49 protein-coding genes and 2 tRNA genes (1 of these 51 cut by a window edge) are annotated in these 57,064 nt (G+C 69.6%); 34 read left to right on the top strand and 17 right to left on the bottom strand.

What is annotated here, in order from left to right; all coding sequences use genetic code 11:
* The 7 genes in view from D7Y15_RS07010 to D7Y15_RS06980 are tightly spaced (at most 41 nt apart) and all read left to right on the top strand, a layout consistent with a single transcriptional unit that may run on beyond the window.
* Window positions 1–1,095: the 3' portion of an FHA domain-containing protein gene (locus D7Y15_RS07010; protein ID WP_167547947.1), read on the top strand. The gene continues 645 nt to the left of window position 1, outside the view; only the last 1,095 of its 1,740 coding nucleotides appear in the window; its start codon lies beyond the left edge, outside the window; the stop codon is at window positions 1,093–1,095.
* A complete protein-coding gene (gene xseA / locus D7Y15_RS07005; protein WP_120579811.1) occupies window positions 1,092–2,813 on the top strand; it encodes an exodeoxyribonuclease VII large subunit in 1,722 nt (573 codons plus the stop codon). Before D7Y15_RS07010 ends, xseA begins: the two co-directional genes overlap by 4 nt.
* Window positions 2,814–2,854: 41 nt before the next feature.
* Complete coding sequence (gene xseB, locus D7Y15_RS07000) at window positions 2,855–3,193, top strand: exodeoxyribonuclease VII small subunit (protein ID WP_120579810.1); 339 nt, start codon at window positions 2,855–2,857, stop codon at window positions 3,191–3,193.
* Window positions 3,194–3,220: 27 nt separating this feature from the next.
* Window positions 3,221–3,610, top strand: a complete 390-nt coding sequence (locus D7Y15_RS06995; protein ID WP_014397650.1) for a PleD family two-component system response regulator — start codon at window positions 3,221–3,223, stop codon at window positions 3,608–3,610.
* Between the two features lie 5 nt (window positions 3,611–3,615).
* Entirely contained in the window at window positions 3,616–4,509 is an 894-nt protein-coding gene (locus D7Y15_RS06990; protein WP_120579809.1) for a polyprenyl synthetase family protein, read from the top strand.
* Window positions 4,509–6,335 (top strand): 1-deoxy-D-xylulose-5-phosphate synthase, encoded by a 1,827-nt coding sequence (locus D7Y15_RS06985; protein WP_120579808.1) that lies wholly within the window; start codon window positions 4,509–4,511, stop codon window positions 6,333–6,335. The genes D7Y15_RS06990 and D7Y15_RS06985 overlap by 1 nt, the downstream gene beginning before the upstream one ends.
* Window positions 6,332–7,072 (top strand): TlyA family RNA methyltransferase, encoded by a 741-nt coding sequence (locus D7Y15_RS06980; protein WP_120579807.1) that lies wholly within the window; start codon window positions 6,332–6,334, stop codon window positions 7,070–7,072. Before D7Y15_RS06985 ends, D7Y15_RS06980 begins: the two co-directional genes overlap by 4 nt.
* A gap of 9 nt (window positions 7,073–7,081) precedes the next feature.
* On the opposite strand, the gene D7Y15_RS06975 is transcribed toward D7Y15_RS06980, so the two are convergent.
* Complete coding sequence (locus tag D7Y15_RS06975; protein ID WP_121752071.1) at window positions 7,082–8,644, bottom strand: hypothetical protein; 1,563 nt, start codon at window positions 8,642–8,644, stop codon at window positions 7,082–7,084.
* Window positions 8,645–9,101: 457 nt separating this feature from the next.
* Between D7Y15_RS06975 and D7Y15_RS06970 the strand changes: the two genes are divergently transcribed.
* From D7Y15_RS06970 to D7Y15_RS06930, 9 genes are all read left to right on the top strand, one after another.
* Window positions 9,102–11,600: an ATP-binding protein gene (locus tag D7Y15_RS06970; protein WP_120579814.1), complete on the top strand. Its 2,499-nt coding sequence runs from the start codon at window positions 9,102–9,104 to the stop codon at window positions 11,598–11,600.
* Between the two features lie 5 nt (window positions 11,601–11,605).
* The gene (locus D7Y15_RS06965; protein WP_368667317.1) at window positions 11,606–13,492 is read left to right on the top strand and encodes a tetratricopeptide repeat protein; all 1,887 of its coding nucleotides are present in this window, start codon (window positions 11,606–11,608) and stop codon (window positions 13,490–13,492) included.
* A gap of 12 nt (window positions 13,493–13,504) precedes the next feature.
* Window positions 13,505–14,341 carry an alpha/beta hydrolase gene (locus D7Y15_RS06960; protein WP_120598237.1) on the top strand — a complete coding sequence of 279 codons (837 nt, stop codon included), beginning with the start codon at window positions 13,505–13,507 and terminating at the stop codon, window positions 14,339–14,341.
* A 53-nt stretch (window positions 14,342–14,394) separates the two neighbouring features.
* On the top strand, window positions 14,395–14,736 hold the full coding sequence (gene bacN / locus D7Y15_RS06955; RefSeq protein WP_120537550.1) for a bactofilin BacN: 342 nt from the start codon (window positions 14,395–14,397) through the stop codon (window positions 14,734–14,736).
* Window positions 14,737–14,799: 63 nt separating this feature from the next.
* Window positions 14,800–15,123, top strand: coding sequence for a polymer-forming cytoskeletal protein (locus tag D7Y15_RS06950; protein WP_014397641.1), 324 nt, complete (start codon window positions 14,800–14,802; stop codon window positions 15,121–15,123).
* Between the two features lie 3 nt (window positions 15,124–15,126).
* On the top strand, window positions 15,127–15,840 hold the full coding sequence (locus D7Y15_RS06945) for a polymer-forming cytoskeletal protein (RefSeq protein ID WP_121752070.1): 714 nt from the start codon (window positions 15,127–15,129) through the stop codon (window positions 15,838–15,840).
* Window positions 15,841–15,964: 124 nt separating this feature from the next.
* Window positions 15,965–17,227: a ParB N-terminal domain-containing protein gene (locus D7Y15_RS06940; protein ID WP_121752069.1), complete on the top strand. Its 1,263-nt coding sequence runs from the start codon at window positions 15,965–15,967 to the stop codon at window positions 17,225–17,227.
* Window positions 17,228–17,230: 3 nt separating this feature from the next.
* A complete protein-coding gene (gene pyrE, locus D7Y15_RS06935) occupies window positions 17,231–17,806 on the top strand; it encodes an orotate phosphoribosyltransferase (protein ID WP_120581549.1) in 576 nt (191 codons plus the stop codon).
* The gene (locus D7Y15_RS06930; protein WP_120581550.1) at window positions 17,803–18,432 is read left to right on the top strand and encodes a hypothetical protein; all 630 of its coding nucleotides are present in this window, start codon (window positions 17,803–17,805) and stop codon (window positions 18,430–18,432) included. Before pyrE ends, D7Y15_RS06930 begins: the two co-directional genes overlap by 4 nt.
* A gap of 17 nt (window positions 18,433–18,449) precedes the next feature.
* Here D7Y15_RS06930 and D7Y15_RS06925 read toward each other — a convergent pair whose 3' ends face one another.
* Genes D7Y15_RS06925 through nadB form a run of 3 tightly spaced genes read right to left on the bottom strand, consistent with a single transcriptional unit; the run spans window position 18,450 to window position 21,412 of the window.
* On the bottom strand, window positions 18,450–19,052 hold the full coding sequence (locus D7Y15_RS06925) for a TIGR00730 family Rossman fold protein (protein WP_120581551.1): 603 nt from the start codon (window positions 19,050–19,052) through the stop codon (window positions 18,450–18,452).
* 2 nt (window positions 19,053–19,054) lie between these two features.
* The gene (locus tag D7Y15_RS06920; RefSeq protein ID WP_199745892.1) at window positions 19,055–19,819 is read right to left on the bottom strand and encodes a rhomboid family intramembrane serine protease; all 765 of its coding nucleotides are present in this window, start codon (window positions 19,817–19,819) and stop codon (window positions 19,055–19,057) included.
* A 6-nt stretch (window positions 19,820–19,825) separates the two neighbouring features.
* Complete coding sequence (gene nadB, locus D7Y15_RS06915; RefSeq protein WP_120576662.1) at window positions 19,826–21,412, bottom strand: L-aspartate oxidase; 1,587 nt, start codon at window positions 21,410–21,412, stop codon at window positions 19,826–19,828.
* Window positions 21,413–21,501: 89 nt separating this feature from the next.
* Between nadB and D7Y15_RS06910 the strand changes: the two genes are divergently transcribed.
* The 11 genes from D7Y15_RS06910 to D7Y15_RS06860 all read left to right on the top strand — a co-directional run bounded on the left by D7Y15_RS06910 (window position 21,502) and on the right by D7Y15_RS06860 (window position 35,575).
* A complete protein-coding gene (locus D7Y15_RS06910; protein ID WP_120576663.1) occupies window positions 21,502–22,191 on the top strand; it encodes a transglycosylase SLT domain-containing protein in 690 nt (229 codons plus the stop codon).
* Window positions 22,148–23,908 carry a tetratricopeptide repeat protein gene (locus D7Y15_RS06905; RefSeq protein ID WP_121752068.1) on the top strand — a complete coding sequence of 587 codons (1,761 nt, stop codon included), beginning with the start codon at window positions 22,148–22,150 and terminating at the stop codon, window positions 23,906–23,908. Before D7Y15_RS06910 ends, D7Y15_RS06905 begins: the two co-directional genes overlap by 44 nt.
* An 11-nt stretch (window positions 23,909–23,919) precedes the next feature.
* Window positions 23,920–24,609 (top strand): CDP-diacylglycerol--glycerol-3-phosphate 3-phosphatidyltransferase, encoded by a 690-nt coding sequence (gene pgsA, locus D7Y15_RS06900; RefSeq protein WP_014397631.1) that lies wholly within the window; start codon window positions 23,920–23,922, stop codon window positions 24,607–24,609.
* An 85-nt stretch (window positions 24,610–24,694) separates the two neighbouring features.
* Window positions 24,695–24,769 (top strand) — tRNA-Gly (locus tag D7Y15_RS06895).
* Between the two features lie 30 nt (window positions 24,770–24,799).
* Window positions 24,800–24,874, top strand: a tRNA-Gly gene (locus D7Y15_RS06890).
* 155 nt (window positions 24,875–25,029) lie between these two features.
* Window positions 25,030–25,809: an ABC transporter permease gene (locus D7Y15_RS06885; protein ID WP_121752067.1), complete on the top strand. Its 780-nt coding sequence runs from the start codon at window positions 25,030–25,032 to the stop codon at window positions 25,807–25,809.
* Window positions 25,806–27,116 carry an ABC transporter ATP-binding protein gene (locus D7Y15_RS06880; RefSeq protein ID WP_121752066.1) on the top strand — a complete coding sequence of 437 codons (1,311 nt, stop codon included), beginning with the start codon at window positions 25,806–25,808 and terminating at the stop codon, window positions 27,114–27,116. Before D7Y15_RS06885 ends, D7Y15_RS06880 begins: the two co-directional genes overlap by 4 nt.
* Before the next feature lie 50 nt (window positions 27,117–27,166).
* Window positions 27,167–27,964: a glycosyltransferase family 2 protein gene (locus D7Y15_RS06875; protein ID WP_233604849.1), complete on the top strand. Its 798-nt coding sequence runs from the start codon at window positions 27,167–27,169 to the stop codon at window positions 27,962–27,964.
* A complete protein-coding gene (locus D7Y15_RS06870) occupies window positions 27,961–29,382 on the top strand; it encodes a glycosyltransferase family 2 protein (protein WP_148712714.1) in 1,422 nt (473 codons plus the stop codon). The genes D7Y15_RS06875 and D7Y15_RS06870 overlap by 4 nt, the downstream gene beginning before the upstream one ends.
* A gap of 4 nt (window positions 29,383–29,386) precedes the next feature.
* A complete protein-coding gene (locus D7Y15_RS06865; protein ID WP_158629016.1) occupies window positions 29,387–31,807 on the top strand; it encodes a glycosyltransferase in 2,421 nt (806 codons plus the stop codon).
* A 150-nt stretch (window positions 31,808–31,957) separates the two neighbouring features.
* On the top strand, window positions 31,958–35,575 hold the full coding sequence (locus tag D7Y15_RS06860) for a class I SAM-dependent methyltransferase (protein WP_121752062.1): 3,618 nt from the start codon (window positions 31,958–31,960) through the stop codon (window positions 35,573–35,575).
* 63 nt (window positions 35,576–35,638) lie between these two features.
* On the opposite strand, the gene D7Y15_RS06855 is transcribed toward D7Y15_RS06860, so the two are convergent.
* The 6 genes from D7Y15_RS06855 to D7Y15_RS06830 form a co-directional block, all read right to left on the bottom strand.
* On the bottom strand, window positions 35,639–37,036 hold the full coding sequence (locus D7Y15_RS06855) for a DUF2142 domain-containing protein (RefSeq protein WP_121752061.1): 1,398 nt from the start codon (window positions 37,034–37,036) through the stop codon (window positions 35,639–35,641).
* Window positions 37,037–37,063: 27 nt separating this feature from the next.
* On the bottom strand, window positions 37,064–37,474 hold the full coding sequence (locus tag D7Y15_RS06850) for a DUF2304 domain-containing protein (protein ID WP_121752078.1): 411 nt from the start codon (window positions 37,472–37,474) through the stop codon (window positions 37,064–37,066).
* A gap of 5 nt (window positions 37,475–37,479) precedes the next feature.
* Window positions 37,480–38,178, bottom strand: coding sequence for a glycosyltransferase family 2 protein (locus D7Y15_RS06845; RefSeq protein WP_121752060.1), 699 nt, complete (start codon window positions 38,176–38,178; stop codon window positions 37,480–37,482).
* A 59-nt stretch (window positions 38,179–38,237) separates the two neighbouring features.
* Entirely contained in the window at window positions 38,238–39,149 is a 912-nt protein-coding gene (locus tag D7Y15_RS06840) for a methyltransferase domain-containing protein (protein ID WP_121752059.1), read from the bottom strand.
* 64 nt (window positions 39,150–39,213) lie between these two features.
* Window positions 39,214–39,741, bottom strand: coding sequence for a hypothetical protein (locus D7Y15_RS06835; RefSeq protein ID WP_121752058.1), 528 nt, complete (start codon window positions 39,739–39,741; stop codon window positions 39,214–39,216).
* A complete protein-coding gene (locus tag D7Y15_RS06830) occupies window positions 39,731–41,380 on the bottom strand; it encodes a glycosyltransferase (RefSeq protein WP_121752057.1) in 1,650 nt (549 codons plus the stop codon). Before D7Y15_RS06830 ends, D7Y15_RS06835 begins: the two co-directional genes overlap by 11 nt.
* Before the next feature lie 114 nt (window positions 41,381–41,494).
* On the opposite strand from D7Y15_RS06830, the gene rfbB reads away from it, so the two are divergent.
* The 5 genes from rfbB to D7Y15_RS06805 all read left to right on the top strand — a co-directional run bounded on the left by rfbB (window position 41,495) and on the right by D7Y15_RS06805 (window position 46,127).
* A complete protein-coding gene (gene rfbB, locus D7Y15_RS06825; protein ID WP_121752056.1) occupies window positions 41,495–42,520 on the top strand; it encodes a dTDP-glucose 4,6-dehydratase in 1,026 nt (341 codons plus the stop codon).
* A 4-nt stretch (window positions 42,521–42,524) separates the two neighbouring features.
* Window positions 42,525–43,424, top strand: a complete 900-nt coding sequence (locus tag D7Y15_RS06820) for an SDR family oxidoreductase (protein ID WP_121752055.1) — start codon at window positions 42,525–42,527, stop codon at window positions 43,422–43,424.
* Window positions 43,425–43,496: 72 nt separating this feature from the next.
* The gene (rfbA, locus tag D7Y15_RS06815) at window positions 43,497–44,378 is read left to right on the top strand and encodes a glucose-1-phosphate thymidylyltransferase RfbA (protein WP_120576678.1); all 882 of its coding nucleotides are present in this window, start codon (window positions 43,497–43,499) and stop codon (window positions 44,376–44,378) included.
* Window positions 44,375–44,920 (top strand): dTDP-4-dehydrorhamnose 3,5-epimerase, encoded by a 546-nt coding sequence (rfbC, locus tag D7Y15_RS06810; RefSeq protein ID WP_121752054.1) that lies wholly within the window; start codon window positions 44,375–44,377, stop codon window positions 44,918–44,920. Before rfbA ends, rfbC begins: the two co-directional genes overlap by 4 nt.
* Before the next feature lie 145 nt (window positions 44,921–45,065).
* Complete coding sequence (locus tag D7Y15_RS06805) at window positions 45,066–46,127, top strand: YihY/virulence factor BrkB family protein (RefSeq protein WP_121752053.1); 1,062 nt, start codon at window positions 45,066–45,068, stop codon at window positions 46,125–46,127.
* Between the two features lie 53 nt (window positions 46,128–46,180).
* On the opposite strand, the gene D7Y15_RS06800 is transcribed toward D7Y15_RS06805, so the two are convergent.
* From D7Y15_RS06800 to D7Y15_RS06790, 3 genes are read right to left on the bottom strand one after another with little or no spacing between them, the layout of a single operon-like run.
* The gene (locus tag D7Y15_RS06800) at window positions 46,181–46,666 is read right to left on the bottom strand and encodes a hypothetical protein (RefSeq protein WP_121752052.1); all 486 of its coding nucleotides are present in this window, start codon (window positions 46,664–46,666) and stop codon (window positions 46,181–46,183) included.
* Window positions 46,667–46,705: 39 nt separating this feature from the next.
* Window positions 46,706–47,326 (bottom strand): hypothetical protein, encoded by a 621-nt coding sequence (locus D7Y15_RS06795; RefSeq protein WP_148712713.1) that lies wholly within the window; start codon window positions 47,324–47,326, stop codon window positions 46,706–46,708.
* Window positions 47,327–47,349: 23 nt separating this feature from the next.
* Entirely contained in the window at window positions 47,350–47,856 is a 507-nt protein-coding gene (locus D7Y15_RS06790; RefSeq protein WP_121752050.1) for a helix-turn-helix domain-containing protein, read from the bottom strand.
* 97 nt (window positions 47,857–47,953) lie between these two features.
* On the opposite strand from D7Y15_RS06790, the gene D7Y15_RS06785 reads away from it, so the two are divergent.
* A complete protein-coding gene (locus D7Y15_RS06785; RefSeq protein ID WP_121752049.1) occupies window positions 47,954–48,613 on the top strand; it encodes a glutathione S-transferase family protein in 660 nt (219 codons plus the stop codon).
* Window positions 48,614–48,620: 7 nt separating this feature from the next.
* Here D7Y15_RS06785 and D7Y15_RS06780 read toward each other — a convergent pair whose 3' ends face one another.
* Window positions 48,621–50,372, bottom strand: a complete 1,752-nt coding sequence (locus D7Y15_RS06780) for a serine hydrolase (RefSeq protein WP_233604848.1) — start codon at window positions 50,370–50,372, stop codon at window positions 48,621–48,623.
* Window positions 50,373–50,393: 21 nt separating this feature from the next.
* Here D7Y15_RS06780 and D7Y15_RS06775 point away from each other — a divergent pair, with 21 nt between their 5' ends.
* Window positions 50,394–51,491 carry a serine/threonine-protein kinase gene (locus D7Y15_RS06775; RefSeq protein WP_158629015.1) on the top strand — a complete coding sequence of 366 codons (1,098 nt, stop codon included), beginning with the start codon at window positions 50,394–50,396 and terminating at the stop codon, window positions 51,489–51,491.
* Here the strand turns inward: D7Y15_RS06775 and D7Y15_RS06770 are convergent.
* The 3 genes from D7Y15_RS06770 to D7Y15_RS06760 form a co-directional block, all read right to left on the bottom strand.
* Complete coding sequence (locus D7Y15_RS06770; protein ID WP_148712712.1) at window positions 51,478–52,839, bottom strand: hypothetical protein; 1,362 nt, start codon at window positions 52,837–52,839, stop codon at window positions 51,478–51,480. The two genes, D7Y15_RS06775 and D7Y15_RS06770, sit on opposite strands and share 14 nt — an antisense overlap.
* Window positions 52,840–53,600: 761 nt before the next feature.
* Window positions 53,601–55,079: a hypothetical protein gene (locus tag D7Y15_RS44065; protein ID WP_148712711.1), complete on the bottom strand. Its 1,479-nt coding sequence runs from the start codon at window positions 55,077–55,079 to the stop codon at window positions 53,601–53,603.
* Between the two features lie 256 nt (window positions 55,080–55,335).
* Window positions 55,336–56,934 (bottom strand): ABC-F family ATP-binding cassette domain-containing protein, encoded by a 1,599-nt coding sequence (locus tag D7Y15_RS06760; protein ID WP_120595261.1) that lies wholly within the window; start codon window positions 56,932–56,934, stop codon window positions 55,336–55,338.
* Window positions 56,935–57,064 lie beyond the last annotated feature (130 nt).

The following is a 57,064-nucleotide window of genomic DNA, read 5'->3' as shown; positions in this document are numbered from 1 at the left end:
TCGCGCATGCGGCAACAGGCGGAGGAGCAGGGCCGCATCGAGGCGGAGCAGCGCGAGTACCGCGCGCAGCTGGGCGGCCTCTTCCAGGAGGCCAAGAACCTGGTGCGCGAGGGCCAGTGGGAGCAGGCCAAGGCGAAGCTGGAGGAGCTCCACACGCGGGCGTCGGACTATCCCGGCGTGGAGGACTACCTGAAGGCCGCGGAGCGGGAGATTCCCAACCAGAAGCACCTGGGCACGGCCCAGGCGGCGCTGGACAAGGGCGAGCTGGCCAGCGCGAAGGCGTCCATCGAGAAGGTGACCAGCGACACCCAGCAGTACGAGCAGCTGAAGACGGCGCGCAAGAACCTGACGGACGCCGCCGACAAGCGCACGAAGGAGGCCAAGGGGCTCCTGGACACCCGCGCGCTGGAGAACGTGCAGAAGGCCAAGGCCATCACCGACGACGTGCTCGCGACCTTCCCCGAGCACCGCGACGGCAAGCTGGTCAATGACGACGCCGTGCGCGTCATCGCGGACCTGACGCGTCCGGACCCCGTGCGCGTGGCCGCGACGCCCAAGCCGTGGGAGCCCGCGGTGGACCGCTTCCGCGACGCGGACATCACCGGGGCGGTGGCCATCCTCAACGCGTGCTCGGCCAAGACGTCCCAGTGCAAGCAGCTGATGGCGCAGATGACGGAGTTCGGCAACCTCTACAAGAAGCTGGAGGACCTGGACGCCAAGGGCCTCACCCGCCTGCTCGCGCTGGACAAGGAAATCACCGAAGGGCGCACGAGCAAGATGGCGCGCAACGCGGGCACCCGCGCGGGCAACATCTATTACAAGAGCGCCGCGGGCGCGAAGGCCGCCGGCCAGTGGTCGCGCGCCATGGAGTTCGCTCGCCGTGCCCTCCAGGCGGACCCCAGCCACACGGGCGCCGCCAACATCGTCAACGACCTCAAGGGCAAGGCGAAGGACCTGTACATGCAGGCCTACTCCATCAAGGACTCCAGCCCGGAGGACGCGCTGCCCAAGTTCCGCGACGTCGTCGCGATGACGCCGCCCGACGACGAGCTGCACGGCAAGGCCCAGGGCTGGGTCGAGAAGCTGTCGCGATGAAGAAGCGCAAGGGGCTGGAGCCGCCCCCGGCCGAAGAGCCGGGGCAGGGCGACCTGTTCGGCACGTCGCTGCTACCCCCCTTGCGTCCCGCGCCCGCGAAGGCCGCCAGCGGAGGCAAGACGCCTCCGGCTCCCCCGGCTCATTCGCCCGCGCCGGTGGCTGAAATCGCCGCGCCGCCCCCTGCCGCCGTCACTCCGCCGCCGCGCCCGGAGCGCACGGTGTTGTCGGTGGGCGAGCTCACCCGGCAGATCAAGCAGACGGTGGAGACGCGCTTCCCGCGCGTGATGGTGCGCGGTGAGGTGTCCAGCTTCCGGGGCGCCAACGCGCGCGGCCACTGGTACTTCACGCTCAAGGACGCGGACGCCTCCATCGACGCGAAGGTGTGGGCGTCCATGGCGGGGCGGATACGCTTCGCGCTGCGCGACGGCATGGAGGTGGTGGCCGAGGGCAGCGTGGACCTGTACGAGCCGCAGGGCCGCTACAGCCTCATCGTGTCCCGGCTGGAGCCGGTGGGCGAGGGCGCGCTGGCGCTCGCGTTCGAGCAGCTCAAGCAGCGGCTGGCGGCGGAGGGGCTCATCGGGGACCGGCGCGTGAGGCCGCCCCGGCCCGTGCCGTTCCTGCCCCGGCGCATCGGCGTCGTCACCAGCCGCACCGGCGCGGCGCTCCAGGACTTCCTGCGCGTGCTGCACTCGCGCAACCCCCGGCTGGGCGTGCTGCTGGCGGACGCGCGCGTGCAGGGCGAGGGCGCCGCGGAGGACGTGGCGCGGGCCATCGAGCGGCTTTCGCGCACCGACGTGGATGTCATCGTCGTGACGCGCGGCGGAGGCTCCGTGGAGGACCTCTGGACGTTCAACGAGGAGCGGGTGGCGCGCGCCATCTTCGCCTCGCCGGTGCCGGTGGTGTCCGCCATCGGCCACGAAATCGACTTCACCATTTCGGACTTCGTCGCGGACCTGCGCGCGCCCACTCCCAGCGCGGCGGCGGAGCGGCTGGCGCCGGTGCTGGCGGACCTGGAGCTGACGCTGGCCACGCAGTCCGGCCGGCTGCGCCGGGCCATGGAGCGCCGGGTGCTGGAACTGCGCGAGCGCCAGGGCCAGCTTCGCGCGCGGCTGCCGGACCCTCGCCGCGAGGTGAACCATCAGCGCCTGCACCTGTCCGAACAGGTGGAGGCGATGATGCGCGTGCTGCGCCCTCGCGCGCGCGAGCACCGGGAGACCTTGCGCGCCCTGCAGGAGCGGCTGCAGCGGGCGCGGCCCCAGACGCGGCTGTCGGAACAGCGGGCCCACCTGCTCAAGCTGGCCATGCGCCTGTCGGAAGCGGCGCGAGCGGGCGTCACCCGTCGGCGGGGCGCGCTGGCGGACGCACGGCTGGGGCTGGAGCGGCAATCCCCCACGGCGCGGGTGGCGGCCGAGCGGGCGAAGGTGGCCCAGGCGCGCTCGCGGCTTCTGGAGCTGCAGCGGGGCATGCTGGCGACCGCGCAGACGCACTTCGGACGGTTGGGGGGCCGCCTGGACGCCCTGAGCCCCTTGAAGGTGATGTCTCGCGGCTACGCGGTGACGTTCCGCCAGCGGGACGGCGTCGTGGTGCGCTCCACGGCGGACGTGGTGGTGGGGGACGTGCTGGGCATCAAGCTGGCGGCCCACGGGGCGAAAACCCTGGGCGGGTGTGAAGAAATCGAAGCCACCGTGACCAGCCTGAAAGGCCCGGTGGACTGCTAGCGGGCCACCCTCTACATTCCGCGCCCCGCTCGGGGAGGTGGATGGCCGTGGCGAAGTCGGACAAGAACCCCAAGGTGGAGCCCGCTCCGGAGCAGTACGGAGACGTGGTGTCGCGCCTGGAAGACACGGTGGCGCGGCTGGAAAGCGGCGACCTGTCGTTGGAAGAGTCGCTCAAGGCGTTCGAGGAGGGCATCCGCCTCGTCCGCCGGGGTGAGAAGCTGCTCACGGAGGCCGAGCAGCGAATCGAACAGCTGCTGGTGGACGAGGACGGCCAGGACGTGGCGGCGCCGCTGGCGGTGGCGGCCCGGCCCGCTCCGCAGGCTGCCCCCCGGGCGACCGCGCAGGCGCGTCCGCCACCGGAGGACGATGTCCCGTTCTAGGTATCAGGGGAAGGGTGGAGGCCGGGCATGTCGAAGCCGAAGATTACGATTGTCGATGACGACCGCGACACGCGCGAGCTGCTCGCCGAGGCCCTGGGGGCCGAGGGGTTCGAGGTCATGTCCGCGGCCAATGGCCTGCGGCTCGTCGCGTCGCTGGAGCTGCACCGGCCGCACGCCATCCTCCTGGACGTGAACATGTCCTGGATCAACGGCTTCGAGCTGTGTCAGGCCGTGAAGCAGAACAAGCAGTTCCGGGACATCCCCATCATCTTCATCAGCGGGCGGGGAGACCCGGAGGACAAGCGGCGAGGCATGGAGGTCGGCGCGGCCGACTACTTCGTGAAGCCGCTGGAGCTGGACGCGCTCGTCAAGCGCATCCGCGAACTCATCCCCGCCGACGTGGCGAAGGAGCCCTGACGCCGATGGCCGCTTTCAACCTGGACCCCTTCATGCGCACGCAGCATTCGCGGGTGGAGGCGCTCCTGCTCGAACGCGCGGACCGCCTGGGTCCCGCGGGCACGCCGCCCCGGCTGGCGGAGTCCATGCGCTACTCGCTGCTCGCGGGCGGCAAGCGCCTGCGCCCGGTGCTGTGCCTGGCCTTCGCGGACGCGGTGTCCAAGTCGAGCACCGACGCCGCCGTGGTGGCGGACGCGGCCTGCGCGCTGGAGTACGTGCACACCTACTCGCTGGTGCACGACGACCTGCCCTCCCTGGACAACGACGACCTGCGCCGGGGCCTGCCCACGAACCACAAGGTCTACGGCGAGCCGGTGGCGCTGCTGGCCGGGGACGGGCTGTTGACGGAGGCCTTCCACGTGCTCGCCTCGGGGCCGGAGCCGGTGCGCGGCATCCTGTGCGCGGAGCTGGCGCGCGCGGCGGGCGCGAGCGGGATGGTGGGCGGGCAGGCGCTGGACATCGCGGCGGACCGGGCCGCGGCTTTGGATTACCTCCTGCGGCTGCACCGGATGAAGACGGGCGCGCTCATCCTCGCGGCGTGCCGGATGGGCGTCCTGGCGGCCGGGGGCGACGCGGCGGCGCTCGCCAGCGCGGTGACGTACGGTGAAGCGGTGGGCCTGGCCTTCCAGATCGCCGACGACGTGCTGGACGTGACCTCCAGCGCGGAGGCCATGGGCAAGCCGGTGGGCGCGGACGCGGAGGCCGGGCGCTTCACCTTCCCGGCGGTGGTGGGGCTGGACGAGTCCCGCCGCATGGCCGACGAGCTGGTGGCCCGGGCGGAGGCGGCGGTGCGCCCGCTGGAGGGCGTGGACGGTCCGCTGGCGGCGCTGGCGCGCTACTCGGTGGAGCGGAAGTCCTGATGGCGGACGTGCTGTCCGGTGTCGCGTCTCCCGCGGATGTGCGCGCGCTCCCCGAGGACGCGCTGCCCGGCCTGTGCGAGGCGCTGCGCGAGGCCATCATCACCACGTGCGGCCGCGTGGGAGGCCACCTGGGCGCGTCGCTGGGCGCGGTCGAAGTGGTCGTGGCCCTGCACCGCGTCTTCCACACGCCGCAGGACGCGCTCCTCTTCGACGTGGGGCACCAGGCGTACGCGCACAAGCTGCTCACCGGCCGGCGCGACCGGATGCACACGCTGCGGCAGGCGGACGGCATCGCGCCGTTCCTGGATCCACGGGAGAGCCACCACGACGCGCTGGCGGCCGGTCATGCGTGCACGGCCATCTCCGCGGCGCTGGGTCTGCTTGCCGGCCGGCGGCAGCTGGGGCACTCGGGCCACGTGGTGGCGGTGGTGGGCGACGGCGCGCTCACCGGGGGCCTGAGCTTCGAAGGGCTCAACAACGCGGGGGGCAGCCCGCTGCCGCTCGTGGTGGTGCTCAACGACAACCAGATGTCCATCAGCGCGAACGTGGGCGCCATCCCGGCGCTCCTGCGCACGCGCAACGCCCGCGCCTTCTTCGAATCGCTGGGCTTCACCTACCTGGGCCCGGTGGACGGGCACGACCTGGGCGCGCTCACGCGGGCGCTGCGCGAGGCGAAGGCGTCATCGCGCCCGGTGGTGGTGCACGCGCTGACGAAGAAGGGGCGCGGCTTCCCGCCGGCGGAGGCGGACGAGCAGACGCGCGGCCACGCGATGGGGCCGTACGAGTGGCGCGACGGCAAGCTGGTGCGCTCGCGCGGGGGTCGGCCCACGTTCAGCGAGGCCTTCGCCCAGGTCTTGGGTGACGCGCTGGAGCGGGACCCGCGCGTGGTGGCCGTGACGCCCGCGATGCTGGAGGGCAGCGCGCTCACCGGCTTGAAGGCGCGCTTCCCGGACCGCGTGCACGACGTGGGCATCGCGGAGCAGCACGCGGTGACGTTCTGCGCGGGGCTGGCCGCGGCGGGCGCGAAGCCGGTCTGCGTCATCTACTCCACCTTCCTCCAGCGCGCGTACGACCAGGTGGTCCACGACGTGTGCCTGCCGGGGCTGCCCGTCGTCTTCGCGGTGGACCGGGCGGGGCTCGTGGGCGCGGACGGCGCCACGCACCAGGGCGCCTACGACGTGTCCTTCCTCCGGCCGCTGCCGGGTCTCACGCAGTGGGCGCCGGTGGTGGGAGAGGACCTGGGGCCCATGCTCGCCACCGCGCTCCAGGCCTCTGGGCCCTCCGTGCTGCGCTTCCCGCGCGGCACGCTGCCGGACCTGCCGCCGGAGTTGGCACGGGACGGGACTGAGGCGCACGACGCGCGCGCTGGCGCGGAGGGGGGCAAGAGTTCCACGGCCTCGCGGCTGACACCGGCCGCGCTCCCCATGCCGGGCGCCCGCTGGCTGAAGCGTGTGCCCGGCTCACGGCTGACCTTGGTGACACTCGGACCTCTGGGTCTGTCCGCGCTGGAGGCCGTGCGGAGCGAGCCGGACTGGAGCGCGCTGGACGCGCGCCGGGCGTGGCCCTTGGATGAAGCCGCGCTCCTGGAGGCCGCTGCGGGCGGGCACGTGGTGGTGGCGGAGGAGGGCACCGTCCGGGGCGGCCTGGGCAGCGCGGTGCTGGAGCTGTACGCCGCGTCGGGCGTGTCTCCCCGGGTGACGCTGCTGGGCATGCCGGACGTCTTCCTGCCGCACGGGGACGCGCGGGTGCAGCGCACACAGCTGGGACTGGATGCGGCGGGCCTGCTGCGCGCGGGCCGTGCGCTGCTGGGAGAGGAGAACCGGTGAAGCCGAAGAAGGAACGCCTGGACGTGCTGGTGGTGGAGCGCGGGCTCGCCGAGTCGCGCACCAAGGCCCAGGCGCTCATCCTCGCTGGCCAGGTGGTGGTGGCGGACCAGCGCGTGGACAAGCCCGGCTCCCTCGTGCCGGTGGAGGCCGAGCTGCGCCTCAAGGGCGAGGTGATGCCGTACGTGTCACGCGGCGGCCTCAAGCTGAAGGGGGCCATGGACCGCTTTGGCCTGGACGTGACGGGCCGCGTGGGCGCGGACATCGGCGCAAGCACGGGCGGCTTCACCGACTGCCTGCTCCAGCACGGCGCGGTGCGGGTGCACGCCATCGACGTGGGCTACGGCCAACTGCACGAGAAGCTGCGCGTGGATCCGCGCGTGCGCTCCCGCGAGCGGGTCAACGCGCGCTACCTCACGGACGAGGACCTGCCGGAGAAGGTGGGCGTGGTCGTCATCGACGTGAGCTTCATCTCGCTCACCCAGGTGCTGCCGTCGGTGCTGCCGTTCCTCTCACCGGGTGGGCTGCTCATCGCCCTGGTGAAGCCCCAGTTCGAGGTGGGCCCTGAGCGCGTGGGCAAGGGCGGCGTGGTGCGCGACCCGGCAGCGCGGCAGGACGCCATCGACACCGTGACGGCCTTCGTGCGCGAGCACGGGCTCAGCGTGCGCGGGTTGATGGACTCGCCCGTGCCCGGGCCCGCCGGCAACGTGGAAGCGCTCCTCGTCGCCGACAGGCCCTGAGGCCCGCCGTCACGGCTTGACGGCGCGGTATTCAGGCAGCGTGAGGGCCTGGACCAGGTTGTTGCCCACGCGCATCCACAGCCGCCCGCTGTCATCCACGGAGCAGGACAGGCTGCTGGAGACCTCGTAGCGGAACAGCTCGCCCTGTTCGGCGGAGTCCACCGCGACAATTTCCTGGGGCAGGGCGCCCGCCACGTTCGGGCCGGTGAGCAGGTAGAACTCCGCGCTCGTCGGCTGGCCCAGCTGCACCTGGAGGATGCGCAGCTGCCCGGATGCGTCCACGGACGTGCCGCCCTTGTTCATGACGAGGCCGCTCGTCGAGTTCAGGAACCACACGCGCTGGTCGCCAATGGCCGCCACCTTCGAGCCGCCATTGAACGGCAGCAGGAAGCGGATGGGCACCGGGAAGGTGGTGCTGGACCACCGGTACGCGTTGCCCTCGCAGCCCGCGGCCTCCGTGGAGCAGGCCTCGATGCGAGACTGGTTGTTGTTGAAGTCGAAGGACATGAAGAGCGTGGAACCATCCACGCTGAACGACGCGGGCGGCGGCGCGCTGATGAGGCCGTTGTACTGGTAGATGATGCGCGTGCTCACCGGCTGGAGGTCCTGGCTCGTGGCGTTCGCGTCCAGGGTGGCGACCTCGATCTGCAAGGCGGGCCCGCCGCCACCCGCGGTGTTCGGATAGGCCACCAGCACCTGCTGGCCCTTCTCCTTGGGCGGGGTGATGGGCTGCAGCGGCGCGTTCTCGAACATCCACTGGAAGGAGCCGCCGGACGACGTGTGCTTGAGGCGCGACACCGTGTACAGGTCGTTCACCAGCGCGTCGCCGTTGGCCATCACCGACAGCTGCTGCAGCTTGTACGTGGCCGCGGTGCGGCCGGAGGTGGCGAAGTTGGAGTCCACCGCCACGGCGCCCGAGCCCGGCGTCCACACCCACCGCTTGCCGCTCGTCGGGTTGATGCTGGTGATGACCGTCGAGGAGCTGCACGGGATGCCCAGCTCCACCGAGTTGCGCACCACGCCCGCCGAGTCCACGCGGAAGAGCGTGCCGGAGCCCGTGGTGGGGTTGCCGCACCCGATGAAGGCGACGTTGGTGCCGCTGCCCTCGGCGATGAAGAAGTCCGTCACCACCTGGCCGTTGGGGTCTGGATCCTTGATGACCTTCGTCACCGGCAGGAACGTGGCCGCCTGCGGCTGGGACGAGTTCGTCCGGCCGTCGGAGCACGTCGCCCGCGCGTTGAGCGACAGGCTCACGGCGAGGCCGCGGGTGTACTTGATTTCATTCGAGGCCAGCTCGAAGTCCATGGACCCGCTGGTGTAGGGCACGGTCTTCAGGAACGTGTCCTTGTCGTAGATGTCCACCCGCGACACGGCGTCACACCCGGACACGATGACCCGCACCGTCAGCGACGGGGCCGCCGTGTTGGGCTGCGGCACGGTGAGGGTCACCGTCGGCGGGTCCGGAGTGGGAGCCGGCTTCTCACCACCACAGGCGGCGAACACGGAAGCGCAGAAGGTCAGCGAGGCCAGGAAGGCCCGCGGCGCGAACGGGCGCGAAGGGACGGAGTGCATGGTTTCGCACTCTACCGCGCTCCCCCGGGAAGCGGGCGGGGCCACGTCCCTACGGCGCCCATCCCACGCAACCCTGATCGCGAGAGCCCTGAAAACCTCCGCCGGCGCCTGCCCGCCCACCCTGCCTCCGGCCGGACGGCGAGGGTGGTGCCGGAAGAAAGTGACAGTATGGCTGTTTTCGTGGGATTCCACCGCTACAAGGGATGGGCGGGCGGTTTCCGGTCACCGGACCGTCACGCGCGTGCGGGATTCCGGAGGAAGAACACCGGTCCGGGGTATACGTCGCGCGCCTTTTCCCACCCCTCTTGCTTGAGGAGAGCCCCGTTCAACCGCTGGCCCGCGGACGGGTTAGACGGCATGATCCGGAATCGACCATGACCCCTTTCGCACCCAACGGGTTTTCGCGACGTCGTTCCCAGTCTGGGCGGGGCGGAGGCGCGCCGTGAGGATCGAGATGTTGTCGTCTGAGCAGCGGGGGCGGGTGCTGGTGCTCGCGGCCAAGGCCGCGGGTGACGCGTTGGTGGAGCGGCTCACGGCGAGTGGCTACCAGTGCGCCTCCACGGAGCGGGAGACCGGGCTGGCGGAGATGGTGGATCAGCTCCAGCCGGAGGTGGTGCTCCTGGCGGTGACGGCCAAGCGGGCGGCGGAGCTGCTGGAGACGGTGCGCAAGACGGACAAGCTCCAGCGCCTGCCGGTGCTGGTGGATCAGGGCCGCGCGCGCTCGGCGGAGGCCTTCAAGCGGCTGGCCGTGGACGACTTCGTGCGCGGCGCCGACGAACTGGTGCCCCGGCTGGAGTCCGCCCTGCGCGCCTGGAGGCTCAAGGAGCGCGAGGAGCGCATCCGGATGCGCATGGGGATGCTGCTCGAAATCACCCAGGCGGCCACCAGCTCGCTGGAGCTGGAGGAGATCCTCCGCATCGCGGTGGAGAAGGTCGGCCAGGTGACCGGCACGGACCGCTGCTCGGTGGTGCTGGTGGAGGGCAGCCACGCGCGCACGGCCACGGTTGTCGCGACGCAGGAGGACCCGAGCCTCGTCCAGCTGGACATCGAGGTGGCGCGCTACCCGGAGCTGCGCCGCGCGCTGGAGACGCGGCAGCCCGTCCTGATTGAAGAGGCGCAGCGCGACCCGCTGATGGCGGAGGTGCGCACGTCGCTGCTACCGCAGGGCGTGAAGTCCATCCTGGTGCAGCCGCTCATCTGTCAGGACGACCTGCTGGGCGCGCTCTTCCTGCGCGTGTCCAAGGGCGAGGCGTCCATCGGCCGCGACGAGCAGGAGTTCGCGGAGGCGGTGGCGGGCGTGCTCGCCAACTCCATCCGCAACGCGCGCCTGCACACGGCGGTGAAGAAGAAGCGCGAGGACCTGGAGCTGGCGTACGTGGAGCGCTACCGCGAACTCAACGACGCGAACCGCCGCCTGAAGGAACTCAACCGCCTCAAGGATGAGATCATCGCGGTGTGCAGCCACGACCTGCGCGCGCCGCTCCAGGTGCTCCTGGGGCACGGCCGGCTGCTCTTGGAAGGGCCGCTGGAGACGCAGCAGAAGCAGTCCGCGGAGGCGATGATCCGCCAGGGCCGGAAGATCCTCACCCTGGTCGAGTCCCTGCTGGAGAAGGGCAAGGGCGAGGCGGCGCGGCTGTCCATCGAGCCCCGCGTGCTGGACGTGGCGCAGCTGTGCCGCGACGCCGTGGCGGAGCTGGAGATTCTCGCGGCGGAGAAGGCCGTGTCGCTGCGCTCCGAGTGCCCCGACAGCCTGATGCTGATTGGCGACGAGGTGAAGCTGCACGAGGTGCTGCAGAACCTCATCAGCAACGCCATCCAGCACGCCAGCGACCCGGGCGTGGTGGTGGTGCGCACGCAGCGGCTGTCGCGGCCGGACGGCGACGCGGTGCGGGTGATGGTGAGCGACAACGGGGTGGGCATTCCCCCGGACGAACTGCACCTCGTCTTCGACCGCTACCGCCACGGGCCCAAGGGCACGGGGCTGGGGCTGGCCATCTGCAAGGAGTTCGTGGAGCTGCACGGCGGTGAAATCTGGGCGGAGAGCCCGGCCGACGGTGGCTGCACCTTCGTCTTCACGCTGCCCCTGGCGCAGGAGGCCGCGCGCAACCCCCGGCCGCAGCCCGCGCCCGGCGCCGCGCCCGAGCAGCCGCGCGTGCTGGTGGTGGAGGACGAGCCCGAAATCGCGGCGGTGCTGTCGGAGGTGCTGCGCTCGAAGTACCGCGTGGAGGTCGCTCGCGACGGCGCGGAGGGCCTGGCGAAGGCGCGCGCTTCACGGCCGGACCTGGTGGTGATGGACGTGTTCCTGCCCAAGCTGGACGGCCTGGACGCGGCCATGGCGCTCAAGTCCTCGTCGGACACGGCGCACATCCCGGTCATCCTCCTGTCCGCCCACCAGGGCGTGGCCGACAAGGTCCGCGCGCTCAACCTGGGCGCGGTGGACTACATGGCCAAGCCCTTCAACGCGGTGGAGCTGCTCAACCGCACCGAGCGCGCCCTCAAGCTGAGCCGGGGTGAGAAGGATCAGCAGGACAAGACGAACTCGCTGCAGCGGCGCACCGGCAGCGATCCGGTGACGGGCCTGCTCGACCGCCGTGGCCTGCTCCTGCGCTTGGAGCAGGAGGTGGCCCGCAGCCGCCGCTACCACCGCGCCCTCACGCTGGCGGTGCTGCGTCCGGACCGCGATCTGGACGCCATGCCGCCCAACATGGCGGAGGTGATGCGCAAGCGCGTGCGCCACCCGGACTCCATCGCCCATCTGGGGCTGGGCGTCTTCGCGGTGGTGCTGCCCGAGTGCAACGCGGACGCGGCGCGCACGGTCATCAACCGCCTGATGCCGGACGTGGAGAACGTGACCTCCATCGAGTACCGGGCCGCCATGGCGGACGTCAGCCAGGACAGCGATCCGGTGGAGAAGCTGCTGGAGAAGCTGGGAGCGCCGCCTCCCGAGGTCCACTAGCCCGCGTGCGCCCGCTCCCGCTCCTCAGCCGTGCCGCCGTGATGTGCCTCGCGCTGGCCGCCGGAGGTTCGGGGGCCGCGCCCGCGAGGAAGGCCCCGGCCCCGCACGTCGACCGCGAGGCGATGCGCGAGGCCATGGATTCGAGCGACCGCGACGACGAGCCGTCCGCGTCGTCCGCCAGCTACGCGCACTACCTCCAGGCGCGGCTGATGCACCTGGAGGGCAACCACCGGGCCTCGGTGGACGAGCTGCGGCTGGCGCTCGCCACCGACGACGGCAACCCGACCCTCCTCACCCAACTGGGCGAGGAGTACGCGCGCCTGGGTGACCTGGAGCGCGCCGAACGCGAACTTCGCCGGGCCGTGGAGAAGGCCCCCACGCACTACGCCGCCCACGTGCTCCTGGGCAGGGTGTTGCTGGAGTCCGGCCGCACGGCGCGCGCGAAGCAGCACCTGCGCCGCGCGGTGGCCCTGCGTCCCCGCGAGCCGGAGGCGTACCTCGTCCTGTCTCAGCTGTACCTGGACGCGAAGGCCCCCGACGAGGCAGTGAAGGTGGTGGAGTCGCTGGCCCACGCGCTGCCGGGAGAGGCCTCCGGCTACCGGCGGCTGGGGCTCGTCCTGGCCGAGCGCGGCGACGCGGCCCGCGCCGAGCGCCTGCTCGCGAAGGCCTCCGAGCGCGACCCGGGTGACGTGGAGGTGTGGTCCACGCTGGCCCGTCTCTACGAAGACTCTGGCCGTCCGAAGGAGGCGGAGGACGCGCTGGCCCGCGCGCTGGAGGCGGATCCGGACAGCCGGGAGGTGCTGCTGTCCGCGGGCCGCGCCGCGCTGAAGGGCGGGTCGGCGACCCGGGCGCGGGCCTACTTCGACCGGCTGCTGTCGCTCTCCGCGTCGCCGGAGCTGGCCGTGCGGGTGGCCTTCAGCTACCTGTCCTCCGGAGAGTCCGCCGCCGCGAAGGAGGTGCTGGACGCCGCGCGCAAGGACGCGCCGGACGAGCCCCGTCTCTCGTACTACGCCGGCCTCGTCGCGGAGCGCACGCGCCGCTTCTCCGTCGCCGCCGCGGACTTCGCGGGCGTGCCCCCGGACTCGGAGGTGTTCCCCGACGCCCGCGTGCGCCAGGCCCGCTGTCTGTCGCTGGTGGGAGACCACCCGCGCGCGCTGGTGCTCTACCGCATGGCCATGTCGGAAGCGCCCGACGACGTGGAGGTGCGCGTCGGCTACGCCCGGGCGCTGGAGCGCGGCGGGGACGCGGCGCGAGCGGAAGGCGTGCTGCGCGAGGCGCTGGCGGGGGAGGGCGGAGCGCTGGCGTACGACGCGCTGGCCACCCTGCTGGAGCGCCAGGGCCGGGCTCCGGATGCGCTCGCGCTCTTGAGGGATGCCGTAGCGAAGGCGCCGAGGAACCAGGACCTGCAGTTCGCCCTGGCCACCCTGCTGGATCGCCAGGGCGACGTGGCGGGGGCGCTGTCTCGCATGCGGGCGGTGCTCGCGCTGAAGCCAGACCACTCCGCCGCGCTGAACTTCATGGGTTACGTGATGGCGCAGCGGGGCCGGGACCTGGACGAGGCGGAGCGGCTGGTGCGCCGCGCGCTGGCGCTCCGGCCGGACAACGGGGCCTACGTGGACTCGCTGGGGTGGGTCCTCTTCCAGCGTGGCGACGCGAAGAAGGCCGTGGAGGTCCTGGAGCGCGCGGTGGAGCTGGCCCCGGACGACCCCGCCATCCTGGAGCACCTGGGGGACGCGTACCTCAAGGCGGGCCGCGCCCCGGAGGCCGTCCGGACCTGGAAGCGCGCGCTGGAGGTGCTGACGCTGGAGCCGGAGGCCGCCGAGCCCGCGGACCAGCGCACCACCCTGGAGCGCAAGTTGAAGGCGCTACCCTCGACCGCGCCGGGCCGCTAAGGTCCCGGGCTCATGGCCCGCCACGACGAAGGCTTCTTCACCGGGAAGGACAACACCCGGCTGTTCTGGACGCTCGACCTGCCGGACGCGCCCCCGCGCGCGCACGTCGCCATCGTCCATGGCTACGGCGACCACATCGGCCGCTACCGGCCCGTCATCGACGCGCTGGTGCAGGACGGCTTCGCCGTGCACGGCTTCGACTACCGGGGCCACGGCCGCGCGGACGGACGGCGCGCCTACGCCGCGAAGTGGACCGAGTTCCTCGACGACCTGGACGGCTTCTGGCAGCGCGTGCGCAAGGCCGCGGGCAACGAGAAGATCTTCCTGCTCGCCCACAGCCACGGCGGCCTGATGGCCGCGCACGCCCTGACCGGGAGACTGGAAGGCCTCTCCGGCGCCATCCTCTCCGCGCCCTACCTCAAGCTGGCCATCAGCCCGCCGGCCGCGAAGGTGCTCGCCGCGCGCATGGTGGGCACCCTGGTGCCGTGGATGAAGGTCCCCTCGGGCTTGGCCCCGGAGATGCTCAGCACCGACCCGGACATCCAGAAGGCAGTCGGAGCGGACCCGCTCTACGTGCCCTTCGCCACGCCCCGCTGGTTCGTGGAGTCGACGGCTGCCCAGGCGCAGACGCTCGGGCTGGCGCCGAAGATTCAAGTGCCGCTGTTCGTGCTGTGCGGCCAGGAGGACGGGGTGGCGCTGCCGGCGGCGGCGCGGGCCTTCTTCGAGGCGGCGGGGACGGCGGACAAGAAGTTCAAGGAGTACCCCGGCATGCGGCACGAGCCGCTCAACGAGCGGGACCGCGCGACGGTGTTCCAGGACATCTCCGGCTGGATCTCCGCGCATCTCTGACATAATCAGGTCGCCCCGCTCCCGACGGAGCAGGCGCTGGCGAGGATCACCTCATGGCACAGGGTGAAACGGGCATCATTGGCAAGGGCATCGTCATCAGGGGCAACCTCACGGGCGGAGGGGACCTGGTCATCGAAGGACGCGTGGAGGGGCAGATCGCCCTGAAGAACCACCTCACCATCGAAGGCACCGGCAAGGTGCAGGCGGACATCCGCGCCGAGGAACTGACCATCAACGGCGAGGCGAGCGGCAACATCGACGCCTCCACGCGCGTGGCCATCAACGCCTCGGCGAAGGTGGCCGGCGACATCAAGGCCCCACGGGTCGTCATCGAGGATGGTGCCGTGTTCAACGGCTCCATCGAGATGGACGTGAAGTTGCCGGACGACATCTAGCATCCACCGGGGACCGACCCACGGCCCCCCAGGCGCACAGCTTCGAGAAGGCGGACAACACTCATGGCGAATACGATCATTGGCTCGAGCATCGTCATCGACGGGGAGATTTCCGGGGACGAGGACCTGGTCATCCAGGGCACCGTGAAGGGGAAGATCTCCCTCAAGGAGAGCCTCTACGTGGAGGGCTCGGGCGTCGTCGAGGCGGACATCGAGACGCAGAACGTGGAGATCGCCGGCCGCGTGACGGGCAACATCGCCGCCACCGACAAGGTCGAGCTGAAGACGGACTGCCGCGTGGTGGGCGACATCAAGGCCCCGCGCATCCTCATCGCCGACGGTGCCTCCTTCAAGGGCAACGTCGACATGGACATGAAGGAGCGCTGATCCGTGGCGACCGCGAAGGATCTTGCAGGCAACGCCGTCGACAACACCGTGGTGGGGCCCTCCATCCTCATCAGCGGTCGGCTCACGGGTGACGAGGACCTCACGGTCCGCGGGCGCGTCGAGGGTGAACTCACCCTCAGCCGCACCCTCATCGTGGAGCCGTCCGGCGTGGTGAAGGCCAACGTGGCGGTGAGAAACGCCATCGTCAGCGGCGTGGTGGTGGGCAACATCAACGCCACGGAGAGCGTGGAGCTCACCCGCGAAGGCCGCATGGTGGGCGACATCCGCGCCCCCCGCGTCATCATCGTGGACGGGGCCAGCTTCCGCGGCCGCGTGGACATGGGAGACGTGGAACCGGGCCGGCTGCCGTCCGAACGCCCCGCCGTGGCCCGTCCCCAGGCGGTGACGCGTCCCACGGTGCGTCCGGGCGCCACCCCGCCGCGTCCTCCGACGCCGCCGGCCGCTCCGCCGCGCGCCGCCCCGACGCCGCCCCCGCCTCCCGCGCGCACTCAGCCCGCGTCGGCGCCGGCCACCGTCGTGGCCCGTCCGTCGGCCAAGCCGCTGCCGCCGCCCCCGCCGCCCGCCGCGACCACGACCCGGGCTCCGGAGCCTCCGCGTCCGGCAGTCACTGAGCAGGCGAGCAGTGCCGGCGCGCCCCTTTCCCGCGTGATGGGTGCTGGCGCGAAGAAGAAGGTCGTGGTGAAGAAGTCCCGTTAGAGCCCGCCCGCCGCGCCGTCGTTTCCGGCGGCGCGCGGGTGGAACAACCGGGGGTGCCACCATGGACGCCGAGCACAGGGCCGAGGGACAGGAAGGGATGCCGGGCACACCTGGAGAGAATTCGATGCCGTCCCAGCAGGAGGGAGCGGCTGACGCGTCCGCGCCGAAGCATGGCGAGGGCGCGAGTGGAGACGTGACGCCGGAAGGTGCCCCCCAGGCTGAAGCGGGCGGGGCCCAGACCGACCTGCCCGGAGAGGGTGGGCAGGCCGCCGTGAGCGCGACCGAGGCCAGCACGGCCGCCGGAGCCTCCAGTGAGCCGGAGACACGCCCCGAGGGCGGCGAGTCGCCGGGCCGCACCGGGGAAGAGACTCCCGCCGGGGACGCCGCGACGTCGGGTGGAGCATCCGCCCAAGGCGGCGAACCGGAAGGCTCCGGGGCGACCGTGCAGGGCGAGAGCACCAGCACCCCGGCGGACGCGGAGGCCTCTTCGGGCCCCGGCCGCTACGTGGAGCTGCCCTCGGGCGAGAGCGTCCAGGACGCCTCCGCCACGGGCAGCGACGGTGGCGGGGAGGCGAAGGACGTGGTGGCGGAGCCGAGTTCCGGTCCGGTGTCGGGCGCGGATGACGCGCTGCTGAGCGCCGGCATCTGGGACGTGGCGAGCCGTGCGAGCCAGGAGGACGCGGGCTCCATGGGCTCCGGAGACGGTTCGGAACACAGCGCCAACGACGGCGCGGCGACTTCGGATGGGGAGCCCCACGCGCAGGCCATCGAGCCGCGCGTGATGGGACAGGTGACGGCGATGGTGCTGCCGCTGGAGCGACTGGAGGAGGACACCACGTTCCGCCTGCGGGACGAAGGGGACGTGTCCGAGCTGGCGACGGACCTGGCTCGACTGGGCCAGCTGTTCCCGGTGGACGTGCGCCCGCGCGGCGAGGAGCGCTACCAGCTCATCTGCGGCTTCCGGCGCGTGGCGGCTCTGCGCTTCCTCAAGCGCGACCAGGTCCAGGTGCGCGTGCACGAGGAGCTGTCCGACGAGGACGCGCTCCTGTTGTCCCTGGCGGAGGCCATCCACGCCTCGCCGGTGGAGCACGACGTGCTGGAGGCCAAGCGCGAGTCGCTGGAGGCCGAAGGCCGGCTGACGGCGCCGGTGCGCGACATGCTGGAGAAGGCGCTCGCCACCGAGGAGACGCTGGCTCCGGAGGGCGTCGAGGAGGAGATCGACGCGGACGAGCTGGCGGTGGACGTCGCGCAGCGCATGGGCGCCCTCAATCAGGACCTGTCGCTGCTCGCGGACGTGTTCGCGGCGCTGGACGAATCGCGCAAGGCGGAGCTGCTGATGCAGCTGCGCTACTCGGCGCAGCTGGTGGCGTACCTGGAGGGTCTGTAGGCCATGGCGGAAACGCTCGAACGCGACCGCGCCCGGCTCCTGGAGGTGCTCACGCAGCGCTCCTTCGAGCGCAGGCGCGTGGTGCTCTCCTCCGGCAAGGAGTCGGACTTCTACATCGACTGCAAGCGCACGGCGCTGCTCGCCGAGGGCCACTACCTCATCGGCCGGCTGCTCCTGGAGGCCATCCGGCGCGACGCTCCGTCGGCGGTCGCCGCGGGCGGGCTGACGCTGGGCGCGGATCCGCTCGCGTCCGCGGTGAGCCTGACCAGCTTCCTGGAGGGCGGCGGCCAGAAGCCCCTGCACGCGTTCATCGTGCGCAAGGAGCCCAAGGGCCACGGCACCGGCCAGTGGATTGAAGGCCTGTCCGCGCTGAGCCCCGGCGCACCGGTGGCCATCGTGGAGGACGTGGTGACGACGGGCGCGTCCACGATCAAGGCGATTGAGCGCGCGAAGCTGGAGGGCCTGACGGTGCTGGGCGCCTTCGCGCTGGTGGATCGGCTGGAGGGCGGACGCGAGGCCGTGGAGTCCGCCGGCCACCGCCTCACCACGCTGTTCACGCGCAAGGACTTCATCCCGTGAGAAGGCTGCTGTTGGCCGCGGTGCTGCTGGGCGTGCTGGGCGGCTGCTCCACCTCGCCCCCCATCGTCGGAGAGCCCGCGCCCACGCTGGATGACCCGAAGCAGGAGTCCGCCTACATGGCGGTGTTGGACCGGTACTCGGACCGCAAGGAGATCTACGACGGCTTCGACACGCGCGTCTTCGCGGGGGCCACGTTCCAGACGCCTGCGTTCCGCGAGGCCCGCATCCACCGCCGCGCCATCTTCCAGACGCTGCCCGCGGCGAAGGTGGAGCAGCTGCTGGCGGAGGAACTGGCCGACGCGGCGAAGTTCCACGAGTTCTTCCTGGCGGTGCACGTCAACGACTACCGCTACGACGACTTCGCCCACCGCAACAGCATCTGGCGGATCGCGCTGGTGACGCCCGCGGGCGAAATCACGCCCATGGAGATCCGCCGCCTGGGCCGGGCGGACCTCAACGTGCGCGCCTACTACCCCTACGCCAGCCTCTTCTGGGTGGGCTACCGCGTGCGCTTCCCCAAGACCTTCACCGACGGCCAGCCCGTCATCCCCGAGGGCACCGAGCAGGTGATGCTCCGCGTCGCCTCGTCGCTGGGGAACGCGGAGCTGAAGGTCCACGCGCGCTGAACGCGGCGGGATGGCCTTCAGGTCTGCTGGCCGTCCTTCAGCCACTTCGACGTGAGCGGCATCGTGGGCCCCGCGAGCAGGCGGTCCAGGAGCGCGTCCGGCGAGGCATTCACCGCGAAGGGCACGCCCTGCGTCTCCGGGACGAAGCCCGCCTCCACCATCTGCTTCGCCATCGCGAGCAGCGGCTGGAAGAAGCCGTCCACGTCCAGCAGGCCCATGGGCTTCCGGTGCAGGCCCAGCTGCGCCCAGGTGACGATTTCGAAGAGCTCGTCCAGCGTGCCGAAGCCGCCGGGCAGGGCGACGAAGGCGTCCGAGCGCTCGGCCATCATCGCCTTGCGCGAGTGCATGGAGTCCACCCGGTGCAGCTCCGTCAGCCGCGGGTGGGCCAGCTCCTTCGCGTCCATGAAGTGGGGGAGCACGCCCACGGTCTTGCCGCCGTTGGCGATGACCGCGTCCGCCACCGCGCCCATCAGCCCCACGCTGGCGCCGCCGTAGACGAGCGTCAGGCCCCGCTTCGCCAGCGCGGCCCCCATCCTGGAAGCGGCCTCGCGGTACTCGGCGCGCACGCCGGATCGCGAGCCACAGAAGACGCAGACGCTGCGCACGGTGGGTTCAGCCATCGTCAAAGGCCTCCAAGGCGCCCGGGATGGGCGGCGACCACGGCCAGCGCCGCGGCGATGAACAGCAGGACGGGGATGGCGCGCGAGTAGACCTTCGGGCCCATGCGCAGCGCCATGCCGCACGGCAGGCCGAAGATGAAGCCGCCCAGGTGCCCCGCCCAACTCACCCCGGGCAGCAGGCTGATGACCGCCACCTGCACGAGCCAGAACATGTGATCCCTGCGGCCCTGCTGGTTGAGGATGGGCAGCATCGCGCCGCCCCAGCCGAGGATCATTCCTGACGCGCCCACCGTCACGATGTCGAAGTTGAAGAAGAGCGCGAACGCGGAGCCGCCCAGCGCGGTGACGAGCGACAGCCCCAGGAACCTCAGGCTTCCGATGCCGCGCTCCAGCGACGCGCCCAGCGAATAGACGGCGAGCATGTTGAAGAGCAGGTGCATCGCGCCGCCGTGCTCGAACACCATGCCGAGCAGGCGCCAGTACTCGCCCGCCTGGACCCACGGCCCGTAGAGCGCCAGCGGCCCCACGATGCCGTAGTTCGTCCCGTCGATGATCAGCGGCCGGCCCAGGGAGCGACTGAGGACGAACATCCCCACCGCGCCCGCGATGATGGCGAAGCTGACGTAGGGCGTGCGCAGCGCGGGCCGGGGCTGCTGGGGGCCCGGGGGCGGTCCGTCCCCGCCCTGTCCACGTGGCGCGTTGTCCTGCTCATCTCCCAGCCCGGAGGGGCCGGGGAGGTCATCCAGCATGCGGCGCGGACGGGACATGGGTTCTCACAGCTCCCGCGAAAGGATGGTGTCGCGCGTGCCCTGGTGCTCGTCCGTGTGGGGGTAGTCCAGGGTGTAGTGCAGGCCCCGGCTCTCCTTGCGGCGGCTGGCGCAGTCCACGATGAGGTGCGCCACCTCCGCGATGTTGCGCAGCTCGATGACGTCGCGGGTGACCTTGAAGCGCCAGTAGTAGTCGCGGATCTCCTCGCGCAAGAGCTCCAGCCGCCGCCGCGCGCGCATCAGCCGCTTGTCCGTGCGGACGATGCCCACGTAGTTCCACATCAGCCGGCGGATCTCATCCCAGTTGTGGGTGACGACCACGCTCTCGTCGGAGTCCACCGCGCTGCCGGAGTCCCAGGCCGGCGGGTCCTCCTTCGGCAGCGTCAGCGAGGACAGCTCCTCCGCCGCCACCTGCACCGCGCGGTGGCCGTACACCAGGCCCTCCAGCAGCGAGTTGGAGGCGAGCCGGTTCGCGCCGTGCAGGCCGGTGCAGGACACCTCGCCGATGGCGTAGAGGCCCGGGATGTTGGTGCGCCCGTGCAGGTCCGTCACCACGCCGCCGCACTGGTAGTGGGCCGCGGGCACCACGGGGATGGGCTGCACCGCCATGTCGATGTTGAAGGCCTTGCAGGTGGCGTAGATGTTGGGGAAGCGCTCGGTGAGGTACGCGCGGCCCAGGTGCGTCATGTCCAGGTAGACGCAGTCATTGCCCGTGCGCTTGAGCTCTGCGTCGATGGCGCGCGCCACCACGTCACGCGGGGCCAGGTCCCGCATGGGGTGGTAGCGGTCCATGAACGTCTGGCCGCCCTTGAGCCGCAGCTTGCCGCCCTCGCCGCGCAGCGCTTCGCTGATCAGGAAGCTCTTGGCCTCCGGGTGGAAGAGGCACGTGGGGTGGAACTGGTAGAACTCCATGTTCGCCACGCGCGCGCCCGCGCGGTACGCCATGGCCACGCCGTCGCCCGTCGCGACGTCCGGGTTGGACGTGTAGAGGTACACCTTGCCCGCGCCACCCGTGGCCAGCACCGTGACCTTGGAGAGGAAGCGCTCGATGGAGCCGTCCTCCATCAGCGCGTACGTGCCCAGGCACCGGCTGCCGGCCGGGGTGTGCGGACGCCGGTCCAGGATGAGGTCGATGGCGGCCGTGTTCTGGAAGAAGGTGATGTTGGGCTGCGCGTCGCACGCGGCCAGCAGCGCGCGCTGCACCTCGCGGCCGGTGATGTCACCCGCGTGGATGATCCGGCGGGCGGAATGGCCACCTTCGCGCGTGAGGTCGAACTCGCCGCCGCGCTGATCGAACGCAGCGCCCAGCGCCACCAGCTCCTTGAGGCGCGCGGGCCCCTCCCGCACCGTCACCTCCACCGCGTCGCGGTGGCACAGGCCCGCGCCCGCCACGAGCGTGTCCTCGATGTGCGAGTCGAAGGTGTCCGTGGGGGAGAGCACACCGGCGATGCCCCCCTGGGCGTAGGCGGTGTTGCCTTCGCCGCGCTCGCGCTTGGTGAGCACGGCGACCGTGCCGTGCCGGGCCGCCTGCAGGGCGAACGACAGTCCGGCCACGCCGCCGCCCATGACCAGGAAATCGAACCGATGGGGCATGGCCAACAGGCTTAATGGCGGTAAGTGCTGGAAACAAGGCGTTTTCTTGAGGACTTTCCGGGTGTTGTCTAAGGTTTCGCACCGCCGCCATGCGTGTCCTGACCGCCCTCGTCGTCCTGTTGACCGCCGCCCTGCCGGCCGCCGCCTCGGACGGCATCTACAGCTACGTGGAGAAGGACGGCACCATCGTCTACACGAACGTGCCGCCCGGAGGCGCGCGCAAGGCCCGCAAGCTGTCCGGGACCTTCACGCCCGCGCCGGCCAAGTCCGCTCCCGTGCGGGGCCGCTCCCGGACGCCCACGGAGCTGGATCCGCACATCACCACCGCGGCGCTGCGCTACCGCATCCCGCCCGCGCTGGTGCGCGCCATCATGCACACGGAGAGCAACTTCAACCCGAACGCGCTCAGCCACAAGGGCGCCAGCGGGTTGATGCAGCTCATGCCGGGCACCGCGTCGGATATGTACGTGAAGGACATCTTCGACTCGAAGGAAAACATCGAGGGCGGCGTGCGCTACCTGCGCGTCCTGGCCAACATGTTCGACGGCGACATGGTGAAGATGGTCGCCGCGTACAACGCTGGGCCGGACGCGGTGAAGAAGTACGGAGGCCAGGTGCCGCCGTACGCCGAGACGCAGGATTACGTGCGCAAGGTCCTCCAGCTCTACCAACACTACAAGGAGCGCGAGCGGCTCGCCCAGGCCGAGGCCAGCAGCCGTGAGCCTACACCCGAGAATGACGACGCGCACGAAGGGGACGAAGCCGCCGGGCCCCGATGACGAGGAGTTCCTGCAGCAGCTCCATCGCGGGAGCGAGCTGCTGGGCGCCGGCAAGGTCACCGAAGCGAAGGACTTCCTGGAGCGTGCGCACCAGCTCCAGCCGCGCCATGAGAAGGCCCAGAACCTCCTGGGCCTGACGTATTTCAAGCTGGGCCTCTTCGATCGCGCCGCCGACCTGTACGAGATGCTCGTACGGGACAACCCGGTGGACCCGACGCTGCGCGTGAACCTGGGGCTCGTCTACTTGAAGACGAACGCGCTCCAGCGCGCGGCGCGTGAATTCGAGACCGCCACCGACTTGGCTCCGGATCACAAGAAGGCCCACAACTACCTGGGCCTGACCTTCGCCCAGATGGGCGAGTACGGCCGCGCGCGCGAGCACTTCCTCCTCTCCGGCAGCGACGCCATGGCGGAGAAGATGTCGCGCGCCATCGCGGGGGAGGTCTACAGCCGTCCGCCCGCCGCCCCCATGCCGGCCCGTCCGCGCGAGGAGGAAGAGGAGACCGCCGCGCCGCCTGCGTCCGCCTCCGGCGAGAGTGACTGGGGTGCCCAGTTCGGTCTGGATGAGGCGCCGCGCAGTCCTCGCACCGCCGCCGCGCCGCCGCCCCAGGTCGCCGCGAAGCCTCCGGACGACGACATGCGCTTCGCGGAGGACGAGGGCCCTCCCGCTCCCACGGATGACCACGCCTTCACCTCGGGAGTCGCGACCCAGGTCCAGGAGGACGAGGACCCCAGCCTGGCCGCGGGCGAGAGCCTCTTTGACGAAGACGCGGAGCTCGCCGCCACCACGGACGCGGACACCTCCGGTGACGACGTCGAGGTCGCCGACGAGCTGCCCCCCACGCCGGTGTCGGAGGAGATCGAGGTCTCCGAGGAGCCGCCCGTCCTCGCGTCCGACCTGGAGTCGGAGCCCGTCGACGCCTTCGCGGAGACCTTCGCCGCGCTGGCCACGAGTGAGCCGCCCCCGGCGACTCAGTCTGCCGAACCGATCCAGCTGACCCGGTCCATCGGGTCGCTTCAGGTGACCCACTCCGCCGAACCGCCTTCGTCGCCTGAGGCCGGAACGGGCGCGAATCCGCCGGTGCTCACCGCGTGGGTGCCTTCGGTGGCGCTGCCGGGCGCGGTGCCGGGCCAGCCCTTCACCCAAGGTGCGTCTGCGATGACGCTCGCGGTGGAAGGCGAGCTGCTCACGCGCCTGGAGGGGCTGATCGCCGTGCGCGGGCAGGTCACCTTCGAGCCGGAGATGAAGCGCTTCCGGGGCCGGGCCACGGACAAGCCCTTTGGCGAGGGCGACCAGTCCATGGTGCGCGCCCGGGGGCAGGGGACGCTGCACCTGGAGCCCGTGTCCGGGCGGCAGTGGGTGGCTGTCTGCCTGGACGACGAGTCCGTCTACCTGCGCGACGCGTGCGTCTTCGCCTTCGAGGAGCCCGTCGTCTTCGAGAACGGCCGCGTGCCGTCGGACCTGGCCCAGGACCTGGACCTGGTGCACCTGCGCGGGCAGGGGCGGGTGCTGCTCAGCCTGACGGGCCCGCTGCGCTCGGTGCCGGTGGCCATGGACCAGCCGGTGACGGTGCCCCTCACGCACCTGGTGGGCTGGGTGGGCAACCTCACGCCCCGCGTGGTGCCGCTCGTGACATCCGCTGCCGGGGAGACACTGAAGGCGGCGGTGGAACTGGGCGGTGAAGGATTTGCCCTCATCGCACTCGGGGTCCGGTAGAACGCGCGCCCATGGCCACCGAGCGAGCCCTCAGGAAGCAGCGCAAGCGCGAGGAGCGGGCCCGCCGCCGCGCGTCCCGCCGTCCCAGCATCCTGGTGCAGGAGTTCTGGAACCTGCCCAACATGCTGACGCTGGGGCGCATCCTCCTCATCCCCGTGTTCGTCTGGCTCACCTACGACGCGGACCCCCTGCACTCGCTGCTGGCCGGCCTGGTGTTCGCCGTGGCCGCCATCACCGACGTGATTGACGGCTACCTGGCCCGCCGCTGGAACCTCATCACCGTCGTCGGCAAGTTCATGGATCCGCTAGCGGACAAGCTCATCGCCATGGCCGCCCTGGTGATGATGGTGCGCCTGGGCCGCATCGCCGCCTGGGTCGTCATCGTGCTCCTGGCCCGCGAGTTCATCGTCACCGGCCTGCGCACCATCGCCGCCAGTGAAGGCATGGTCATCGCCGCGGGGCAGGAGGGGAAGTGGAAGACGTCCCTCCAGCTGGTGGGGATCATCTCCCTGTGCGTCCACTATGTGCACCCGCTGGACGTGGGCTTCCGCGTCGTCACGGTGGACTACAACCAGGTGGGCAAGGTGCTGGTGTACCTGTCGGGTGCGTTCTCCGTGTGGAGCGCGGTCGTCTACTTCCGCGCGTTCCTCAACATGCTCGCCCGCCGGGGCAGCACGGATCCGGATGCGAAAAGTGTTTGACGTGTCCGAAGGGCCTCTGTATATCGCACCCCACCTCCGGCGCGGCACCGACCGGCGGGTGGCGAGCAACACAGCGGTACCTGATGCGGGAATAGCTCAGCGGTAGAGCATCGCCTTGCCAAGGCGAGGGTCGAGGGTTCAAATCCCTTTTCCCGCTCCAAACGAAGCACGCAGCACCGCAGTACCTGATGCGGGAATAGCTCAGCGGTAGAGCATCGCCTTGCCAAGGCGAGGGTCGAGGGTTCAAATCCCTTTTCCCGCTCCAATCAAAGGCCCTCTGGGAAACCAGGGGGCCTTTTTCTTTTCCAAGATGGCCTCTCCGAGGGCGCGCGAGGGCTGCCGGCCAGACGGGCTTTCGCGCGGATGGCCGGAGTCCCATGCCTGACACCTTCCGGGGGCATGAGGTATGGATGGCGCCGCATGCTTCGCAACCTCCGTGAGCTCTACCAGTACCGGGGCCTCCTGCTCAGCCTGACCCAGCGCGAGCTGAAGGCGCGGTACCGGAACTCGGTGCTCGGCTTCTTCTGGACGTTCCTCAACCCGATGCTCCAGATGGGCGTCTACTCGCTGCTCTTCACCGTCTACATGCGGCAGAAGATCCCCGGGTACACGTTCTTCGTCTTCATCGGTCTGCTCCCGTGGATCTGGTTCTCCACGTCGCTGGGGACGGGGGCCAGCGCCATCAGTGATCGGCGCGACCTGCTCACCAAGGTGCGCTTCCCCGCGCAGGTGCTGCCGGCCACGGTGGTGGTGACCAACCTGTGCAACTACGTGCTGTCCCTGCCGCTGATGGTCGCGCTGGGGCTGCTGCTGGGCTACGTGCCCAGCTGGCACGTGGTGGCGTTCCCGGTGGTGCTGCTCACCCAGCTGTGCATGACGGTGGCGCTGGTCTACATCGTGTCCGCGCTCAACGTGACGTTCCGGGACCTGCAGCAGATCATCGCCAACCTGCTGACGATGTGGTTCTTCGTCACGCCGGTGTTCTACCGGGTGGACTCGCTGCCGGAGGTGGCCCGGGGGCCGATCGTGCTGCTCAACCCCATGGCGGTGATGGTGACGTCGTACCAGTCCATCTTCTACGAACACCAGCTGCCGCAGCCCGGCCCGCTCCTGATGTGGATGGGCATCTCCCTGGCGCTGTTGTGGATCGCGGCCGGCATCTTCGAGCGCCGTCGCGAGGACTTCGCGGAGTTCATATGACCAGCGCCATCGCGTCTCCGGACGCCATCGTGCTCCGCAACGTGGTGAAGAGCTTCCGGAAGAGCACCATCCGGCGCGAGTACACCACCATCAAGTCGGAGCTCATCCGCCTCCTGCGTGGCCAGCGCGACACGGACGGCAAGTCCATGATCGAAGCGCTCCGGGGCATTGACCTGGTGGTGCCCCGCGGCAAGACGGTGGGCATCATCGGGCGCAACGGCTCCGGCAAGAGCACGCTGCTCAAGCTCATCTCCGGCATCTACACGCCGACCACGGGCACCATCGACATCAACGGGCGCATCAGCGCGCTGTTGGACCTGGGCGCGGGCTTCCACCCGGACTTCTCTGGCCGGGAGAACATCCTCATCAACGGCATCATCCTGGGGATGTCGCGCGCGGAGGTGAAGGCGCGCATGGAGGAGATCATCTCCTTCAGCGAGCTGGGCGACTTCATCGACGAGCCGGTGCGCACCTACTCCAGCGGCATGTACATGCGCCTGGCGTTCTCCGTGGCCACGCACGTGGATCCGGACATCCTCATCATCGACGAGATCCTCGCCGTCGGTGACGAGCACTTCGGCAAGAAGAGCCTGGCGAAGATGACGGAGTTCAAGCGGGCCGGGAAGACCATCGTCATCGTCACCCACGACCTGGGGACGCTGGAGCGTTGGTGCGACCTGGGCGCGTGGATCGACGCCGGGCGCATCCGCGAGTTCGGTCCGCCCGCGGACGTCATCCGCAGCTACCGCCGCGCGGTGGCGCTGGCGGAGGAACGCGGCATGTCCATGGAGGCGCCCGCGCTGGCGTCGGACGGCGGTGCGCTGCCGTCGCTGGCGGCGCCCCAGGCCGAACCGTCTCCGCTCACCGTGGACGCGGTGCGGCTGCTGGGCCGGGACGGCGCGGCGGTGGAGTTCGTGGACACCGAGGACGGCCTGGAGCTGAGCGTTGCGTACACCGCGCGCTCGCCCGCGCCGGAGCTGGGCCTGGGGCTGGAGCTCTCCCGGGCGGACGGAGTGCTGGTGCACGCCACGGACACGTTCGCGGAGGATGTGCCCTTCTGCGCGGCGGCGGCCGGCAGCGGGACGGTGCGCTTCGTGGTGGACCGGCTGGGCCTCACCGCGGGGCGCTACGCGTTCACGGTGGTGGTGCGCGACCGGGCGGGGCAGGTGCTCGAGAAGCGCGAGGCGGTGTGCTCCTTCGAGGTGCGCTCCAGCGTGCGGGACGGAGGCCTGACGCGGCCTCCGCACCGGTGGATCGTGGAGGGCGCCGCGGCTCGCGTGGCGCCAGTGCGAGACGTCGGCTCGTGAGCGGCCCTGCTTCGGCGAATGGGGGAGGGCCGGGCATCTGGCTGGGCATCGTGCTTTACCGGAACCCGGAGCGGGAGCTGGAGCGACTGTGGGAGTCGCTCCGGTGGAACCGCGAAGCCCCGGGTGCGCCCGCGTTCCGGGTCGTCTGGATGGACAACTCGCCGGACGACACGCTGCGCGCGCGGGTGGCGCGGCTGGACGCTGAAGCGGACTACCGGCACGCCGGGAGGAACCTGGGCTTCGGGGCCGCGCACAACCGGTTGATGACGGAGGCCTTCGGCTCGGGTGGGGCGCGGTACTACGTCTGCGTGAACCCGGATGGACTCCTGCATCCGGACTGCGTGCGGGAGCTGGCGCGGGTGGCGGATCAGCGGGCGGACACGGGGCTGGTGGAGGCCCGGCTGTTCCCGGACGAGCACCCCAAGCCGTACCATCCTGCGACGGGCGAGACGCCCTGGTGCAGCGGCTGCGTGCTGCTGGTGACGAAGAAGCTGCACGCGACGGTGGGTGGCTTCGACGAGCGCTTCTTCATGTACTGCGAGGACGTGGACCTGTCGTGGCGGGCGAGGGCCTCCGGGCTGTCCATCCGGGTGGCGCCCTCCGCGCTGGTGCACCACTACACCGTCACCCGGGAAGAGAGCCCGGTGCGCGAGCGGATGGTCCGCCGCAGCGCGGCCCTGCTCGGGGCGAAGTACGGTGACGCGGCCTTCACGAACGCCCGCCTGCGGGAGTACGCGCAGCTGGGCGGCGAGCCATTCCAGACGCCCGACATCCTCAATCCCGGGCGGCGGCTCGCGGGCATCGCGGACTTCAGGCACCATCTGGAGTTCGCTCGGAGGCGCTGGTGAACGCTCTATCCGAAGAGGCGCCTCCGTCCGCCGCGTCCGCGCGTTGGATGGAGCTGGTGCTGTCGCGTGCGCACGCGGGCGTGGCGGTGTGCCTGGTGGGCGCGTCGCCGGCGCTGGCGGAGGCCCTGCGGGCTCGGGGCGGCTCCGTGCGAGAGCTGCCCGGGCCGGAGTGGAAGCGGGGCAAGGGACCCGCGCCGACGCTCGTGGTGCTGGAGGGCGACGCGGTCGAGCGGGTGCTGGAGGAGGGGCTGGAGGCGCTGCGGCGCGAGGCACCGGGGGCGGAGTTGGTGTTCAGCCTGCGCAACGCCGGTTCAGCGCGGGCGCTGATGGGCGCGCTGACGGGCGAGGCGCCGGTGCGCGCGGGGCTCTCCGAACAGCGGATGCTGCGGCTGCTGGCCGAGGTCGGCTACCGCGTGGCGCACCGTGAGGTGGTGCCGTGCGCGTCCGGAGGCACGGCGCTGGCCGAGGACACCGCGCAGGCGCTGCGGGCGTTACTGGCCCAGCTGTCGCCGTCCACGCAGGTGGAGGAGGGGCTCTACGTCGCGGTGCCGGACGGGCCCGTGCGCGCGCCGGTGGCGGGGCTGCTCAGTGTCGTCGTCACGGTGGAGCCGGGGACGCAGGACGCGGCGCTCGACGAGGCCCTCTTCGCGCTGGCCTGTCAGGAGCAGCAGCCGCTGGAGTTGCTGCTCGCTGCGCCCGAGGGCGTGGACCTGTCCGCCGCGGAGGCTGCGCTGGAGCGCTACGGCAGGCTGGGGTCGTTCCAGGCTCGCACCGTGCGCGCGCCCTCGGGAGCCCTGTACGCGGAGGCCGTGCGCGAGGCCCGGGGACAGTATCTGGCGTTCGTGGATGCGCGGTGCGTGGTGTACCCGCGTCACTTCGTGGAGTTGGTGCGCGCGCTCCAGACGGGCCGCGAGGCCTGGGCGTTGGCGCGGGCGTTCCGCACCGAGTGGGCGTCCGGTGAGGGGACCCCGCCGTACGTGCGCGCGAAGGTGCCGTTCCCGCTGGGTGAGCGGCTGGAGGTGGAGCACCTGGTGATCCACCCGGAGCTCGTCCACGCGATGGTGATCGACCGGAGTCGCATCGGGCCCTTCCCGGTGGCGATGGAGTCGGGACTCGGGGACCTGCCCGCGCGGATGGGGGCGCTGTTTCCTCCGGTGTTCCTGGGCGGCATCGCCTCGTGCGAGGTACGCGGTCCGCGCGAGCCGCCGGCCGTCGCCGTGGCTCCGGGGACCTGGCTGGTGCGCCCCCTGGATGCCTGGGTGGATGTCGTGGCACGGATCCGCGAAGAGACGCTCCAGGCCAGGGAGTTCCGCCACCGGGTGGTGGACATGCTGAATGCCCGCGTCCACGGCCTCCCCTGGGTCCACGGCACGCTCAAGGCCCTGGCGAACCGGCTCAAATCCGGCAGCGGGCGCTGAGACGATGGGCACCGCCGACAGTGACGGCTCGTGTGGCTCACAGGAGACGCCGGGCGTCGAGGCTGCGACGTTGGACGCGGCCGACCGGAAGTCGTCCTCCGTTGCGGAGGCCACGACGTTGGACGCGGCCGACCCGAATCCATCCTCCGCCGCGCAGGACGCGACGTTGGATCCGGCCGACCGGAAGGCATCCTCCGCCGCGCAGGTCGCGACGTTGACCCCGACCGACCGGAAGCCCTCTTCCTCCGCGCAGGCTACATCGGGACCTCCCGGCGGCCGGGCGCATCCGCCGCGCGATATCTTCGTCGAGGTGTTGGGCTTCGACGTGCCGCGGTCGCACCGCGCGCGCTGGGGCCCGGTCATCACCGCCGCCAAACGGTTGGGGACGCGGGGGCTTTCGCCCTTGCAGCGCTGGGTGCTGGACCGCCAGCTGCGCTTCGACCTGCGGCTGAGGGCGTTGATCCGTCAGCCGGAACGGACGCTGCCGGAGCTGGCCCGCGAGGAACTCGGGCGGCTCGCGGATCCGCGGCCCGTGGGCGCGGTGGGCCGCTGGCTTCCCTCCGTGCCGGGGCTGGAGGCGCAGCGGGCCTGGAACCTCGCGATCGTGGCCCTGCTATCCAGACCTGGATGGCCCCTCCGGACCGAAGGCGCCTCCGAGGCACTGGACGCGCTGGAGACCCGCTGCGACGTGCTGTCGCATGAGGCCGGTGCGGTGGGCCTGTCCTTGTGGCGCGAGCTGTGGCGGCGGCAGGTCGCCTTCAATCACGCGACCGTCCGCCTGTTGCGGCACCTCCTGGGCGTGGCCCGTCCCGCCGTGCTCTTGCCCGCGCCGGTCGGGTACACGCGCGAAGCCCTGGAACGGGAGGATCACGAGGTCCGCGACGCGACCGCAGCGCTGGTACGGCTGGAGCGCCGGCCACTGATCAGTCTGGTCACGCCCGCATGGGAGACGCCGGTGGACGTCCTCCGCGCATGCGTCGCGTCCGTGCGTGCGCAGGTGTATCCGCACTGGGAACTGTGCATCGTCGACGACGGCTCACGCTCGGCGGCGGTGGCGGACACGTTGCGAGAGGCCGCGGCCGGCGACGCGCGGATCCGCTTCGAACGGCTGGAGTCGAACCAGGGCATTGCCCGCGCGACCAACGCCGCGCTCGCACTGGCCACCGGCGATTACGTGGGCTTCCTCGACCACGATGACCTGCTGGCTCCGCACGCGCTGGCCGAGGTCGCGCTGCGGCTGGGTGAAGCGCCGGACGCGGACGTCGTCTATTCGGACGAGGACAAGGTGGACGCGCAGGGGCTGCGCTTCGCGCCCTACTTGAAGCCCTCGCTGTCTCCGGAGTTGCTGCGCGCGGTGAACTACGTGTGCCACTTCCTCGTGGTGCGTGCATCGCTGCTGCGCGAGGTGGGATGCATCCGCCCGGGCTTCGAAGGGGCGCAGGACCACGACCTGCTGCTGCGCCTGATGGAGCGCACGCGGCGCTTCGAGCACATCCCCCGCGTGCTCTACCACTGGAGGACGCTGCCCGGCTCCACGGCCACGGACGCCAGCGCGAAGCCCGCGGCCTCCGAAGCGGGACGCAGGGCCGTGGCGGAGCATCTGGCGCGCATGGGGGAGGGCGGCTCGGTGGAGACGGTCTCGCCAGGGCTGTACCGGATCCGCCACCCGCTCGTGGGGCGTCCTCGGGTGTCCGTGCTGCTCTCGGAAGCGCCCACCGAGTCCGAACTCACGGCGCTCCTCGCCTTCACGGACGACCTGGACGTGGAGGTCCGCGTCCCTGTTTCGTCTCCAGCCGCTTCCTCCACCGGCAACGCCATCCGCGTCCAGGTCGACGCGGCCGCGACCCCGGGCGCAGTGGCGAACCAGTTGCTGCGAGAGGCCCGAGGCGAGCTCATCCTCGTCCTGGAGGCAGGCACGCTTCCGACCGGACCGGGATGGCTGAGGGAGCTCGCGTCGCAGGCCTCGCGCCCCGGCGTCGGCGTCGTGGGCGCGCGCATCGTCTCTCCCTGGGGCCTGGTGCTGGAGGCCGGGCTGCGCTTCGACGCCGAGGGCCGGGTGCTGCGTCCCTTCGCGGGGCTGTTCGATCCCACGCTCGGCGCATTCGGTGGATCGCATTGGCCGCGGGACGTGCGCGCCGTCTCCAGCGCCTGCGCGATGATCCGCCGCGAGGTCCTGGAGTCGTTCGGAGGTTGGGACGCGGCGTTCACCTCCAATGAGGGACGGGGCGTGGACCTGTGCCTGCGCGCGGGCGAAGCCGGGCTGCGCGTCCTCTACGCACCCCACGCGCGACTCGTGCGCACCCGTTCCCAGGACGACGCACCCGAGGCCACCCACGACGCCGACCGGCTCCGTGACGCGTGGGCCCGCGCGGGACGGACCGACCCCACCGGACATCCGCGCCTCGGCTTTCTCCAGACACCGTAGAAATGAACAGCGAACGCGCCTCCTCCCATGGGGAGCGGGCGGGCTGCCAGCCTTGACGCTCCCGGAGGGGGGTGACATGGAGGACATCCGCCAAGGAGAGGGGGGCGTGCCTTGCCTGCAGCGAGGGTCGGCCTTCCGGACGCCACGAACATGCATCCACAGCTCAATCCCCTGGAACACCCCCTCTGCCTCACGCAGCCCTTGCGGCTGCTGGCCTCCTCAGCCTGGGTGGAGCACGTCCCGTTCGCGATGTTCCTGGTGGACCTGCTGCGTCCCTCGACGCTGGTGGAGCTGGGAGCTCACACGGGCGTGTCCTACTCCGCGTTCTGCCAGGCGGTGGACGCGCTGAAGCTGGAGACGCGCTGCCACGCGGTGGACACCTGGCAGGGCGACCCGCACGCGGGCTTCTACGGGGCGGACGTGCTCGCGGACCTGCGCGCGCACCATGACCCGCTCTACAGCCGGTTCTCCCAGCTGCACCAGATGACCTTCGACGAGGCCCTGAGCCAGTTCGCGGACGGCTCCATCGACCTGCTCCACATCGACGGCTGCCACGAGTACGCGCAGGTGAAGGCGGACTTCGAGCACTGGCGCCCCAAGATGAGCGCGCGCGGCGTCATCCTCTTCCACGACACCCACGTGCACGAGCGCAACTTCGGCGTCTGGCAACTGTGGGAGGAGCTCCGGGGCCAGTATCCCTCCTTCGAGTTCGAGCACGGCTTCGGTCTGGGCGTGCTCGCCGTGGGCCCGGAGCAGCCGGAAGGGATGCTCGCGCTGACGAGCACCCGGGACGCGGAACGTGAACACGTGCGGCAGGCCTTCGCCACGCTGGGCGGGCGCCTGACGCTCCTGCTGCACCGGCAGCACCTGCGCGACGCCTACGGCCAGAAGGAACAGCAGGCCGCGGACCACGCGCGCCAGGCGCAGCAGCTCCAGGCGGAGCTGGACGCCGCCCGTGAAGCGGCACGCGACACCGCCAGCACCCTGCGCGAGTTCGAAGGCCGGCTCGCGCGGCAGGGCCTGGCCCAGCGGATGCTCCAGGAGGAGCTGGGCCGCAAGAACGCCCGCATCTACGAACTGGATGCGCACGTCGCGCGCCAGGGCTCGGAGCTGGCGCACATCAACGGCAGCCTCGCGTGGAAGGCCATCAACCGCTACTGGGCCATGCGCGAGCGCGTGCTGCCCCCCGGCACGAAGCGCGGCCACCTCTACCAGAAGAGCAAGGGCACGCTGCACAAGGTGGGCGCGAAGCTGATCAAGCTGCCCGCGAAGCAGGGCGCGCTCAAGGCGCTGCGCGCCGCCAAGGCCGCCCTCACGCCGGCCGCCCCCGTCGCGCCCACCGCCTCCATCGCCTCGGTCGTGGCCCCGAGCACGCCGCTCGCGCCCCCGGCTCCGTGGAACGCGCCGCTGACGCAGCTCTCCCAGGCCAGTCTGGGCCGGCGCATCCTGATCATCGCGGAGCTGTCGCTGCCCCAGTGCAAGCGCTACCGCGTGGATCAGAAGGTCGCCATGTTCCACCGGCTCGGGTACGACGTCACCGTCCTGCGCTGGAACGACCACGAGGAGTGCAAGGCCGCGCTCCAGTTCCACGGCCTGGTCATCTACTACCGGGTGCCCGCGTTCCCTGGCGTGGAGGAGCTGCTGGCGGAGACCAAGCGCCTGGGCGTCCCGCACTTCTTCGACGTCGACGACCTCATCTTCGACGTAGAGGAGTACCAGAAGAACACCAACGTGCAGCGGCTGCCGGAGAACGAGCGCGAGCTGCTGCTCAACGGCGCGAAGCTCTACCGCAAGGCGCTCAGCCTGTGTGAGCACGCCATCGCCAGCACGCCCACCATCGCGGAGCAGATGGCCCGCGTCATCTCCGGCAAGGTCTACGTCGTCGAGAACTGCCTGGACGACGGCATCCTGGAGCTGGCCCGGGAGATGGAAGCGCGCCCGCCCGCGGTGGACGCGGACACGGTCACCATCGGTTACGGCAGCGGCACCCGCACGCACGACGCCGACTTCGCCATCGCCGCGGACGCCATCCTCGCGGTGATGGAGCGCCATCCGAACGTGCGCCTGGCCATCCACGGCTTCCTGGAGCTGCCGGCGGGCTTCGAGCGCTTCTCCGACCGCGTCTTCCGCATCCCGTTCCTGGACGCGGATGACTACCTGCGCGCGCTCGCGTCCTGGCAGATCTCCATCGCGCCGTTGGAGACGACGGTCTTCAACGACGCCAAGAGCAACATCAAGTTCATCGAGGCGTCCATCTTCCGCGTGCCCGCGGTGTGCTCCGGCTCCGGGCCGTTCCGGGAGATCATCGACCACGGCCGCAACGGCTTCGTCGCCACCACCCGTGAGGAGTGGGAGTCCGGGCTGTCCGCGCTGGTGCAGGACGCGTCACTGCGCAAGCGCATGGGCGAGGAGGCCCACCGCAGCGTGATGGCGCGCTACCACCCGGCGGTGGTGGCCACGGAGCGGCTCCAGCCCATCCTCCAGCACCTGCCGCCCGCGCCGCCTCCGCGCCTCAAGGTCCTGGAAGCCAACATCCTCTTCGCGCCCTTGAGCTTCGGTGGGGCGACCGTCGTCACGGAGCAGCTGGCGCACCAGCTGAAGGCGGAGGGCTGCGACGTCACCGTGTTCACCGGCATCCTCAACTCGCCGCTGCCCGCCTACTCGGTGGTGCGCTACGAGGCGCTGGGCCTGCCGGTCATCGCCACCCAGGTGCCGGCCCTCACCGACCGTGCCCAGGAGTACCAGAACCCGCGCATGGGGGAGACCTTCACCCAGGTGCTCAAGGCGGTGCGCCCGGACGTGGTGCACTTCCACTCCATCCAGCTCCTGAGCTCCGCGCTCGCCACGGCGTGCGCCGCGGAGGGCATCCCGTACACCATCACCGTGCATGACGCGTGGTGGCTGTGCGAGCGGCAGTTCATGGTCCGCGAGGACGCCACGTACTGCGGCCAGAAGGGCATCGACCTGCGCGTGTGCACCAAGTGCGTGCCGGACTCGCGCTTCACCTTCAAGCGCACGTTCGCCCTGCGCAAGGTGCTGGATGGCGCGGCCCTGCTGATGGCGCCCAGCGAGTTCCAGCGCCAGCTCTACATCGCCAACGGCGTCGCGCCGGAGCGCATCGTCGTGAACAAGAACGGCGTGCTGCTGCCCACGCGTGCGCGCGCCCCGCGCCCCGCCAACGCCCCCGTGCGCTTCGCCTACCTGGGCGGCCACGCGGTGCACAAGGGGTACTTCTGGCTCAAGGACATCCTGGAGTCGGTGCCGGAGTCCGGCTGGGTCCTGAAGATGACCGACATCCAGCTGCGCATGGGGTCGGCCTCCATCGACGCGAAGGAATGGAAGGTGAAGGGGAAGGTGGAGGTGGTGCCTCCGTATGATCAGGACGGGATGGACGCCTTCTTCGACGGGGTGGACGTGCTGCTGATGCCCTCGCAGTGCAAGGAGAGCTTCGGCCTGACGGTGCGCGAGGCCATGGCCCGTAACGTGTGGGTGGTCACCACGGCGTCAGGCGGCGTCAGCGAGGACATCGTGGAGGGCGTCAACGGCAACGTCCTGGACATGGCCGACGCCGACGGCTTCCGCCGCGTGCTGCGCGACCTGGTGGCCCACCCGGAGCGTCTGTCGCGCGCCCCGAACGCCCAGCGCACCACCGTGCGCGACTACGAGACCCAGGCCAAGGAACTCCACGGGCTCCTGTCCGGCCTGGTGAATCCGGCGGCCCGAGGCGCGGCCCGCGAAGACGCCAGCGCCACGGCCATTCAGCGCTGAACCGGACGGAGCCACCCTGCCTGGAGGCGGGGTGGCTCCTGGAAGTGCGGAAGCCTTCAGGCCCTACGCCGGGCCGTAGTAGCGCTGGTACACCGTGGTGAGCGTCACCGCCGCGGTGAGCAGGATGAAGCAGGCGATGAGCACCGGCTTGAAGCGCGTCAGCGTGCGCGGTGCCCAGGCGGGCGGGGCCAGCGCCACCACCAGCAGCGGCGTGTAGGGCAGCAGGTAGCGGCCCTGCACTCCGTCCACGTGGTTCGCGCCCGGCGCCGTCCACGCCAGGTACAGCATGGCCTGGATGGCCAGCACGCCCGCCACCGCCACTCCCAGCGCCACCGCGCGCTCGCGCCAGCCCACCTTCGGCGCGGCCCCGTCAGCGTCCAGCACCATCACTCCCAGGAGCAACGCGGCCAGGGCGAAGAGGGCAGGGCGGGGCACTGGCGTGTCCAGCCAGCCCAGCACGCCGCCGCCCTGATGCAGGAAGTCCGGCAGCCGCCTCCAGAAGTCACTCACCAGCACGCCCAGCACCTGGAAGGGGTGCGCGCGGATGTGGGCCACCTGCGCCACCACCTCGCTGGGGCGGAAGATGTCCCGCACGGTGGAGGACCACGCGAACTGGAGCAGCGCGGGCACGGCGACGATGGCGGCCAGGGCCAGGGCGTAGCGGCCGCGCGTCCCCAGCCGGGTGAGCGGCAGCAGCAGGAACACCAGCGACAGCGGCAGGTAGGCCTGCTTGCACAGCGCCACGAACACCGCGCTCGCCAGCAGCAGCCCCAACTGCTTCGCGCCCAGCGGCCCCGGGTGCGCGAAGGTGTAGTGCAGCGACAGCGCTACCAGCAGCAGGCACGCTGACATCGTGATGGGGTCCGCGGACACCGACGCGCGCTGGAAGAGCACCATGGGCGTGAGCGCCAGCAGCGCGAAGGCCCACCGCTGGAAGGGCATCAGCCGCAGCGCCAGCGCGGTGAGCAACAGCGCCACCAGCACGTTGCCCAGCCGGCCCGCCCACAGCACCGCCACCGGGGACGCCTCCAACAGCCGCGCGGGCACCATGCCCAACGACTGCGGGAAGTAGACCAGCGGGAAGTAGATGGCGGACGCGGCGAAGCGCCACTCCTGGGTGTCCTGGGGTGCCAGCGCCGCGTGCATCGCGTCGCTCAGGCGCTGCCGGTCCTGGCGCACCTCGGGATGGCCGCCCACTCCGTCGGACACCTCCTGCGCCACCCGCACGATGCTGCGCGGGAGCTGCCCGCCCGCGTCACCCACCGGGATTCGCGTGGCCGTCAGCTGTCCCTCGGAGACCTGGTACGCGCGGTAGAAGTGCGCGGGCTCGTCCGCCACCTGGAACGGGGGCGTGAGGAAGCTCAGCACCGCGCCCAGCACGGCGGCCACGATGAGGAAGGCCACCACGGGGGCGATGAAGAACGGACGCAGCGGGGACGGGGGCGGGGGAGACGGAAGCATGGAGAAGGGATGGGGCCCGGTGGGCCCTCAGACGGCGTGCGAGTCGCGATGGGCGGCGACGGCGGGGGAGACGACTTCCGGACGGGGCTGCGCACGCGCGGCGCGCTCGGCCTCCGCGGAGGTGAGCAGGGCGACCTCCTGGGCCAGCCGCTTGAGCTGCTGGCGCTGGTCGGCCACCTGGAGGCTCAGCCGGTACACCAGCCACATGAGGCACGTCAGGGCGATGAAGAAGAGGGCGGACGGGGCGTAGTAGATGCCCATGGCTGACGCCAGCGCGTCGATGCCGTGGCGCCACAGCGACAGGCCCGCGATGGCCACCGCCACCAGCAGCCACGCGAAGGTGTGCCGCTCGCTGGTGCGCCGGCCCCGGGCCGACCACAGGACGCTGAAGGCGAAGGCGGCCGCGAAGGCCACGCCGATGAGGCTGGAGCGAAGCATGGGCATCAGACGGGACGGACCCGCTCCATGAGCAGGGCGAAGGACACCTTCGCCATGTAGAAGGCCGACTTCCACGGCGTCAGCGAGCTGGTGCCTGTGAGGCGCGGACGCATGCGCACCGGCACCTCCGCGATGGCGAAGCCCTGCCGCGCCGCCATCAGCACGCTCTCCGGCTCCGGGTAGTCATGCGGGTGGACGCGCGCGAAGAAGCGGATCGCCTGCGGACCGAAGCCCCGGAAGCCGGAGGTGGGGTCGGTGATGCGGTGGTGGCTCAGCGTGGACAGCAGGCCCGCGAGGAACCGGTTGCCGAAGCGGCGCAGCCACGTGGAGCGGAAGCTGGTGACGCCCGCGAAGCGGCTGCCGATGACCAGCTCCACGCCCGACTGGAGCGCCTCGCGCAGCGCGGGCACGGACGCCGGGTCATGCTGCCCGTCGCCGTCCATGCGGATGACGTGCTCGTACCCGTTGCGGGACGCGAACAGCAGGCCGCTGGCCTCGCCTGCGGCGACGCCCAGGTTGAAGGGATGGCTGAGCACCCTCGCTCCGCAGTCCCGCGCGCGCTGCGCCGTGGCGTCGCGTGAGCCGTCGTCCACGACGAGCACGTCGAACTCCGGCAGCGCCTCGCGCAGCTCCGCCACCGTCGAGCCGATGCACTCCTCCTCGTTGAAGGCCAGCAACACGATGAGGCCCTGTCGGGTGTCCATTCAGCCCCCTCCTGCGTCTTCCGGGCTTCTACCGTTACCCGGCACGCCGGAACAACCCGCTACGCCCGGTTCCCGCTCACGCGAGCGATGAAGATACCCGCGTCCTCCAGGCTCAGGCCCCGGGCCACGGCGCCGAGCCCCTGGCCCGCCAGGGAGACGAGCGGCCTTGGGAGCTTCCGCAGGGCATGCGCCCTGTCCGCCAGGCTGCCGGCCTCGAAGTCCAGGTCCCCGAAGGCGTCCACGCGCTCCAGGCCCACGCGCGGGAGCAGGGCCTCCATGGAGTCGTGGGTGAAGTAGCTCTCGTGCGGAGGAAAGGTGCCGGCCTGGTAGAGCTGCTCCAGCAGCCCCGACGAGGCCACGCCGGCCATGGCACGGGAGACGCGGTAGAGCAGGCCGCTGGCCACCGGCACCTTCAGCACCACCCACTCCAGCTCGGGCGCCAGCTGTGTGACGAGGTGGCGCACCATGTCCGTCAGGTGCGCACCCGGGAAGTGCTCCACGACGTCCAGTAGCGTGAGGATGCGTGGACGGAAGGGCAGGTCCTGGAGGGGCAGGGGCCACTGTCCGCCCTCCGGAAGGGGCAGGCGCATGGCGGGGATGCCCGCGTCGCGCATCAGGTTGACGGACAGCTCGGAGATGTCCGCGCCGGCCAGCTCCTGGACGCCCGCCTCGCGGCAGCCCTCCAGGAACCAGCCCCGGCCCGCACCGAAGTCCAGGAGCCGCGAGGGCTGGGGAATGTGGCGGCGAAGGCGCTCGACGATGCTCCGGGCCTGGCGCTGGCGCGTGACGCGCAGCGAGTCCATGAAGCCGCCGCTGTCGTATTGCGCGTGGTAGTCGGCGGTGTTGCGCGGCGCGCGGTGGGTCGCCACGCGGTGGCCACAGCTCGCGCAGGTCTCCACGTCCAGCCGGGGGCCCTGGAAGGACGGTCGGAGCGAGGACGAAGCGCAGGCGGGACAGGAGGGGGCGGACATAGGGGGCGGCACCCTACCGCTTCCGCGCGTCCCCCGTCACGTGTCCGCCAGGCTCCCAGGCCGGCTAGCGGCCCCGTCGCCGCGAGGGCCCACGGCGCGACGGCTCCTGCGTGGGCTCTGGCGACGGCTTCGGCGAAGGCTCCGGCGTCGCAGCAGGCTGGCGCGACGTCAGCTGCTCCAGCTGTCGCTCCACCTCCTGGCGCCACAGGGACTGCGTGCGCGCCTGGACCCGCTGATGCTCGTGGATGAGCGCGAGCGCGTCCAGGATGGCCTCGTTGAACTCCACCTGCCGCCGGAGCGCCTCGTTGATGAAGGGTTGGAACGCCAGCCGGAAGGCGCGCTTGGCCATCACCAGCGCGGGCCCCACCACGGGCCGGTGGGACGAAGGCGGGTCCGCGTAGCGCGCGTCGCGCTTCATCCGTGCGCCCTCCAGGAACGGGGGCCACGCGGGGCTGGTGGCTGGGCCCTGGGTGGCGGCGAGGCGTCGGCGCAGCGCCTCCACCTTCTCGGGCTCTGGCGTGGGCAACCGCTCCAGGGACTCCAGCACCGCCTTCACGGTGGGGTCGCCGGTGATGAGGTCCTCAGCGCGCATGCGGGCGTCCTCCCACGTCCAGCTCCCTTGCCAGCTCCGCCGCCAGCGACGTCAGGTCATGCCCCGGAGTGAGCTCCCACAGCCTCTTTCCCAGGACCTGTTTGACGCCCGCGTCTGGCGCGCGGCGGGGCTCCCAGATGCCCGCGACGCGCGTGTCCGGCGGCAGCCGCGACACCGTGCGCCGGGCCACCTCCTCACCGGCACCCGCGAACAGCAACGGCCCCGGGGCGCACCGCACGCCCGTCTCCAGCGACGACGACGACGGCGGGCTGACCCCGTCCAACCCGAAGCAGGGCTCATCCGGCGTGAAGCGCCGCACCCGCGTCACGCCGTCGCGCTCATCGCTCGGGGCCAGTTGCAAGGGCATCACCTGACGGCGCACCGTCCACAGGCTCGCGTCCGGCAGCCGGTCCACCACCGCGCGCGCCAGCTGGGACATGGGCGCATCCGGCGCGGCGTCGAAGCCCGGGCACACCACGGTGACGGTGGGCGCGGCGGGCGGACGGGCCGGGGACGCATCCCCCTGGAGGAAGGGCATGAGCGCCTCGCGCACGCGCTGGGCCACGGACTGCTGGTCCAGGGACGCCAGTCGCTGGCGCTGCGCCTCCACCACCCGCGAGCGCAGGGCGGGGTCTCGCTCCAGCACCGCCAGCAGCCCCGCCACCTGCGCGGGGTCGTCCGACAGGGTGGTGAGGCCCGCGCCGCCCATGGTCTCCGGCACCGCCGCGGCGCCGTAGGCCACCACCGGAACGCCCCGGTACATGGCCTCCAGGAGCGGCACGCCGAAGCCCTCGTGGCGGCTCATGGAGAGGTACGCGGTGGCGGAGGCGAAGCACGCGGACAGCTGCGCGGCGTCCACGCGCCCCAGGAACACCACGCGATCCGGGCCCAGTTGCTCGCGCAGCGCCAGCACGGACGCGTCATAGGGCGCGCTGCTGTAGAGCGTCCCCGCGACCAGCAGCCGGCTCTTGGGCTGGTACAGGCGCTGGTAGGCGGTGAAGACGCGCAGCACGTCCTCCAACCGCTTGCTGGGCACCGTGCGGCCCACGAAGAGCACGTTGGCGCACCCGTCCTCCACCTGCTCGCGCAGGGCCGCGTCCGGCGGCACGTTGAACGCGTTCCAGTCCACCGCGAAGGGCAGGACGCTCGCGTCCGGATAGCCCGCGGCGGACAGCTCCTCCACGCTGAAGTGCGAGTACGCCCAGGCGTGCGTCACGTGCTCGCGCAGCTGGAGCAACTCCTCGCGCGCCAGCATGCAGCCGCGGGCGACGTGGCGGTCCGTGCCCTCGAAGAACCGCTCGGGCGTGACGTTGTGGTACAGCAGCGCCTTGCGGCCCTTCGCCTTGGCCACCAGCGGCACCAGCCGCGACTCGAAACTGTGGTGGACGAGCAGCGCGGTGTCCCGGCCCGCGTCGCGCGCGTAGTCGAGGGCGGGGCGCACCTCGTCGCGACACGCCTCGTCCCACTGCTCGGCGTAGATCTCCGACGCGTATCCCCATCCGCGCAGGAGGTTTCGCAGGTAGCGCACCTGGTTGCCCACGGCGTCGCCCCAGGCCAGCCGCGGCACGAGCTGGTGGATTGCTCCGGCGCTCGAGGACGCGGTCCCTCGCTTGCTGTTCCAGAGGCTCACGTTGGGCATGGCATTTACCCCTGGCCCGGACCGGCCACAAGTGGTCGCGCGCTTGCCTTGACGGGGATCCTTCCCTCCGCTACGGAGGGCGCTTTCTCTCGAAGTGCGAGTGGTGGCTTGTCAATGAACGTCCTGGTGACAGGGGGCTGCGGCTTCATCGGCTCCAATCTGGTGAAGTACCTGCGCCGCGAGCGGCCCGACTGGAAGATCATCAACCTCGACAAGCTCACGTACGCGGGCAACCTCGAGACCCTCGCCGACCTGGAAGGTGACCCGAAGCACGTCTTCGTGCGCGGCGACATCGCCAACCGGGAGCTGGTGGAACACCTCATCGTCCAGCACGGTGTCGATGCGGTGATGCACCTGGCGGCCGAAAGCCACGTGGACCGCTCCATCCTGGGCCCGGAGGTGTTCATCAACACCAACGTGCTGGGCACCCAGCAGCTGCTGGAGGCCTGCCGCGCCCGGGGCGTGAAGCGCTTCCTGATGGTCTCCACCGACGAGGTCTACGGCTCGCTGGGCCCCACGGGCGCCTTCACGGAGACCTCTCCGCTGCAGCCCTCCAGCCCGTACTCGGCCTCCAAGACGTCCTCGGACCTGATCGCGCTGGCCTACCACCACACGTTCAAGATGGACGTGGTGGTGACGCGCTGCTCGAACAACTACGGCCGCTACCAGTTCCCGGAGAAGCTCATCCCGCTGATGGTGGTGAACGCGCTGCACGACAAGCCGCTGCCCGTCTACGGCGACGGCGCCAACGTGCGCGACTGGCTCCACGTGGAGGACCACTGCCAGGGCCTGCTGGTGGCGCTGGAGAAGGGCCGCGCGGGCGAGGTCTACAACATCGGCGGCGGCTCCGAGCGCCGCAACATCGAGATCGTCAAGGGCATCCTGGGCCTGCTGAAGAAGCCCGAGTCGCTCATCCAGTACGTGGCGGACCGGCCGGGCCATGACCGTCGCTACGCCATCGACCCGACGAAGATCCGCACGGAGCTGGGCTATCAGCCGAAGCACACCTTCGAGCAGGGGCTGGAGGACACGGTGACCTGGTACATGGAGAACCGCGCCTGGTGGGAGCGGGTGACCAGCGGCGCCTATCGCCAGTACTTCGACACCCAGTACAAGGCCCGTCTGCAGGGGCGGGGCTGACGCCATGCGCTTTCTCGTCACGGGAGCCAACGGCCTGGTGGGCAGCCGCGTCTGCGCGCAGCTGACCGAGCGCGGTCACGAAGTGGTGGGCCTGGGGCGCGGTCCCCGGCGCACGGGCGGCACGCACGGCTACGTGGAGGTGGACCTCACGCGCGAGCAGGACGTGGCCGCGGCCATCGCCCAGGCCCGTCCGGAGGCCATCATCCACCCCGCCTCCATGACGGAGGTGGACGCGTGTGAGAAGGACCCGGACGCGGCCTACGCGGCGAACGTCCACGCCACGGCGGCGGTGGCTCGCGCGGCGAAGATTGCGGGCGCGCACCTGGTGCACGTCTCCACGGACTACGTCTTCGACGGAGACGCCGGGCCGTATTCCGAGGACGCGCTGCCCAACCCGCGTGGCGTGTACGCGCTGACCAAGCACATGGCCGAGCAGGCCGCGCGCGTGTTCGCGCCGGGCTGTGCCATCGCGCGCACGGCGGTGGTGTACGGCTGGCCCGCGGCGGGGCGTCCCAACTTCGGGGCGTGGTTGGTGGGGGCGTTTGAGAAGGGCCAGCCGGTGAAGCTCTTCGAGGACCAGGTGGTGTCCCCCAGCTTCGCGGACAGCGTGGCCGCCATGCTGGTGGAGCTGGGTGAGCGCCGGCTTGGTGGCGTGTGGAACACCTGCGGCGGCACGGTCATCGACCGGGTGGGCTTTGGCCGGGCGCTCTGCGAGGTGTTCGGCTTCGACGCGTCGTTGATCACGCCCACGCGGATGGCGGACCTGAAGCTGGCCAGCCCCCGTCCGCTGCGCAGCGGCCTCAAGACGGACAAGGTGCGCACGGAGCTGAAGGCCCAGCCGCTGGAGCTGGCGGAGTCCCTGGCGCGCTTCCACTCGGCCTGGAAGGCGCACCGCGCCGGTTGAGCATCGCGCGCGTGGCGGCCGGGCCGCGCGCATCCGTTTCGCGGCCGCGCCGTGGAACACAGGGGAGCACGCATGAAGGGAATCATTCTGGCCGGGGGTTCGGGCACGCGCCTGTATCCACTGACGCGCGTGGTGAGCAAGCAGCTGTTGCCCGTCTACGACAAGCCGATGATCTACTACCCGCTGACGACGCTGATGCTGGCGGGCATCCGGGAGATCCTCGTCATCTCCACGCCGCAGGACCTGCCGCGCTTTCGCGAGCTGTTGGGCGACGGAGAGCAGTGGGGCATCCGCCTCCAGTACGCCGAGCAGCCGCGTCCGGAGGGCCTGGCGCAGGCGTTCGTCATCGGCCGCGACTTCGTGGGCAATGACCCCGTGTCGCTCATCCTGGGTGACAACATCTTCTACGGCCACGGCATGGGAGAGCTCACCCAGCGCGCGTCGAAGCGCACGCAGGGCGCCACGGTGTTCGGCTACTACGTGAAGGATCCGGAGCGCTACGGCGTGGTGGAGCTCAACGCCCAGCACAAGGCCGTCAGCATCGAGGAGAAGCCGACGAAGCCCAAGTCGCACTACGCCGTCACCGGTCTGTACTTCTACGACAACCAGGTCATCGACATCGCGGCGAACCTCAAGCCGGGCAAGCGCGGCGAGTACGAAATCACCGACGTCAACGCGGAGTACCTGCGCCGCGGCCAGCTCAACGTGGAGCTGATGGGACGCGGCTACGCGTGGCTGGACACCGGCACGCACGAGTCGCTGATGCAGGCATCCAACTACATCGAGATCATCGAGCGCCGTCAGGGCCTCAAGGTGGCCTGTCCGGAGGAGATCGCCTTCCGCATGGGCTACATCGACGAGCAGCGGCTGACGGCGCTGGCGGAGCCCATGCGCAAGAACGAGTACGGCCAGTACCTGTTGGACCTGGTGGAGAAGCGGGGGGCGGTGTCGTGAAGGTGACCCCGCTGGCGATTCCGGACGTCCTGCTCATCGAGCCGAAGGTGTTCGGCGACGACCGGGGCTTCTTCCTCGAGTCCTTCCACGCGAAGCGCTACGCGGACGTGGGGGTGGTCGGCCCGTTCGTGCAGGACAACCTGTCGCGCTCGGTGAAGGGCACGCTGCGAGGCCTGCACTTCCAGGAGCCGAACGCGCAGGGCAAGTTGGTGCAGTGCCTGGCGGGCGCGGTGTGGGACGTGGCGGTGGACATCCGCAAGGGGTCGCCCACGTTCGGCCGCTGGGTGGCCGCGGAGCTGACGGGCGAGAACAAGCATCAGCTCTGGGTGCCCGCGGGCCTGGCGCACGGGTTCTGCGTGGTGAGCGACTCGGCGGACTTCTTCTACAAGTGCACCGCGCTGTACTCCCCGGAGTCCGAGCAGAGCGTGGCCTGGGATGATCCGGACCTGGCCATCCCGTGGCCGGTGAAGCAGCCGCTCTTGTCGGCGAAGGATCAGCGCGCGCCCCGGTTGAAGGACGCGCCCGTGCTGCCCGTTTTCTGACGCGAAGGGCGGCCGGGCAGGCGTGGCGCGGGGGCTTGTCATTCCCCGCCCCCTGCGCGGTGAGCAGGCAGGGGGGCGAGCTGCGTCCCAAGGGAGGAAGCCAGCCGGGGGATGGAATGCCCAATCTCCTCCGAGGAGGAGACGCATGGTCCTGCCCGGCAGGGGAATGAGTTGGAAGGAGTTCTTCAAGTCCCTCAAGGATGAGTGGGGGCGCGACAACGTGGGCAACGTCGCGGGCGCGCTGACGTTCTCCGCCATCATGGCGCTGTTCCCGTTCCTGCTGTTCCTCGTGTCCCTGGCCGGTGTGCTGATTGATCCGCACCAGGCGCAGCAGCTCATCCAGGAGCTGTCGAAGGTGGCGCCCCAGGAGGTGACGAAGATCCTGGGCGAGCGGCTGGAGGCGCTGGCGAGCAGCAATCCGGTGGGGCTCTTGACGATCGGTGGCGTGGGCGCTGTCTGGGCGGCGTCGGGCGGTGTGGTGGCGCTGATGGACGCGCTCAACACGGTCTACGGCGTGACGGAGAAGCGCCCGTTCTGGAAGAAGCGCGGCCTCGCGCTGCTGACGACGCTGGGGACGGCGGTGACGGTGGTGGTGGCGGCCCTCGTCGCCATCGTGACGCCGGCGATCGCGAACCGGCTGGGCGAGCCGTTCACCAGCATCGTGCTGTGGCTGCGCATGCCGGTGGCGGGCCTGCTGATGATGCTGCTGCTGGCGGTGCTGTACTACGTGCTGCCGGACGTGAAGCAGAAGTTCAAGTTCATCACGCCGGGCTCGGTGGTGAGCGTGGTCATCTGGGTGATCGCCTCGTGGGGCTTCTCGAAGTACGTGGCGAACTTCGGCTCGTATGACGTGAACTACGGCGCCATCGGCGGTGTCATCGTGATGCTGCTGTGGATGCAGATCTCCTGCATGGTCGTGCTGCTGGGGGCGGAGATCAACGGCATCCTCGAGCACAAGTCGCCGGACGGGAAGGCGCCGGGGTCGCGGGATCCGGACGCGCCGGGACCGAACGTGACGAAGACGGAGGCGGAAGAGGGAGGCGCGAACCTCCCCGGCGCCACGGACTTCCGTCCGGTTCCGCCGCAGCCGCAGTACGAGAACCGCCCGGTGCCGCTGAGCAAGACGCCGCTGGCCGCCGCGGCGAAGTGGGCCGCGGGCGTGGGCCTGGGCGTGTTCCTGATGCGCCGCAAGTCCACGGCGCGATAGGCATGGTGTTTAGCGGCGGGCGGTCCTCGAAAGGGGGCCGCCCGTTGTCATTTTCACGGCAGCGGTGATGTGACGTAGTCCGTCCCGTCGGAGTGGCAGCCGTGGCAGGTCGAGTGGGCGCGGCCGTAGTAGTTCCGGGTGTAGTCGGGGCCGAAGCCCTCGTAGAAGATCCAGGTGTCCTTGCCGGGGCCTTCCGAGACCTTCACGTCCAGCGCGTGGCCTCGGAGTGTCTTCCCGTCGTCCTCAAAGAGCTCCTTCACCAGGATGCTGCCCACGGGGTGTGTGGCGTTGCCGTCGCGCAGCGAACGCACGACGACGTCGTTGAAGAACACGCGGACCTTGCTGCCGTGGGGCGCGCGCGTGTCGTGGACCGAGGGCTCCGCGAGCCAGGAGGCGTACTCGCCCGAGCGGACGAAGGCGGTGATGCCGGTCTCGGATGTGTCGATGCCCTGGACGACGCCGAGCCCCTCGTCCACGGAGGAGGAGGGACCACAGGCGGCGGCGAACAGGACCATGAGCGGCAGGAGGTGGGCGCGCATGGTCAGGACTACGTCGGGGGCAGGGGAGCGGTTACAGCCTCATTGCGGCGCGTAGTTGTGGCTCAGGTCGAAGACGAGGGCCTTCACGATGGGCGTGATGGAGAGCTCGATGCGGCCCAGGTTCAGGTCCGCGCGGGTGACCTGGTAGGAGAGGCCGCCGAACTCGTCATCGAAAGTGAAGTCGTCGTTGTCGAAGATGGAGATTTCGAGCGGGTAGCGCAGCAGGTTGGACGTGATGACCTGGCAGCCGCCGGAGCGCCATTCGGGGTCCCAGCTCTCGTCCTCCTCGGTGCGGGAGCGCTCGGGAGCGCCGGGACACTTCATCTCCACGACGACGTCCGGAGGAGAGCCGTCGGAGTCCCAGTCCTCGCCCGTATCCGGGTCGACGTCCGCGATGGTGGCGTACCGAGGCTGGATATAGGTGCGCATCACGCCCACGTAGCAGGTGTGCTGGTCGAGCCGGCAGACGCTGCCCTCCGCGCAGGGTTCACAGGCGCTGCCATTGGGGCCGCATTCCGAGTCGCTCCGGAACGAGATGCACTCATTGAACGAGGAGCAGCAGCCGTCCGCGCAGTTCTCCGGGGTGCAGTCGTAGGGACCGCAGGCGGGGAGCCACAGCGCGCACATCAGGACGAACATCCACCAGCCGATGACTTTCATGAGCGCGGTGAACGCTACCCGCTTCAGGTCCGTCCGTCCCGAGCGTTGCGAGCGACGGCCTTCTCGTAGGCGGCCTGAAGCTCGCGGAACACCGAGCGGGAAGGGCGCGGCGCGTCCAGGTGCAGGTGGCGCAGCTCCTCCATGAACGCGTTCCAGAGGGGCGGGCCGCCCATCTCCAGCAGCTCCGCGCGCACCGACAGCTCCTCGCTCACCTGCGTGTGCCGGCGGCCCCAGGCACCCATGTGCGCGAGCAGGGGCACCAGTTGGATGGACGCCTCCGTGAGGCTGTAGATGCCTTTCTGCTGGTGGTTCGGATCCGGGCGTCGCGACAGCAGGCCGGACGCGGTCAGGCGCTTCAGCCGGTCCGCGAGGATGTTGGAGGCGATGCCTTCTTCGCTCTGCGAGAGCAGGTCGCCGTAGCTGCGCCGGTTCCCGAACATGACGTCGCGGATGACGATCAGGCTCCAGCGGTCGCCAAGCTGTTCGAGCGTCAGGTTGATGGGGCAGCCGGAGCGCCCTGTCTGCGGCATGGCCGTGATCCTGGGGTTTCTGCTTGCAGTATGCAAGTGGTGCAAATACGGTTCAACCCGTTGTGAAACGCAAGTGGTCGAAAGGAGAGGTCCGACGATGTCGATCGCGGTCTACGGTCACTATTTCTCTTCGTACACGCAGAAGGTGCTCATCGCGCTGTATGAGAACGGCACGCCCTTCGAGTTTCGAAGCATCAGCCCGGAGACGCCGGAGCATTCAGCCGAATGGCTGCGCCGCTGGCCGCTGCGCAAGTTCCCGCTGCTGGTGGACGGTGACCGTCAGGTCGTCGAGACGAGCATCATCATCGAGTATCTCCAGCTGAAGCATCCCGGGTCGGTGCGCCTGCTGCCCGAGGATCCGATGGCCGCGCTGGACGTGCGGTTCCTCGACCGCTTCTTCGACCTGCACGTCATGAACGCGGCCCAGCACGCCGTGGATGGGGCGTTGACGGGGGACCCGGTGAAGCGCCAGGACGGGATGAAGCTGGCGGTGGAGAAGCTGGAGCGGTCCTACGCGTGGATCGAAGGCCAGCTGGGTGGCCGGACCTGGGCCGCGGGCAACGACTTCACGCTGGCGGACTGTGCGGCCGCGCCGTCCTTGTTCTACGCGGACTGGACGCACCGGATTCCCGAGTCGTGTCCCCAGCTGCGCGCCTATCGCGCGAGGTTGCTCGCGCGTCCGTCCGTGGCTCGGGCGGTGGATGGCGGGAGGCCGTACCGCCCGCTCTTCCCGCTGGGAGCGCCGGACCGGGATTGAGAGTGGGTCAAGGCCGCGGGGGCGTGGAGACCGCGGCCATGATGTATCGAGGCAGGAGTTCCTCGCGGAACTTCCGCCAGATGGCGACGTGGTTGTAGTTGCCCGCGGTGAACAGCACGACAAGGTCCAGCTCCGGGACGACCATCACCAGCTGGCCACCGTTGCCGCTGGCTTCGTATTGCGAATACACGCGGTCGCCGACGCGAAGCTCATGGCGCCACCACGTGTAGCCGTAGGTCCGTCCGTCCGGCATCGTCGCCTGGTTCGCGACGGAGCGTTCCACCCAGCGCTGGCTGACCACGCGCTTCCCGTTCCACGTGCCACCGGAGAGGTAGAGCTGCCCGAGCTTCAGGGCATCCCGTGGGCGCATGTAGATGCCGCCGCCGAGGTACTGCTCGCCGTCGGGCATCAGGTCCAGGTGGTAGCCGCGCATCTGGAGGGGCGTGGCGACGTTCTTCGTGAAGAACTCGGGGATCCAGGTGCGGGTGGTGTTTCGGAGGACGCCGCCCAGCAGGTTGATATTCGCGGAGCAGTACACGGCCTTGCCGTCGCCGGGAGCGCGGACCATGGGGAGGTCCAGCGTGTACTTGTACCAATCCGGTACAGAGTCCTCGAGCCGGTCCTCGTTGCCGGGTGAGTCCGGATTGTCGTCGTCACAGGCCAGGCCCGTCGCCATGGTCATCAAGTGCGCGACGGTGAGCTTGCGCTTGCGCGCGTCCAGGTTGGAGAGCTTGCCTTTGTACTCGGGGAAGAGGGACGCGACGGGCGTGTCCACGGTGAAGGGGGCACCCTGGTCCAGGGCAATGCCAATCAGCAGGGACGCGTAGGACTTCGAGGAGGACCGCAGGTCGTGGGGACGCTCCTTGTCGAAGCCCTGGAAGTACTCTTCGACGATGAGCTTCCCGTGGCGCGCGATGAGCAGCCCCTGGATGGCGGGGACGGACTCCGGGCTCGGTTCCTGGTCGAGGATGCGCTGCACGAGCTGTTGGATCGGCTGGATGTCCATGCCGACGTCGGCGGGGGATGCCGTGGTCCAGCCATCGTCCTCCCCGATGGGCTTCTGGTAGGCGTAGGGGCCGGGAGCGGGCGTGCGGGAGTAGAGCCCCATGGCCTGCGACCGGTCCCGGCGGGTGAAGTCGAACGTCGTGTCGAAGGGAGGGTAGGGGAGCGACAGCCGTCCGGACTCCGCGTCGAACGTGCCTTCGATCTGGGTGTTGTCCTTGGTGGACGTGAGCCGGACCGTGCGGCCCTGGAGGTCGACACGGAAGAGCATCCGGTTGCCGAAGTTCCGCTCCGGGTTGCGGATGAACGCCTTCACGGAGCCGTCAGGCTGCTTCTGGACGACGAGATACAGCGAGAACCGGTCCTCCAGCGGCGCCACGTTGCCGCGCCAGACACCCGGCTGAAGCGCGCGCAGTTCCACGGGAGTGGCGAACTTCATGCCGCTCATGAGCACACGCGGCTGGATCCAGTGGCCCGTGATGCTCTGCCCGTTCTCCGCCAACGTCGCTCGGAGTTCGCCTCCTGGGAAGATGACGGACACCTTCCGACCCTCGACCCGAGCCGGGACGTCGAAGCCTGCGATGCGCGCGTGCCAGGAGTTCCCAGCCCGCACCAGTGTCAGCTCTCCGCGAACCTGAGGCCCGAGGACGCGCTCACCGCCCCAGATGCCCACCAACTGCTCCGCGGGAATGGGGACAGCGCCGACATGGAGCGGAAGCAGCGCCAGAAGAAGCCCAAGGAAGCGATACCGGATCATGGTCTGCTATTCATACGCTCCGTGACATCCCACGTCGGCAAATACCAGCGCATCCGCCCGCTGGTCGAAGGCATCATCGAAGATTCTCTAGCCACGGCCGCCAACCCTCAAGGCATCGAGAAGACGCTGGTGCTCCAGTGCCTCCGCTCGGACATGGCCGAGCAGGTGGATTTCCCGGAGATGTTCCTCGACACGGCGAGGGACGCCGCCCGGCTCACGCACCCGCACCTCGTGAAGGTCGTCGACGTGGGGGAGGCGGACGGCACGTACTTTCTGGCGAGGGAGCACCTCGATGGGCCCAGCCTGCGCAGGGTGATCAAGCACGTGGCGGCCCAGCGGATGACCCTGCCGGCGACCCTGTGCGCGCGCATCATCTCGCAAGCCTGCGAGGGGCTCGCCTACGCCCACGACCTCACCGACCCCAAGACGAACCAGCCGCTGCGGCTCATCCACCGCTGCGTCCGGCCGTACAACATCCTCCTGTCGCGCCAGGGGATGACCCAGGTGGTGGACTTCGGCATCGACTACTTCCGGGTACGGTGGGCCCCCGAGCACCACTTTTCCGACATGAGCAAGTACAGGTACATGGCGCCCGAGGAGATCATGGGCTTGTCGGCGGACCGGCGGGTGGACGTCTACTCACTCGGTCTGGTGCTCTACGAACTGCTCACCACGCACAGACCTTTTGAATCCATGTCCGAATTCAACTTGGTTCGGGCCGTCGCATACGAGCCCCTGGTGCCCGCCGAGCAGCACCGGCCGGACCTGCCCGATGCCCTTCGAGCCATCCTCGCCCGGGCGCTCGCGAAGGATCGGGACGAGCGCTACCCGGACTGCCACACGTTCCGGAAGGACCTGGAGGCATTCATCCGTTCGGTTGGGGAGCCGGTGACATCCCAGCAGGTGGCCCAGCTCGTCCAGCAGGTCTCTCCAAGTGACGACCCGGCCGTCGTCGCCCCGGCTCCAGACGGCCCGGAGAGCCAGGCCCGGCCCCGCGTGGGACGAGGCTGGATCCTCGTGGCGGTAGTGGGCTTGGGTCTCCTGCTTGGAGGCGGCGCCCTGCTCTGGAGGATGAGCGCCGCACCCGAGCCCGAGAAGGTTCGCGCTACTCCACCGTGAGAAGGAACTGGGCGGATGCTGGATGACCCGTCACCGCGAGGACGCGAGGCTCCTCTTTGTCCCACTGCCACTCTTTGCCCTGCGACTGCCAGGAGCACGGCTCGACGGTGATGGTCAGCGGTCCTGAGCCCTCGCCCCGAGGCTTGAAGCTCACCTCCAGCTCCGCGGTGGCCCCTCCCTCCAGTCCAGCGGTAACGCCGACGGCGTTCACGCGGAGCTCCTCCACCATCGGGAGCGGCTGGCCGCGATACCGCACGCTCACGTCCACCACGCGAGCGCCGATGAGCACCCCGGACACCCGGATCCGCACGGCCTCACACGCCGTCCCGTCATTGCGCACCACCGCCCGCCAGGTCTCTGCCACGGGCGAGGACACGGTCAGTGGCGCCGAGGTGTGCTCGGTCCAGTGGAACGCAGGTGTCTTGTAGCCCACGTGCATGAGCGACGCGCCCGGGCTCACCGGACGGTTCGAGGCATCAATGCGCAAGGGGTGTCCGGGCTCGGCGGTGAGCAGGAAGAGCGCGTCACTGTCCTCGGCGCCCACCCACCACCGGTCAGGCTCGGCGGGCGTCACGGCCACGAAGGAGGGCCACTCCCCCGTGAGCGTCTCAAGCACCTGGAGCCCGGGCAGGGACACCAGGAGGCTCTTGTCCTGGACGAAGAGGAGCGCCCGGGTCGCGTCGAGGACGCATATCCCAGCGCCACCCCAGGTCAGGTCATCCGCAGCCTCATCATCCTCATCATCCTGCTCCGGGATGGAGCCGAGCAGGCTGCCGTCGAGCGCGAAGTGGAGGAGCGCTGTCTGCCGGTAGTTGATGACGAGAAGGAGAAGCACGCCGTGGGGCGTGGCCAGGGCCCGCCAGATGTCCTGCTCATGGCCCGGCTCGACCTGGAGCGCTCCCTGCGGCTGAGCAGCCCCCGGGCGGAGCACGTAGACGCGGCCACGGCCCTTCTCCAGGACGGTGATGCCAAAGGGGCTCGTGTCGAGGAACGCCCCATCGGGGGACTGACGAGGGGGACGGCCCTCGGAGTACCCGTACCCGTGACTGGCGCTCACGGGCTTGGGCAAGGTCATGGGCTCCCATCGCTGCCCGGCCCCATTGGTCGTGAAGAGGGTGGTCAGCTTTAGGGCGCCGTCCACCACCGTTCCGATGAGCCGGTCTCCATCGGTGGTGAGATCGAAGCACTCCGTCGGAAAGGCTTGGACGGGAGAGTTCGCGCCGGCCCCTACGGAGAAGACCCGCCGATCCCCGCTACCCACCCAGACGTCCTTTGCCTCATCCAGCGCGGCGAGCACCACGGGCGCGGACGAAGGATTCGGAACGTCTCCACTGACCTCCCGGCGCACGCCTTCGGCTCCATGGAAGACAATGAATCGATGCGGACTGAGATCGAACAACCACTGTTCACGGGCAAGAAGACGGCGTGTCGGGTACATGGCCCTGCATCATACCCACTGACGCCTCGCGTACCGTCGCGTCCGGCTTCTGGGCCACTAGCCGTTTAATCTCGGTGGCCACCTCGCTCCGAATAGGTGAGAAGTTCCGCTCCAGGTTTCGGATGAACGCCGTCACGGAGCCATCAGGCTGCTTCTGGACGACGAGATATAGAGAATCGGTCCTCCAGTGGTGTAACGATTCCCTGCCACATACCTGGATGAAGCGCGCGCAGTTCCACCGAGTTGGCGAGCCTCATGCCGCTCATGTGCACTCTTAGCTGGATCCAGCGGCCGGCGATGATCTGTCCGTCCTCTGCGAGCGCGGCTCGAAGCTCACCCTAGCCATCGGAAACGACGACGGACGCCTTCTGACCGTCGAGCCGAGCGGGAATGTCGAGGCCCGCGATGCGCGCACGCCAAGCGCTCCCCTCCTGCACCAGCGTCAGTTCACCTTGGATTTGAGGCCCCAGGACGCGCTCGTTGCCCCAGATGCCGACCGACTGCACTGCAGGCACAGGGACTGCGCTGACATGGAAGCAGCGCTAGAAAGAGTGTAACGAGTCCTTGCTTCCTGCTGAGAAGGGGCCGTGGCCGAGGCATGGCTGGGTTAGGTATGTTTTTGCCTTCATTGTGGTGAGGTGTGTTTAACGGCGTTGCCTCGTTTGCGTGGGCTATTTGTCTTCAATCCATTGTCGCATCCAAATTGGGGCGAATCCTAGATGCTCTAAATGCCTGAGAGTGTCCTTGGGGATGAAGAGGCTGCCGCCTTTGAGGCTGTCATGGACTTTCAATACGAAGCTCTGAGCGCTTGATGCTAGCTGTTGATTGGTTGAGTCTGAAAGGATGTATGCAGCCATGAGGAGTTCCGTGATGGTCCGCCGCGAGGGCTGTGTTCGCGTCATTAGGTCGCAAAGAGATGATTCGAGATCTCCGAACTTAATTTTCTTTGATAGGTAGAGTCCAGAGATGACGGAAGGGGTTACGCCGTGACGCCTTCCGGATAGAAAGTCCCCGTCGCTCAGTTGGCTGTATCCTTTATCTTTGATGAATGCTCGGACGATGTCGTCTGGAGGCGGGAGGCGGCGGACGAGTTGACGCCACTCAAGATCCCATGTGCTTATCTTTAAATGCTTTGAAATGGATCGAGCAGTGAGGACTTGTATTGCCGGAAGATAGTCAAGGGAGTCGGCTGATAGGGGGAAGAAAGATGTGAGCGGCCACATCATTCTGTCTTGATACACTTGTCTTCCGTGCGCGATTGAATTTCTGATTTCAATTAGGTTCTCCACTAGTTCTTGGGATTTGACATTTAGCATCCCTAGATGCTCAAGGAAGTGGCAGATTCGGGATGCAACTGGGATGTGCTCGGCGACCGCCAGTTTTACCGATTTCGTTTTCTCGCCCTTTAGCTGTTGCAGTCTGGGGCCGCGGTGCTTCAGATTCTTGCTGAGAAGCTTTGTGATGAATAAGTCGATCTCTTTGTTGATTGATTCCGTTAAGCTTTTATTGTGTTCTTTGGCGAGTAGTTCGAGAATGTGGAAATACGACAAGAAGGCCTCGTCTGCATACAGATGCGACTCTTCCCTTTCTTGCATCCAGCGAGCTTTGCGCCATCGGTCAAGAAGTGAGGTGGTAAGTAGCTTGGCGCCAGGGGGTGTATTGGTGGTTGTTGAGAATAGAGTTGAGAGGCTTTTTGAGTGATCTCCTGATTCTGAGATTAGTTTGCTTTTGGATGTATAGGGGGTGAGTGGTGTGTTTGTTGCTCGTGCCGATGTTGATATTGTGTCAAGCGGGGTGAGTGGTTCGCCTGTGAGAAAGGTGATTGCGCCTAAGAGTGACAGGTATCGAGGCCTGAAATGGCGAGCGCTTTCGGATATGCTATCTATTTTGTCGAGTTCTATTTGTGAGTCTATTATTAAGTATCCGTTTGGGGTGTGCGTTTCGGGTGTTTCGGCGTTGCCAAAGGTTTCTCGATCGTGTTCGGGAGGAGTTGGGGATGTGTAGATGTGGGTTTCGGGTGTGGCGAAGTCCGCTTCGAGTTTGAACTCTAGTGGGATTGTGTTTGTTATAATGCTTTTTGGAGAGGTCGGCATTGGTGCGATAGGTGCGATGTGGATGGTAGTGATGTCTGTGCGTAAGCTGAGGTTCATCCCTCGTCCGTGCGAAGCGCTGCCTTCATCACCGATGGTATGCCCAGTCCCACAAAAAGTTCCTCTTGCAGTTCCAGACCTGGGCCAAATCACGAGTACGACCGACTCCCCATGGCTGTCGGCCTGAAGTGGAGGGCTGCCGCTCCGTCCGGGCATCACCCAGGAGAGGGATAGACATCCGCACGAAAACGCCGCCTCGCTTCCGGAGGACCGGAAACGGGCGGCGTTTGGCACTGCCTACGGATGTGACGCGGGACTACCGACGCTTGAGCGCCGCGTCCGCGTGCTTCTCCCTGAACTCCGAATAAGGCCCGTTGAAGTCGAGCACTTCCTTGCCCGCCTCCAGGCTCCAGATGCGGGTCGCGACCTCGGAGATGAGCTCCTGGTCGTGCGTCACACAGATGACCGTGCCGTCGAACTTCGACAGGCCTTCCGCCAGCGCCGCGATGGACTCCAGGTCCAGGTGGTTCGTCGGCTCGTCGAGGATCAGCACGTTGTCCTGCGTGATCATCAGCTTGGACAACAGCACTCGCACCGTCTCACCACCGGAGAGCGTGTCCGTTGCCTTCATCCGCTCCTCACCCGAGAAGAGCATCCGGCCCAACACGCCCGAAATCTCCTCGTTCGTCAGCTTCTCGCTGATCTCCCGGAGGTAGCCGAAGCACGTCGTGCCCTTGTGGATGACGCCGTGGTGGTCCTGCGGCAGGTAGCCCACCGTCGCCTGGTGGCCCCAGGTGATGGTCCCCGCGTCCGGCTCCAGCTGGTTGGCCAGCATCTTCACCAGCGTGGACTTACCCACGGCGTTGCGGCCAATCACGCAGATGCGCTCGCCCTTGCAGACCAGGCCCGTGAACGGCTTGATGACCGGCACCCCGTCGAAGGACTTCTTCAGGCCCTCGAACATCAGCGTCTGACGACCGCTGACCACCTTCTGGTCGAACCGGATGAACGGCCGCGCGATGTTCGAGCGCTTCAGGTCCTCCGTCTTCAGCTTGTCGATCTGCTTGATGCGGCTCTGCACCTGCGACGCTCGCGTACCGGCGTGGAAGCGCGCCACGAAGTCCTGCAGCTGGGCGATCTTCTTCTTCTTCTCCTCCGTCTCGGACTCGACCCGGGTGCGCAGCTGCGACTTCTGCCGGACCATGTCGTCGTAACCACCCGTGTACTGGATGATGGTCTCGTAATCGATGTCCGCGATGTGCGTGCAGATGGAGTTCAGGAAGTGCCGGTCGTGGCTGATGGTGATCAGCACGCCCTCGTACACATGGAGGAAGTTCTCCAGCCAGCGGATGGAGTCGATATCCAGGTTGTTCGTGGGCTCGTCGAGCAGCAGCCCTTCCGGCTTGCCGAACAGCGCCTGCGCGAGCAGCACTCGCAGCTTGAGTCCGCCCGTCAGCTGGCGCATGGGCTCTTCGTGGAAGGACTCCTCGATGCCCAGACCGGCCAGCAGCGTGGCCGCGTCGCTCTCCGCCGAGTAGCCGTCCTCTTCCGCGATGACGCCTTCCAGCTCACCCAGCCGGTTGCCGTCCTCCTCGGTGATGTCGGACTTGGCCAGGAGCTTGTTCTTCTCGTCCATCGCCGCCCACAGGTGGCGGTTGCCCATCAACACCACGTCGATGACGCGGTCGCTCTCGTAGCGGAAGTGGTCCTGGCGCAGGATGCCCAGCTTCCGCGGGCGGATGATGTCGCCCATGTCCTGCTCCTCGTCACCCGCGAGGATCTTCATGAACGTGGACTTGCCGGCCCCGTTCGGACCGGTCAGGCCGTAGCGGCGGCCCGGCGAGAAGGCGACGTTGACCTCCTCGAACAGCTTCTTGGGCCCATAGGCCTTGGAGACGTTGATGACGTTGAACATGGCGGCGGCTTGTAACGGAAATGGCGCGGCGACCCAAGACGCGCGGTAAATCGAAGCCCGGCGGCGTACCGGAGGACCCAATGTAACCGCCGGACCGCCCCGGAAATGCCGCCTTCCCACCGGGTTCCCA

Source organism: Corallococcus sp. AB030 (assembly GCF_003668965.1).
GTDB lineage: Bacteria > Myxococcota > Myxococcia > Myxococcales > Myxococcaceae > Corallococcus > Corallococcus exiguus.
The sequence above is the reverse complement of the archived record's forward strand: the minus strand, read 5'-3'. Positions and strand labels throughout refer to the sequence as shown.

Coding starts and splice junctions, on each gene's coding strand:
- D7Y15_RS06805 (WP_121752053.1), top strand. CDS start 45,066: ATGGTCCTGCCCGGCAGGGGAATGAGTTGGAAGGAGTTCTTCAAGTCC.
- D7Y15_RS06785 (WP_121752049.1), top strand. CDS start 47,954: ATGTCGATCGCGGTCTACGGTCACTATTTCTCTTCGTACACGCAGAAG.
- D7Y15_RS06860 (WP_121752062.1), top strand. CDS start 31,958: ATGCATCCACAGCTCAATCCCCTGGAACACCCCCTCTGCCTCACGCAG.
- D7Y15_RS06850 (WP_121752078.1), bottom strand. CDS start 37,474: ATGCTTCGCTCCAGCCTCATCGGCGTGGCCTTCGCGGCCGCCTTCGCC.
- D7Y15_RS06790 (WP_121752050.1), bottom strand. CDS start 47,856: ATGCCGCAGACAGGGCGCTCCGGCTGCCCCATCAACCTGACGCTCGAA.
- D7Y15_RS06995 (WP_014397650.1), top strand. CDS start 3,221: ATGTCGAAGCCGAAGATTACGATTGTCGATGACGACCGCGACACGCGC.
- D7Y15_RS06855 (WP_121752061.1), bottom strand. CDS start 37,036: ATGCTTCCGTCTCCCCCGCCCCCGTCCCCGCTGCGTCCGTTCTTCATC.
- pyrE (WP_120581549.1), top strand. CDS start 17,231: ATGGCGGAAACGCTCGAACGCGACCGCGCCCGGCTCCTGGAGGTGCTC.
- nadB (WP_120576662.1), bottom strand. CDS start 21,412: ATGCCCCATCGGTTCGATTTCCTGGTCATGGGCGGCGGCGTGGCCGGA.
- D7Y15_RS06905 (WP_121752068.1), top strand. CDS start 22,148: ATGACGACGCGCACGAAGGGGACGAAGCCGCCGGGCCCCGATGACGAG.
- D7Y15_RS06820 (WP_121752055.1), top strand. CDS start 42,525: ATGCGCTTTCTCGTCACGGGAGCCAACGGCCTGGTGGGCAGCCGCGTC.
- D7Y15_RS06990 (WP_120579809.1), top strand. CDS start 3,616: ATGGCCGCTTTCAACCTGGACCCCTTCATGCGCACGCAGCATTCGCGG.
- D7Y15_RS06865 (WP_158629016.1), top strand. CDS start 29,387: ATGGGCACCGCCGACAGTGACGGCTCGTGTGGCTCACAGGAGACGCCG.
- pgsA (WP_014397631.1), top strand. CDS start 23,920: ATGGCCACCGAGCGAGCCCTCAGGAAGCAGCGCAAGCGCGAGGAGCGG.
- D7Y15_RS06975 (WP_121752071.1), bottom strand. CDS start 8,644: ATGCACTCCGTCCCTTCGCGCCCGTTCGCGCCGCGGGCCTTCCTGGCC.
- rfbB (WP_121752056.1), top strand. CDS start 41,495: ATGAACGTCCTGGTGACAGGGGGCTGCGGCTTCATCGGCTCCAATCTG.
- D7Y15_RS06940 (WP_121752069.1), top strand. CDS start 15,965: ATGCCGTCCCAGCAGGAGGGAGCGGCTGACGCGTCCGCGCCGAAGCAT.
- D7Y15_RS06845 (WP_121752060.1), bottom strand. CDS start 38,178: ATGGACACCCGACAGGGCCTCATCGTGTTGCTGGCCTTCAACGAGGAG.
- D7Y15_RS06780 (WP_233604848.1), bottom strand. CDS start 50,372: ATGATCCGGTATCGCTTCCTTGGGCTTCTTCTGGCGCTGCTTCCGCTC.
- D7Y15_RS06985 (WP_120579808.1), top strand. CDS start 4,509: ATGGCGGACGTGCTGTCCGGTGTCGCGTCTCCCGCGGATGTGCGCGCG.
- D7Y15_RS06760 (WP_120595261.1), bottom strand. CDS start 56,934: ATGTTCAACGTCATCAACGTCTCCAAGGCCTATGGGCCCAAGAAGCTG.
- xseB (WP_120579810.1), top strand. CDS start 2,855: ATGGCCGTGGCGAAGTCGGACAAGAACCCCAAGGTGGAGCCCGCTCCG.
- D7Y15_RS06835 (WP_121752058.1), bottom strand. CDS start 39,741: ATGCGCGCTGAGGACCTCATCACCGGCGACCCCACCGTGAAGGCGGTG.
- xseA (WP_120579811.1), top strand. CDS start 1,092: ATGAAGAAGCGCAAGGGGCTGGAGCCGCCCCCGGCCGAAGAGCCGGGG.
- D7Y15_RS06950 (WP_014397641.1), top strand. CDS start 14,800: ATGGCGAATACGATCATTGGCTCGAGCATCGTCATCGACGGGGAGATT.
- rfbA (WP_120576678.1), top strand. CDS start 43,497: ATGAAGGGAATCATTCTGGCCGGGGGTTCGGGCACGCGCCTGTATCCA.
- D7Y15_RS06830 (WP_121752057.1), bottom strand. CDS start 41,380: ATGCCCAACGTGAGCCTCTGGAACAGCAAGCGAGGGACCGCGTCCTCG.
- D7Y15_RS06880 (WP_121752066.1), top strand. CDS start 25,806: ATGACCAGCGCCATCGCGTCTCCGGACGCCATCGTGCTCCGCAACGTG.
- D7Y15_RS06910 (WP_120576663.1), top strand. CDS start 21,502: ATGCGTGTCCTGACCGCCCTCGTCGTCCTGTTGACCGCCGCCCTGCCG.
- D7Y15_RS06795 (WP_148712713.1), bottom strand. CDS start 47,326: ATGAAAGTCATCGGCTGGTGGATGTTCGTCCTGATGTGCGCGCTGTGG.
- D7Y15_RS06960 (WP_120598237.1), top strand. CDS start 13,505: ATGGCCCGCCACGACGAAGGCTTCTTCACCGGGAAGGACAACACCCGG.
- D7Y15_RS06920 (WP_199745892.1), bottom strand. CDS start 19,819: ATGTCCCGTCCGCGCCGCATGCTGGATGACCTCCCCGGCCCCTCCGGG.
- D7Y15_RS06925 (WP_120581551.1), bottom strand. CDS start 19,052: ATGGCTGAACCCACCGTGCGCAGCGTCTGCGTCTTCTGTGGCTCGCGA.
- D7Y15_RS44065 (WP_148712711.1), bottom strand. CDS start 55,079: ATGAACCTCAGCTTACGCACAGACATCACTACCATCCACATCGCACCT.
- bacN (WP_120537550.1), top strand. CDS start 14,395: ATGGCACAGGGTGAAACGGGCATCATTGGCAAGGGCATCGTCATCAGG.
- D7Y15_RS06840 (WP_121752059.1), bottom strand. CDS start 39,149: ATGTCCGCCCCCTCCTGTCCCGCCTGCGCTTCGTCCTCGCTCCGACCG.
- D7Y15_RS06800 (WP_121752052.1), bottom strand. CDS start 46,666: ATGCGCGCCCACCTCCTGCCGCTCATGGTCCTGTTCGCCGCCGCCTGT.
- D7Y15_RS06885 (WP_121752067.1), top strand. CDS start 25,030: ATGCTTCGCAACCTCCGTGAGCTCTACCAGTACCGGGGCCTCCTGCTC.